This window comes from Chryseobacterium sp., from assembly GCF_008831505.1.
Taxonomy (GTDB): Bacteria; Bacteroidota; Bacteroidia; order Flavobacteriales; family Weeksellaceae; genus Marnyiella.
On record NZ_CP044507.1, the window covers coordinates 2,017,540 to 2,075,210 of the forward strand.

The 57,671-nt window shown below is 44.1% G+C and carries 56 protein-coding genes, 1 other RNA gene and 1 pseudogene (1 of these 58 running past the window's edge); 21 read left to right on the forward strand and 37 right to left on the reverse strand.

Features of this window, described 5'->3' with window-relative positions; all coding sequences use genetic code 11:
• From F7R58_RS09415 to glyA, 6 genes are all read right to left on the reverse strand, one after another.
• Window positions 1-422 carry the 5' portion of a hypothetical protein gene (locus F7R58_RS09415; RefSeq protein WP_158064676.1) on the reverse strand. 400 nt of this gene lie to the left of the window's left edge, so the window shows 422 of its 822 coding nt (coding positions 1-422); its start codon is at window positions 420-422; its stop codon lies beyond the left edge, outside the window.
• 918 nt (window positions 423-1,340) lie between these two features.
• On the reverse strand, window positions 1,341-2,054 hold the full coding sequence (locus F7R58_RS09420) for a ferritin-like domain-containing protein (RefSeq protein ID WP_229723804.1): 714 nt from the start codon (window positions 2,052-2,054) through the stop codon (window positions 1,341-1,343).
• Window positions 2,055-2,109: 55 nt separating this feature from the next.
• On the reverse strand, window positions 2,110-3,159 hold the full coding sequence (locus F7R58_RS09425; RefSeq protein ID WP_158064677.1) for a hypothetical protein: 1,050 nt from the start codon (window positions 3,157-3,159) through the stop codon (window positions 2,110-2,112).
• Window positions 3,160-4,085: 926 nt separating this feature from the next.
• Entirely contained in the window at window positions 4,086-4,544 is a 459-nt protein-coding gene (locus F7R58_RS09430; protein WP_187695228.1) for a regulatory protein RecX, read from the reverse strand.
• A gap of 217 nt (window positions 4,545-4,761) precedes the next feature.
• Complete coding sequence (locus tag F7R58_RS09435; protein ID WP_158064678.1) at window positions 4,762-5,130, reverse strand: four helix bundle protein; 369 nt, start codon at window positions 5,128-5,130, stop codon at window positions 4,762-4,764.
• A gap of 166 nt (window positions 5,131-5,296) precedes the next feature.
• Complete coding sequence (gene glyA, locus F7R58_RS09440) at window positions 5,297-6,565, reverse strand: serine hydroxymethyltransferase (RefSeq protein ID WP_158064679.1); 1,269 nt, start codon at window positions 6,563-6,565, stop codon at window positions 5,297-5,299.
• Window positions 6,566-7,512: 947 nt separating this feature from the next.
• Here glyA and F7R58_RS09445 point away from each other — a divergent pair.
• Window positions 7,513-7,809, forward strand: coding sequence for a hypothetical protein (locus F7R58_RS09445; RefSeq protein ID WP_158064680.1), 297 nt, complete (start codon window positions 7,513-7,515; stop codon window positions 7,807-7,809).
• 461 nt (window positions 7,810-8,270) lie between these two features.
• Here the strand turns inward: F7R58_RS09445 and F7R58_RS09450 are convergent, their stop codons facing one another.
• The gene (locus F7R58_RS09450; RefSeq protein ID WP_158065453.1) at window positions 8,271-9,929 is read right to left on the reverse strand and encodes a ribonucleoside-diphosphate reductase subunit alpha; all 1,659 of its coding nucleotides are present in this window, start codon (window positions 9,927-9,929) and stop codon (window positions 8,271-8,273) included.
• A gap of 597 nt (window positions 9,930-10,526) precedes the next feature.
• A complete protein-coding gene (locus F7R58_RS09455) occupies window positions 10,527-11,501 on the reverse strand; it encodes a ribonucleotide-diphosphate reductase subunit beta (protein ID WP_158064681.1) in 975 nt (324 codons plus the stop codon).
• Between the two features lie 384 nt (window positions 11,502-11,885).
• Here F7R58_RS09455 and F7R58_RS09460 point away from each other — a divergent pair, with 384 nt between their 5' ends.
• From F7R58_RS09460 to F7R58_RS09475, 4 genes are all read left to right on the forward strand, one after another.
• Window positions 11,886-12,578 (forward strand): ABC transporter ATP-binding protein, encoded by a 693-nt coding sequence (locus F7R58_RS09460; RefSeq protein ID WP_158064682.1) that lies wholly within the window; start codon window positions 11,886-11,888, stop codon window positions 12,576-12,578.
• Between the two features lie 161 nt (window positions 12,579-12,739).
• On the forward strand, window positions 12,740-13,972 hold the full coding sequence (locus tag F7R58_RS09465) for an ABC transporter permease (RefSeq protein WP_158064683.1): 1,233 nt from the start codon (window positions 12,740-12,742) through the stop codon (window positions 13,970-13,972).
• Between the two features lie 115 nt (window positions 13,973-14,087).
• A complete protein-coding gene (locus F7R58_RS09470) occupies window positions 14,088-15,356 on the forward strand; it encodes an ABC transporter permease (RefSeq protein ID WP_158064684.1) in 1,269 nt (422 codons plus the stop codon).
• 428 nt (window positions 15,357-15,784) lie between these two features.
• Entirely contained in the window at window positions 15,785-16,978 is a 1,194-nt protein-coding gene (locus F7R58_RS09475) for an efflux RND transporter periplasmic adaptor subunit (protein WP_158064685.1), read from the forward strand.
• Window positions 16,979-17,024: 46 nt separating this feature from the next.
• Here the strand turns inward: F7R58_RS09475 and F7R58_RS09480 are convergent, their stop codons facing one another.
• The 6 genes from F7R58_RS09480 to F7R58_RS09505 are packed head-to-tail and all read right to left on the reverse strand — an operon-like array spanning window position 17,025 to window position 23,474.
• Window positions 17,025-17,618, reverse strand: coding sequence for a hypothetical protein (locus tag F7R58_RS09480; RefSeq protein ID WP_158064686.1), 594 nt, complete (start codon window positions 17,616-17,618; stop codon window positions 17,025-17,027).
• 39 nt (window positions 17,619-17,657) lie between these two features.
• A complete protein-coding gene (locus F7R58_RS09485) occupies window positions 17,658-18,335 on the reverse strand; it encodes an HD domain-containing protein (protein ID WP_158065455.1) in 678 nt (225 codons plus the stop codon).
• A 12-nt stretch (window positions 18,336-18,347) separates the two neighbouring features.
• Window positions 18,348-19,211 carry an alpha/beta fold hydrolase gene (locus tag F7R58_RS09490; RefSeq protein WP_158064687.1) on the reverse strand — a complete coding sequence of 288 codons (864 nt, stop codon included), beginning with the start codon at window positions 19,209-19,211 and terminating at the stop codon, window positions 18,348-18,350.
• A 37-nt stretch (window positions 19,212-19,248) separates the two neighbouring features.
• A complete protein-coding gene (locus F7R58_RS09495) occupies window positions 19,249-20,151 on the reverse strand; it encodes a ribokinase (RefSeq protein WP_158064688.1) in 903 nt (300 codons plus the stop codon).
• Window positions 20,152-20,205: 54 nt separating this feature from the next.
• Window positions 20,206-20,844, reverse strand: coding sequence for a DUF4241 domain-containing protein (locus F7R58_RS09500; RefSeq protein WP_158064689.1), 639 nt, complete (start codon window positions 20,842-20,844; stop codon window positions 20,206-20,208).
• A gap of 11 nt (window positions 20,845-20,855) precedes the next feature.
• Window positions 20,856-23,474, reverse strand: coding sequence for a valine--tRNA ligase (locus tag F7R58_RS09505; protein ID WP_158064690.1), 2,619 nt, complete (start codon window positions 23,472-23,474; stop codon window positions 20,856-20,858).
• A gap of 126 nt (window positions 23,475-23,600) precedes the next feature.
• On the opposite strand from F7R58_RS09505, the gene F7R58_RS09510 reads away from it, so the two are divergent.
• On the forward strand, window positions 23,601-24,083 hold the full coding sequence (locus F7R58_RS09510) for a DUF1573 domain-containing protein (protein ID WP_158064691.1): 483 nt from the start codon (window positions 23,601-23,603) through the stop codon (window positions 24,081-24,083).
• 84 nt (window positions 24,084-24,167) lie between these two features.
• The gene (locus tag F7R58_RS09515) at window positions 24,168-25,037 is read left to right on the forward strand and encodes a polyphosphate kinase 2 family protein (protein WP_158064692.1); all 870 of its coding nucleotides are present in this window, start codon (window positions 24,168-24,170) and stop codon (window positions 25,035-25,037) included.
• 103 nt (window positions 25,038-25,140) lie between these two features.
• Here the strand turns inward: F7R58_RS09515 and F7R58_RS09520 are convergent, their stop codons facing one another.
• Both F7R58_RS09520 and rnpB read right to left on the reverse strand, forming a co-directional pair.
• A complete protein-coding gene (locus F7R58_RS09520; protein ID WP_158064693.1) occupies window positions 25,141-26,256 on the reverse strand; it encodes a T9SS type A sorting domain-containing protein in 1,116 nt (371 codons plus the stop codon).
• Between the two features lie 34 nt (window positions 26,257-26,290).
• Window positions 26,291-26,602, reverse strand: an RNA gene (gene rnpB, locus F7R58_RS09525) — RNase P RNA component class A.
• A gap of 135 nt (window positions 26,603-26,737) precedes the next feature.
• Here rnpB and F7R58_RS09530 point away from each other — a divergent pair.
• Both F7R58_RS09530 and F7R58_RS09535 read left to right on the forward strand, forming a co-directional pair.
• Complete coding sequence (locus tag F7R58_RS09530; RefSeq protein ID WP_158065456.1) at window positions 26,738-27,232, forward strand: RNA polymerase sigma factor; 495 nt, start codon at window positions 26,738-26,740, stop codon at window positions 27,230-27,232.
• Window positions 27,225-27,905, forward strand: a complete 681-nt coding sequence (locus F7R58_RS09535) for a beta-carotene 15,15'-monooxygenase (RefSeq protein ID WP_158064694.1) — start codon at window positions 27,225-27,227, stop codon at window positions 27,903-27,905. The genes F7R58_RS09530 and F7R58_RS09535 overlap by 8 nt, the downstream gene beginning before the upstream one ends.
• A 71-nt stretch (window positions 27,906-27,976) precedes the next feature.
• On the opposite strand, the gene rpoN is transcribed toward F7R58_RS09535, so the two are convergent.
• The 8 genes and pseudogenes from rpoN to F7R58_RS09575 form a co-directional block, all read right to left on the reverse strand.
• Entirely contained in the window at window positions 27,977-29,452 is a 1,476-nt protein-coding gene (rpoN, locus tag F7R58_RS09540) for an RNA polymerase factor sigma-54 (protein WP_158064695.1), read from the reverse strand.
• Window positions 29,453-29,545: 93 nt separating this feature from the next.
• Complete coding sequence (gene asnS, locus F7R58_RS09545) at window positions 29,546-30,994, reverse strand: asparagine--tRNA ligase (protein ID WP_158064696.1); 1,449 nt, start codon at window positions 30,992-30,994, stop codon at window positions 29,546-29,548.
• Window positions 30,995-31,113: 119 nt separating this feature from the next.
• Complete coding sequence (gene rimM, locus F7R58_RS09550; protein WP_158064697.1) at window positions 31,114-31,656, reverse strand: ribosome maturation factor RimM; 543 nt, start codon at window positions 31,654-31,656, stop codon at window positions 31,114-31,116.
• Window positions 31,657-31,952: 296 nt separating this feature from the next.
• A pseudogene (locus tag F7R58_RS09555) lies at window positions 31,953-32,531 on the reverse strand (30S ribosomal protein S16); the annotation flags it as partial.
• Window positions 32,532-32,625: 94 nt separating this feature from the next.
• Window positions 32,626-33,156 carry a nitroreductase gene (locus tag F7R58_RS09560; protein WP_158064699.1) on the reverse strand — a complete coding sequence of 177 codons (531 nt, stop codon included), beginning with the start codon at window positions 33,154-33,156 and terminating at the stop codon, window positions 32,626-32,628.
• A gap of 65 nt (window positions 33,157-33,221) precedes the next feature.
• Complete coding sequence (locus F7R58_RS09565; RefSeq protein WP_158064700.1) at window positions 33,222-33,671, reverse strand: GreA/GreB family elongation factor; 450 nt, start codon at window positions 33,669-33,671, stop codon at window positions 33,222-33,224.
• A gap of 87 nt (window positions 33,672-33,758) precedes the next feature.
• Entirely contained in the window at window positions 33,759-34,208 is a 450-nt protein-coding gene (locus tag F7R58_RS09570; protein ID WP_158064701.1) for a copper resistance protein CopD, read from the reverse strand.
• A gap of 69 nt (window positions 34,209-34,277) precedes the next feature.
• A complete protein-coding gene (locus F7R58_RS09575; RefSeq protein WP_229723805.1) occupies window positions 34,278-34,796 on the reverse strand; it encodes an SRPBCC family protein in 519 nt (172 codons plus the stop codon).
• A gap of 103 nt (window positions 34,797-34,899) precedes the next feature.
• Between F7R58_RS09575 and F7R58_RS09580 the strand changes: the two genes are divergently transcribed.
• Window positions 34,900-36,915, forward strand: a complete 2,016-nt coding sequence (locus F7R58_RS09580) for a M3 family metallopeptidase (RefSeq protein ID WP_158064702.1) — start codon at window positions 34,900-34,902, stop codon at window positions 36,913-36,915.
• Window positions 36,916-36,968: 53 nt separating this feature from the next.
• On the opposite strand, the gene F7R58_RS09585 is transcribed toward F7R58_RS09580, so the two are convergent.
• Together F7R58_RS09585 and panD are read right to left on the reverse strand one after the other, a co-directional pair.
• A complete protein-coding gene (locus tag F7R58_RS09585; RefSeq protein WP_158065460.1) occupies window positions 36,969-38,000 on the reverse strand; it encodes a lysylphosphatidylglycerol synthase transmembrane domain-containing protein in 1,032 nt (343 codons plus the stop codon).
• Between the two features lie 42 nt (window positions 38,001-38,042).
• A complete protein-coding gene (gene panD / locus F7R58_RS09590; protein ID WP_158064703.1) occupies window positions 38,043-38,393 on the reverse strand; it encodes an aspartate 1-decarboxylase in 351 nt (116 codons plus the stop codon).
• Between the two features lie 399 nt (window positions 38,394-38,792).
• Here panD and F7R58_RS09595 point away from each other — a divergent pair, with 399 nt between their 5' ends.
• Window positions 38,793-39,077 (forward strand): HU family DNA-binding protein, encoded by a 285-nt coding sequence (locus tag F7R58_RS09595; protein WP_158064704.1) that lies wholly within the window; start codon window positions 38,793-38,795, stop codon window positions 39,075-39,077.
• A 68-nt stretch (window positions 39,078-39,145) separates the two neighbouring features.
• Here the strand turns inward: F7R58_RS09595 and pdxH are convergent, their stop codons facing one another.
• A complete protein-coding gene (gene pdxH / locus F7R58_RS09600) occupies window positions 39,146-39,790 on the reverse strand; it encodes a pyridoxamine 5'-phosphate oxidase (protein ID WP_158064705.1) in 645 nt (214 codons plus the stop codon).
• A 43-nt stretch (window positions 39,791-39,833) separates the two neighbouring features.
• Here pdxH and F7R58_RS09605 point away from each other — a divergent pair, with 43 nt between their 5' ends.
• Window positions 39,834-40,382, forward strand: coding sequence for a YqgE/AlgH family protein (locus F7R58_RS09605; protein ID WP_410493602.1), 549 nt, complete (start codon window positions 39,834-39,836; stop codon window positions 40,380-40,382).
• Between the two features lie 134 nt (window positions 40,383-40,516).
• Here F7R58_RS09605 and F7R58_RS09610 read toward each other — a convergent pair whose 3' ends face one another.
• The 3 genes from F7R58_RS09610 to F7R58_RS09620 all read right to left on the reverse strand — a co-directional run bounded on the left by F7R58_RS09610 (window position 40,517) and on the right by F7R58_RS09620 (window position 43,033).
• Window positions 40,517-41,326 carry an aminotransferase class IV gene (locus F7R58_RS09610; protein WP_158064707.1) on the reverse strand — a complete coding sequence of 270 codons (810 nt, stop codon included), beginning with the start codon at window positions 41,324-41,326 and terminating at the stop codon, window positions 40,517-40,519.
• Between the two features lie 69 nt (window positions 41,327-41,395).
• A complete protein-coding gene (locus F7R58_RS09615) occupies window positions 41,396-41,782 on the reverse strand; it encodes an START-like domain-containing protein (protein WP_158064708.1) in 387 nt (128 codons plus the stop codon).
• 75 nt (window positions 41,783-41,857) lie between these two features.
• On the reverse strand, window positions 41,858-43,033 hold the full coding sequence (locus tag F7R58_RS09620) for an aspartate aminotransferase family protein (protein ID WP_158064709.1): 1,176 nt from the start codon (window positions 43,031-43,033) through the stop codon (window positions 41,858-41,860).
• Between the two features lie 132 nt (window positions 43,034-43,165).
• On the opposite strand from F7R58_RS09620, the gene F7R58_RS09625 reads away from it, so the two are divergent.
• Window positions 43,166-43,792, forward strand: coding sequence for a hypothetical protein (locus F7R58_RS09625; RefSeq protein ID WP_158064710.1), 627 nt, complete (start codon window positions 43,166-43,168; stop codon window positions 43,790-43,792).
• A gap of 286 nt (window positions 43,793-44,078) precedes the next feature.
• Here the strand turns inward: F7R58_RS09625 and F7R58_RS09630 are convergent, their stop codons facing one another.
• The 6 genes from F7R58_RS09630 to F7R58_RS09655 form a co-directional block, all read right to left on the reverse strand.
• Window positions 44,079-45,812 (reverse strand): OstA-like protein, encoded by a 1,734-nt coding sequence (locus tag F7R58_RS09630; RefSeq protein ID WP_158064711.1) that lies wholly within the window; start codon window positions 45,810-45,812, stop codon window positions 44,079-44,081.
• On the reverse strand, window positions 45,812-46,285 hold the full coding sequence (locus tag F7R58_RS09635) for a Fur family transcriptional regulator (protein ID WP_158065461.1): 474 nt from the start codon (window positions 46,283-46,285) through the stop codon (window positions 45,812-45,814). Before F7R58_RS09635 ends, F7R58_RS09630 begins: the two co-directional genes overlap by 1 nt.
• Before the next feature lie 69 nt (window positions 46,286-46,354).
• On the reverse strand, window positions 46,355-48,346 hold the full coding sequence (locus F7R58_RS09640; protein WP_158064712.1) for a KUP/HAK/KT family potassium transporter: 1,992 nt from the start codon (window positions 48,344-48,346) through the stop codon (window positions 46,355-46,357).
• Between the two features lie 96 nt (window positions 48,347-48,442).
• Window positions 48,443-49,426 (reverse strand): pyruvate dehydrogenase complex E1 component subunit beta, encoded by a 984-nt coding sequence (locus F7R58_RS09645; protein WP_158064713.1) that lies wholly within the window; start codon window positions 49,424-49,426, stop codon window positions 48,443-48,445.
• 105 nt (window positions 49,427-49,531) lie between these two features.
• Complete coding sequence (locus F7R58_RS09650; RefSeq protein ID WP_158064714.1) at window positions 49,532-49,951, reverse strand: DUF2147 domain-containing protein; 420 nt, start codon at window positions 49,949-49,951, stop codon at window positions 49,532-49,534.
• A 97-nt stretch (window positions 49,952-50,048) separates the two neighbouring features.
• Window positions 50,049-51,977: an LTA synthase family protein gene (locus tag F7R58_RS09655; RefSeq protein ID WP_158064715.1), complete on the reverse strand. Its 1,929-nt coding sequence runs from the start codon at window positions 51,975-51,977 to the stop codon at window positions 50,049-50,051.
• Between the two features lie 92 nt (window positions 51,978-52,069).
• On the opposite strand from F7R58_RS09655, the gene F7R58_RS09660 reads away from it, so the two are divergent.
• The 5 genes from F7R58_RS09660 to F7R58_RS09680 are packed head-to-tail and all read left to right on the forward strand — an operon-like array spanning window position 52,070 to window position 55,109.
• Window positions 52,070-52,783, forward strand: coding sequence for a CDP-alcohol phosphatidyltransferase family protein (locus F7R58_RS09660; RefSeq protein WP_158064716.1), 714 nt, complete (start codon window positions 52,070-52,072; stop codon window positions 52,781-52,783).
• Between the two features lie 17 nt (window positions 52,784-52,800).
• Window positions 52,801-53,565, forward strand: a complete 765-nt coding sequence (locus F7R58_RS09665) for a 3'-5' exonuclease (RefSeq protein WP_158064717.1) — start codon at window positions 52,801-52,803, stop codon at window positions 53,563-53,565.
• A 4-nt stretch (window positions 53,566-53,569) separates the two neighbouring features.
• Window positions 53,570-53,992, forward strand: coding sequence for a putative signal transducing protein (locus F7R58_RS09670; RefSeq protein WP_158064718.1), 423 nt, complete (start codon window positions 53,570-53,572; stop codon window positions 53,990-53,992).
• A 15-nt stretch (window positions 53,993-54,007) separates the two neighbouring features.
• Complete coding sequence (locus F7R58_RS09675) at window positions 54,008-54,616, forward strand: fumarylacetoacetate hydrolase family protein (protein WP_158064719.1); 609 nt, start codon at window positions 54,008-54,010, stop codon at window positions 54,614-54,616.
• 55 nt (window positions 54,617-54,671) lie between these two features.
• Window positions 54,672-55,109 (forward strand): universal stress protein, encoded by a 438-nt coding sequence (locus F7R58_RS09680; protein WP_158064720.1) that lies wholly within the window; start codon window positions 54,672-54,674, stop codon window positions 55,107-55,109.
• 78 nt (window positions 55,110-55,187) lie between these two features.
• On the opposite strand, the gene F7R58_RS09685 is transcribed toward F7R58_RS09680, so the two are convergent.
• Window positions 55,188-55,418, reverse strand: a complete 231-nt coding sequence (locus tag F7R58_RS09685) for a hypothetical protein (RefSeq protein ID WP_158064721.1) — start codon at window positions 55,416-55,418, stop codon at window positions 55,188-55,190.
• Window positions 55,419-55,459: 41 nt separating this feature from the next.
• Here F7R58_RS09685 and F7R58_RS09690 point away from each other — a divergent pair, with 41 nt between their 5' ends.
• The 3 genes from F7R58_RS09690 to F7R58_RS09700 are packed head-to-tail and all read left to right on the forward strand — an operon-like array spanning window position 55,460 to window position 57,618.
• Entirely contained in the window at window positions 55,460-56,356 is an 897-nt protein-coding gene (locus tag F7R58_RS09690; RefSeq protein WP_158064722.1) for a DUF6427 family protein, read from the forward strand.
• Window positions 56,357-56,371: 15 nt separating this feature from the next.
• Window positions 56,372-56,953 carry a DUF3109 family protein gene (locus tag F7R58_RS09695; protein ID WP_158064723.1) on the forward strand — a complete coding sequence of 194 codons (582 nt, stop codon included), beginning with the start codon at window positions 56,372-56,374 and terminating at the stop codon, window positions 56,951-56,953.
• Between the two features lie 20 nt (window positions 56,954-56,973).
• Complete coding sequence (locus F7R58_RS09700) at window positions 56,974-57,618, forward strand: MgtC/SapB family protein (RefSeq protein ID WP_158064724.1); 645 nt, start codon at window positions 56,974-56,976, stop codon at window positions 57,616-57,618.
• The last annotated feature ends 53 nt before the right edge of the window (window positions 57,619-57,671 follow it).

The window sequence follows — 57,671 nt, forward strand, 5'->3', positions numbered from 1 at the left end:
TTACCTTCTGTGGTCTGTTCCGCACGGTTCCAGTTTCCGTCTTGTAGGGCTGTGGTTATGTTGTCGTTGCCGTCCTGCAGTTGGATTACGGTATTTCTGCTGCCTTCCTGAAGGGTTCGTGCCCAGTTTCCGTAACCCTCCTGCAGAACGTTGTTGCTGTTTCTGCCTCCAATTTGGTCAACATCAACTTCATTACTGTTTCCCAAACTTTGAGCTACATTTACATTTCGGTTCCCGCTTTGATCTACATCAGCTGAATTATCGTTACCCTGTTGCAGCAAATTATTGCTGTGCAGTAATCCTGCCTGTGTTATTGCAGCCACGTTTCCGTTGCCTGTCTGAGTAGATACATCGGAATTTGACTGTGCAAAAGCGAAGCCTACAGCCATAAGTGCGAATGCACTTGCAAATACTTTTTTCATGTTTAAAAGGTTTTTAGATTAGTTTGTATAACAAATGTAATAGTCGTGCATATTCCGCAAATCAATGGTAATAATGAACTGGCGAATATCCCTGAAACTGCTTAGAAGTTACCGCTGACGCCTATATTATCTAACAGTTTTCAATTAAACACCAATCACATGAATTTTCATTTACCGTTACATTAATATTATAAAAGATTGGAAACAACCGTTAGAACGACTGTTTCATATACCCTACATTCATTTTGTAGAAATAACTGCTCTATTTAGTGACAGTCAGGTAGTTAAGCCAGCCTTCCCCCATTTGTAAGGTCTGATTTCTACCTGTCTGGCTTTTCATTCCCCTGTCTGTTGCCAAAAAAAACAGAAGCCCTATAGGGAACTTCTGCATAAATTTATTTATTACAGCTAAAATCAGTGCACTGCCAGAGCTTGTCGCGTCGCTTCCTTCGTCCGCTCCTCGCAAAGACGTCCTTGATAGGGCGCTTATATCAGTTAAACACTCAAACACTCCGCCTCATCAACTCCCCTTTGTGCCCCTTGCGCAAACCTTCGTGTCCTTTGTGGTTAAAAAATCCCCGCAACCGCAAAACCACTGAGCACACACCGTCTTTTACAGAGCACACTGCGCTTCATCCAAAATCTCAATTCATGCCTCTCGGCTCTCCTCAACCTTAACCTTAAGCTTGCCATTAGCCATTGGATATAAGCTTTATGCTTTATGCCTCTTTTCTGTTGCTCTCTACTTTTTCCTTTTCCGTAGCTCTTGCCCTCCTCAACCCTTTAAAGATTAAGTCCCTACGAACTTTACAATATAGCCTTACAATCTCATCCTTTATACTCAATAACCAATACTCTGAAACAAAAAAAGCAGAAGTTCCGCTGGAACTTCTGCTTAAATCGTTATTTATTTTAAAATTAGTGCACTGCGGTACCACGGCGCTTCAGAGCGCGTGAAGAACTCTCTTCCACCTCGTCTGTATCTCTTTTTGCGGAAAAGTTGATGAAACTTTCAGCAATATCCGTAAGTTGGCGGTCGGTCTGATCTTCCTCATCCAACGTCCTGTGCAAGAGGTTGGAAGCCTCACTCAGCCCAAGGGTTTCTGCCAGTGCAGCTAAGCCGCCATAACTGGCAATCTCGTAATGCTCTACCTTCTGAGCGGCTATAATCAAGGCAGCATCACGCGTCATACTACCTTCTTCCGTTTCTTCTATCACTGCTTCTCCCTCCCGCAGAATACCTAATATTGCTTCACATTTCTTGGCTTCGGGATCTTCGCCCATGCTTCTGAAAACTTTTTCAAGTCTTGAGATATGTTTCATGGTTTGCAGCGCATGGTCTTCAAATGCTTCTTTTAGCTCCTCGGTGGTAGCTGCTTCCTGCATTTTCTTTAAACCATCCTTAATCTCCTTTTCAGCAAAATAGATATCCTTCAGTCCGTTTGTAAAGAACTTATACAGCGGACCGTCCTGCTCAGTTTCAGAAACAAATTTGGGAGTACCTGCACTGTTCTTTTCGGGGTTTCCACCACCTCCAGTGCTGGCGTTGCCTGTAGCCATTTCCGCAGGACTGCTTTCCTGGCTACTCATATCATTTTCGGTTATTTTACCTTTTTGATCTTTATTGCTCATTCTTTTTCATTTTTAATGTAAAAAGCCCGCTGCCTGAACAGCAGGCCCTGATTAATTAATGGCGGCTGCCTTCGTTATTACCGTTGCTGCGGCTTCCAAATCCACCACGGCGGCCGGATCTTTCCTGTGAACCGTCATAGCTGCTGTTTCTGTTACGGTCCGACCAGCCGTCTGAGGAACCCCGTGACGACGAGCGTCCATAGTCATTTTCTGAACTCCAGCCACCACGGTTTCCGGAATATTCATTGCTTGAGGCATTGCTGCCCCCTGATCCGCCCCTACCGGACTGCCAGGAGCCGTCTCCATATTCGTTGCGGTTACCGCTGTGCCTGTCATAGGAATTGTCCCTACCTGATCTGCCCTCATAATATCCCTCACTGCCATACATTTCCCTTCCACCACGGCCGCGGCGGTCTCCGTAATGATCTCCGTACTGCGAATCCTGGTTCCTTGAATAGCTGTCGCTGCCTCTGCTTCCACCGTGAGCACCTCTAAAACGTGCGTTCCCGCCTTCCTGACTGCCGCCCCGGCCATAATCCCAGTCTTCATTACTATCCGAACCCCCGTATCCCTGACTACCTGAACTTCTGTAATCACTGTCGTAGCCGGAGTTGGACCTATTGCCCCTACCGCGGGCATCCTGTTGGTTCCAGTCGTCATTATAGGAGTTGCCTGTTCGGTTACCCCATTGCTCAGAATTGTATTCATTATTATAATCCCGCTGACGGTTATATCCGCTATCGGACTGTGAGCCCTCCTGAGAATTACCGTATCCTGAGCGGTGCCGCTGAGAATAATCGTCCCAATCATTTTCAGACCTGCCGAAGCCGCGGTTCATCCCGCTGAACTCTGCTGATCCGCCATGGTTTCCATGACCGTAGGAGCGGTCGTCTTCCCAGTTTCCCATTCGGCTGCCACTTCGGCCTTCTGCTCCGTAACGGTTTTCATGCTCGAAGCCGCTGCCTCCATACTCACGTTCACTTCCGCCTCGCCTTCCGTTACCTCCGCCATGCGAATAGCGGTCTTGCTGATTACTGTACTGATTCTGATTACTTCTCCGCGTAGACCATTGGTCTTCATTTCCGGAATTTCTTCTGTCTTCCATAATAATAATATTTTTAGATTTGTTTTGGTAAGTGCTAAGTTAGCAGCATGTTACGGCCAAATGCAAATATTTTATGTTAAACAAAAAGGTGCCTACAACAGCACCTTGTGAAATTAATTTAGAAATCAGTTTATTTTATTAGCACCTATTAAACAGAAAGTTCAACACATAAATCGTCTGTACACACCATGCCATGCATAGCAAATGATAATAAGGATCATCTTTCATGGTTAAACATATACATAGATTCAGGGCAAATAATTGAGTATTTAATTTTAACACATCCCCGGCTTCCTCGTGCTTTGAACACGCTTTCTATTAAAATATTGTAACCAACTTGGCAGATAATGTAAGCACACGAAAATTAGGTGCAGTATATTAATAAGCAGTCCAGCGGGTTAAGCTTAACACTTATTAACACATATTTATCCACGGAAAGGGCAGCTCCGACCATTAGTTCATATTGAATCCAAAAATAAAACCTGCTTCCAATCGGATTTTTAGCAGAGCATGAATCCAGTCTCTGTTTACGGTTTTCTTAATTGGCACTTAACAATTGCACGGAACTGTTTGCGGAGATCCCATTCTCATCGCACCATATAACAAACTTCGTAACTTGAGCTTAAAGTAATGTGGTCACCCTTTCTGGGGTCATCCAGCCATGGAGCATACAGCGATTCTCACAGAGCAAAATGCTCCAAATACCAAAACCAACATCCAAATCTTAATTCTTGCCTTTAGGTTCTTCTGAATCTCAACCTCAACCTTGCCATTAGCCATTGGCTATAAGCTATAAGCTTTATGCCTCTTAAACTGCTATATCGCTAAATTGGCTACATTCAAATATCTGAAATCTGATGTTTGACATTTAACCTTTTAACTCAATCACTCAAATACTCTTCCACATCTAACAGCAGTCAACAACCTCAGTCCCCAACCACCTCCAGGATCTCGCCGTACTCAAACCCACGTCCCATTAAATATTTCACCGTTTTGGATTTTCGCTGATAGTCCTTGCCGGTTTGTTTTTCGTAATAGGAATCATAAATTTTACGAAGCGTCCTTTCATAATCTTCAGCATGGATTTCATCAAAACAGCTGCGGATCAGTTTTTCCGGTACTCCTTTGAACTTAAGGTGATTCAGGATCTTGTTTCGGCCCCAGGACTTTATGTAAAACTTACCGCGAATATAGCTCCTGACAAAACGTTCCTCGTTAAGGTAGTTTTCCTCCATCAGATAGAGAAGGATTTCTTCCCTTGCTTCAGGAATCAGCAGGAAATCACGCATCTTCTGCTCCACTTCCTGATGGCATCTGTCCTGATAAACGCAGTAGTTCACCATCTTTTGTTTGATTTCCGAAAAAGTATAGGATTTGTGATGCATGGATTTTAGATTGAGGTTAAGAATGAGATCAAGATCAAGGTTATGGTAGAGGTTAAGTAGGTGACTACTTTTGAGAGTGGGGTGACTTTGAGAAACAAAGCGTTATCGCTACCCAGGAAAACATGAAATTACAATCACGAAATCAACTTCCACACTGCTCCGCTTAACCTCAGCCTTAGCCTCAACCTTAGCCTCAGCCTCAACCTTAGCCTTTACCTCAGCTCCCCCTTTTATTCTCCAGCGTTCTTATGATTTTATTCAACTCAAAAATGACGGTTTCCAGCATTATGATAATCCCTTCGGTTTTCTGTGCTTCAAAGTAGTGCACCCGGCAACCATACAGAAGATGGCTTTTGGTTTCATTCGCCGAACCTCTGGCTATTCTATAAAACTGGGATTTTTCCCTTTCACCGCCACGTCCAAATCCTTCTGCAATATTAGCAGAAATACTTTCAGCCGACCTTCGAATCTGGGAGGTAAGCGCATAATCTTCCTTCCTGGGTAATGTTTCCGAAATATGATAAACTTCTGTAGCGATGTCCATTGCATTCTTCCAGACGGGCATCTGAGTGAAATCCGTGTACATAAGACGAGGTTAAACTTAAGCATTATGTGGAACTTCAATTTCAGTTGTGCGGGTTGCAGGCTTTGAGGTTAAATGAAAACTGAGAAAGAACTGTTGAACGATCCGCCTAACCTCAGCCTTAACCTTAACCTTAACCTTAACCTTAACCTTAACCTCAGCCTCAACCTTAGTATTGAAACAGCGGTCTGGAATCCATCAGTTCGTTCACCTCTTTGCGGACTCTGGAAATCACCTCTTCATCCTTGAGGTTCATTACAACATCGTTGATGAGTGTGGCAATGGTTTCCATATCATCTTCCTTCATCCCGCGGGTAGTGATCGCTGCGGTTCCCAGGCGGATACCGGAGGTGGTGAAGGCGGATTTATCGTCAAATGGTACCATATTTTTGTTACAGGTGATATCAGCTTTAACAAGGGCTTTTTCGGTTTCTTTACCATTCACGTTTTTATTTCTGAGGTCCACAAGCATCAGGTGGTTATCGGTACCACCGCTCACGATATCAAACCCCTTGTCAATCATTGCTTTGGCCAGCGCCTGTGCATTGGCAACAACCTGCTTGGTATACACCTCAAATTTCGGATCAAGCGCTTCACCGAAAGCTACCGCTTTGGCAGCGATAACATGCTCCAAAGGTCCACCCTGTGTTCCAGGAAAGACTGCGCTGTCCAGCACCGCGCTCATCATTTTTGTTTCTCCCTTGGGCGTTTTGTGTCCGTAAGTATTTTCATAATCCTTACCCATCATGATAAGCCCGCCGCGTGGTCCGCGCAGGGTTTTATGGGTGGTAGTAGTCACTACATGACAGTGTTCGAAAGGGCTGTTCAACAAGCCTTTGGCAATAAGTCCTGCCGGGTGTGCGATATCTGCCCAGAGTGTAGCTCCCACCTCATCGGCTACTTCGCGGAATTTCTTATAGTCCAGGTCGCGTGAATAGGCAGAAAAACCGGCGATAATCATCTTTGGCTTTACTTCCAGCGCTTTCTGACGCATGGCATCGTAGTCGATAAGTCCGTCTTCGCGGTTCACGCCATAGAAATTGGCATTATACTGAATGCCTGAAAAATTAACAAAACTACCGTGCGTAAGGTGCCCGCCCATAGAAAGGTCAAGGCCAAGGATGGAATCGCCAGGCTTAAGCACCGCCAGATATACTGCGGCATTGGCCTGCGAGCCGGAATGGGGCTGCACATTTACATACTCGATGCCAAAAAGTTCCTTAGCTCTTGCAATGGCCAGGTTCTCAACCTCATCCACTACTTCACAGCCACCGTAATATCTTCTGCCCGGATATCCTTCCGCATATTTATTGGTAAGCACGCTGCCCATGGCCTTCATCACATTATCCGAAACAAAGTTTTCCGAGGCGATAAGTTCGATTCCGTGGGTCTGTCTTTTTCTTTCCTGTTCAATAAGGTCAAATATTGGGTCGTGCATGATAAATTTTTGATTAAAGATTAGATAATTAGTATTTAACAAAAGAGATTCAGCGGTAAGAACTGCCCGTCCGGAGTTGGAAAATATAAATAATTCAACACCCGCTCAGTAACAGAAAAAACGCCGATATCTTTTTCCCAAAATTAGGCAAAATTTAGCTAAGGATAAAAGCCGAGGAGGAAGAAGTGGGTACGGTGGACAAATAATATTTAAGAGTCAATATTTCAGATGACAGATGTCAGATATCAGATGTCAGATATCAGATATCAGACTCATGAGTCAAGATTTTGGATTTTGAATCATGAATTTTGAATTTCCCTCTGTGTCCGCTGTAAATTCTCTGTGTGCTCCGTGGTTAAATTAGAGAGCAGATTTGAGATGTCAGATATCAGATGTCAGATATCAGACTATAGAGTTTAGTTTAGCTTTGTGTCCTTTGCGCAGGCTTTGTGTTCTTTGTGGTTAAATAGATCCCTTCGGGATGACAGAGGGTAAAGTATTATGGATTTTGAACTTAACTCCGTGCACTCTTTTTAAGCGCTGTGTGCTCCGTGGTTAAAGTAGAGTCCAGATTTCAGAGGTCAGATGTCAGATGTCAGATATCAGATATCAGATATAGAGTTTAGTTTAGCTTTGTGTCCTTTGCGCAGGCTTTGTGTTCTTTGTGGTTAAATTACCAAGAACTCAATAATCAATTGTTAAGATTTTAAATTATGAACTATTGATTTTTCTCTGTGTGCGCTGTAATTTCTCTGTGTCTCTGTGGTTAAATAAACCCGGAAGGCGCGATGTCAGATCTCAGATTTAAGATTTTAATTTGAGGAAAGAAGAAAGACAATTCAACTAACCTCCTAACCACTCAATCACCCAATCACCATACTACTCAATCACCCAACTCCGGCGTCAACTCAAAAAAAATAAATATCTTTACTCAATAATTGAACAGAATGAAACATAAAAAGAAATACAAAAAGGAGCTTATTAAATCCCTTAAAACACTGGCTTTTACCGAACATGAGCTATTGGAAACAATGACCAACCTGATGTTGTTGAAAGAGCTCAAAAAGAACGACATCACTTTTGAAAAAGGTGATACATTCTCCTTTGAAGACAATATCTTTGATTACAGTGAAGACAAGAACATCCGCAAACTGGCCAAACTGCGCCGAAAAATGATCAAAACCATGGGTAAATTAGTTGACGGCACTGAGTTCAAGGACAAGGAAATTGAATTCCTGGCCTGATTTACTGCCTCCCAATAATATAAAAAATTTCATGCTGGAAGCTGTGCCACTTTTCGTGGTTGTTCAACTTTCCTTCCCATACAAGAAACCGCAGAAGTCCGCTGCGGTTTTTTCTATACTGCTTCATTGATCTTTGCCCTGGCTCTTGGCTCTATCTAACCACAGAGCACACAGAGCTTAAACAGAGCGCACAGAATTTAATCCAAAATCTGAAATCTGAAATCTGAGATCTGATATCTGATATCTAAAATCCTGGCCCCTGGCTCTAACCTAACCACAAAGTTCACAAAGTCCTTCACAAGGAACACAAAGAAGGCCGCAGAAATTCTCCGCGGCCTTATCTTTTCTCTGAAATCTGACGTCTGATATCTGAAATCTGATGTCTGATGTCTAACATCAGTTCTCTTTCCTCTAAATAAGAAATCTTGTCTCTTATCTCTGGTCTCTTAATCTCTCTCCACTTACGCCTCACACGACGAGCACGTCACAAAGTTCACCATCATCTCCTTCGAAACAGATGAACTTCTTTGGTAATATAAAGTCTTCACGCCTTTTTTCCAGGCTTCAATATAGAGATAGTTCACATCCTTCACCGGCATCGTACTCGGGATCTGAAGGTTCAGCGACTGGGCCTGGTCGATATACTGCTGACGCTGTGCCGCCTGGGAAATAATTTCCATCGGAGAAATCTCGCGGAAGGTTTTGAACACCGCTTTCTCCTCATCGGTAAGTTCAGCCAGATGCTGTACGGAACCGTGGTTCAGCATTATTGTTCTCCAGGTTTCCTCATTGTCAATGCCTTTTTCCTGAAGCAGCTTCGCCAGGTACTTGTTCTTACGCATGAAATTACCTTTGGCAAGTCCGGCCTTATAGTAATTGGATGCAAACGGCTCGATTCCCGGAGAAGTCTGACCCAGGATGGCAGAGCTGGAAGTCGTAGGTGCAACAGCCATCGTGGTGGTGTTGCGCATACCGTAGCCTTTCAGTAATTCCGGTTCACCGTAAATATTAGCCAGTTCCTGTGATGCCTGCAGGGACTGTTCTTTGATTTGCCTGAAGGCGCGTGCATTGAACTGCGTAGCTTCAAAACTTTCAAAAGGAATCATGTTTTTCTGCAGGTAGGAATGGTAACCCAGCACACCAAGCCCCAGAGCTCTGTGTCTCATGGCAAAGTTTCTGGCACCCGTTAGATAGTAATTACCTTCCGTTTTCTCAATGAATTCAGAAAGTACCGCATCCAGGAAGTAAATGGCCAGTTTCACGGCATTGGTATCCTTCCACTCGTCATAAAGCTCCAGGTTCATGGAGGACAGGCAGCAGATAAAGGATTCCTCCTCACTGGACGGCAGCATAATCTCGGAGCACAGGTTGCTGGCGTTAATTGTCATGCCCAAATCCTTGTAGACCTGAGGTTTGTTACGGTTCACATTATCGGAGAACAGGATATAAGGCAGACCTTTCTGCTGACGGCTTTCCAGCACGCGGGCCCAAATCCGGCGCTTCTCCATATCACCGTCTATCATGTCCTGCATCCAGTAATCCGGTACGCAGATACCCGTAAACAGGTTCTGGATGGGGCTGCCAATGTCCTTAATGGACAGGAATTCTTCAATATCACCATGGTCCACATCCAGGTAAGCAGCAAATGCCCCACGGCGCACACCGCCCTGAGATACTACATCCATCGCAGTATCGTAAAGTTTCATAAAGGAAACCGCACCGGAAGATTTTCCGTTGTCCGTTACGGCAGTCCCGCGGTTACGCAGTTCCCCGAAATAACCCGAGGTACCTCCGCCAATCTTGGTCTGCATAATCACCTCGCCCAGTTTATGGGTAATGCCCTCAATATTATCCGGAACATGCACGTTGAAGCATGAAATCGGCAATCCCCGCTGGGTACCCATATTGGCCCAAACCGGCGACGAGAAGCTGATCCAGCCTTTGGTAATCATTTCCTCAAAAGCAGGCTGAAGCTCCGGTTTATAGAGTCTTTTTGCCGCTGCAGTGGTTATACGTTCTATAGCGCCTTTCACGGTTTCACCTTTCAGCAGGTAACCGCGGTTCAGCATTTGCTCGGACTCTTCATTGAGCCACCAGATGTCGTTTTTTTGTTCTTCCATCATAAATATGTTGTAAAATGTAGAGGTACAGCTACCGTCTTCATTGTTAATAATTTCAATTTTTAGAAGCAGATTGCTTGCTGCTTCGTTTCACCAGTCCGCCCGCTCTCCGTCTCGTCCTATAGACGAGACTGCGATCGGGGCTATTATTTTGCCTGGTGATTTGTTCACCGCTTTATCTTTTGCTGTTAGAACTCAGCCTACAGCACTCAGCTTTTAGCCTCCAGTCCTAACTTTTAAATCTTTATATCAAAAATCTCCACGTCTGAAATCTGATATCTGATATCTGAAATCTTACTTCTCGGCTCTCACCTAACCACAGAGCGCACAGAGAGTTTACAGCGTACACAGGGAAAATTCAAAATTTAAAACATGGCCTTTGACTTCTGGCTTCTGGCTCTCTTAACCACAAAGGACACAAAGCTAAAGGCAATTTACAGCGCACACAGGGAAATCCATAATCCAAAATTTATAATTTAAAATCCTGGTTCTTGATTCTTGGCTCTTGGCTCTTTCTTTTTTCTTCTTTCTTCTTTCCTCCAAAAAGTCTGAAATCTGAAATCTGACATCTGACATCTGATATCTGATATCTCGACTCTAAAACAAATCGTTCTCCGTAATACTCTTGTCGTGCTTGGTATAATCCACCGGTCTTTTCGCGAAGAAATCATCCATGGAGTTGGCGAAAACTTCCTCTTCAAACCAGATCATAGGTTTGTACTGTTCCGGTGTAATATTATAACGGGTTCGCATTCCGATTTTCTTCAGACTGTCGTCTACACGGTATTTCATAAAGTTCAGCAGGTCTTCCTTAGTGAAGTTGTCCAGATCACCCAGTTCAAAGATCCAGTCCAGAATTTCTTCCTCCACCTGAATGGAATGGTCTACAAGTGTATAAATATCTTCAATATCAGAATCGGTAAGCAGTTCCGGCTGTTCCTCACGGATCTTGTTAATAAGGTAAATACCTGCATTGGCATGGATTTGCTCATCCACAGAAGTCCACGCAATGATATTGGAGACGTTTTTCATATATCCTTTAAACCTTGTAAACGACAGGATTATGGCAAACTGCGAGAACAGGGATACGTTTTCGATAAGGATGCTGAAAAGCAGCAGTGACGATACATATTCCTTCGGTGTGGTAGAGTTGGCATGTTTGAGCACATTGCTCAGGAAATCAATCCTTTTCTTAATAGCCGGAATCTCAACTACCTGAGTGAAGGCATCGTTATAACCCAGCACTTCCAGCAAACGTGAATACGCTTCGGAATGACGGAACTCACATTCTGCAAAAGTAGACCCCAGGCCGTTAAGTTCCGGCTTGGGCATATGGTTATACAGATTTCCCCAGAAAGTCTTTACCGAAACCTCAATCTGCGCGATAGCAAGCAATGCATTCTTTACGGCATGTTTTTCATGTGGCTCCAGCTGCGACTGGAAATCCTGTACATCGGCCGTAAAATCAACTTCAGAATGCACCCAGAAGGATTTGTTAATCGCATCTACAAACTGCAGAACTTCCGGATACTCAAATGGCTTATAACTTACTCTCTTTTCAAAAATCCCCATAAAGCGATTCGGTTTATATCTTGTTAAAATAATAGTCAGACAAAAGTTACCTTACTTGTATTCTACTGAATATCAGAAGGTTAAATTACCCACCACAGTTATTATGGCGAAAACAAAAATAGATAATACATCCCTACCATGAAAGGCATAGCTGAATGATAAACATAAAAGTTTTCCACAAAAGCAGGGAAGCGTCTGTTGGTGCAGGTTACCTCAGTATTTAGGTGGATTAAAACCAATTATGAAGGCTGCAAATTAAACAGTTTTCAATAAACCTAATATTCAGAGTATTTTATAACTAAACAACACTTAGAATCCATTAAAACGGGCGCCCTGTAACAAATAAGGCGCGCTGTATACTTATAAAGGAAGCAAATCTGCAATATGTTAAGCATTCAGAACCTCCATAAATCATATGATACGGGCAAGAGCAAACTGCACGTCCTGAAGGGAATCAACCTTGAAATTGGCGCCGGGGAATTCGTTTCCATCATGGGCAGCTCAGGCTCGGGAAAATCTACACTGCTTAACATCATCGGTATTCTGGATGAAAAAGATTCCGGCACCTACACCTTAGACGGAATTCCTATTGAAGACCTTTCGGAAGTTAAGGCCGCAGAATACCGCAGCCGGTTCCTGGGTTTTGTATTCCAGTCCTTTAACCTCATTGCGTACAAGACGGCGCTGGAAAACGTGGCACTGCCGCTGTACTATCAGAATGTGAACCGAAAGGAACGCAACCAGAAAGCTTTGGAATATCTGGAAAAAGTAGGTCTGGCACAATGGGCCAACCACCTGCCCAATGAACTTTCCGGCGGACAGAAACAGCGTGTAGCTATAGCCCGTGCCCTGATCACCGACCCCAAGATCATCCTGGCCGATGAACCTACGGGAGCGCTGGACAGCAAGACAACTTATGATATTATGAAACTGCTGCAGGACATCAACCTTGAAGGGAAAACAATCATTGTTGTTACCCATGAACCCGACGTAGCTGCCGAAACCAAAAGAAATGTAATACTGAAAGACGGAATCATTGAAAGCGATGAATACATTACCCAGCGGGTGCTTGTTTGAGAATAATTTTAAAAGTGTAACAGTTTAAAAATATAACAGTTTAGCAGTTAAACAATTTACCAGTCTGTCAATTATCAGTTTATAAGTCAACTACCAATAAACAACTTTACGACTTAACAACTCAACAACTCAACAACTTAAAAACAAATCCCTCCAATAAAATGTTTGATCTGGACCGCTGGCAGGAAATATTTGCCTCCATACGAAGCAATGTACTGAGAACTGTGCTCTCCGGCTTTACTGTGGCACTGGGTCTCTACATATTTATTGTGCTCTTCGGTATCGGTTCCGGTCTGAAGAACGCCTTTACAGAAGGTTTTGCACGCGATGCCCAGAATCTCATCGCCATTTTTTCGGGTAAGACCACTGTAGCGTACGGCGGACTGCAGGCGGACCGCCAGGTGGTATTTAAAAATGAGGACTTCGAGGAAGTTATCGGCATAGACCCGGAAAAAGTGGAATATTCCGCACCAAAATACAGCACCGGAATGATGGTAAAATATGGCCGTGAAAGCGGTAATTACCAGATCAGCGGAACTACCGGTGATGAAAAATTCATAGAGAACCGGCAACTGGTGGACGGCCGGTATATTAGCCCCGGCGATCTGCAGCGGCGGCAGAATGTGGCCGTCATAGGCAGGATGGTGCAGCGTGACCTCATAAAAGACGGCAGCCCTATTGGCCGCGACCTCGAAATCAACGGTACCATGTTTAAAGTGATTGGAGTCTTTTCTGATGAAGGCGGAGGCGATTTTGAAGAAAGGATGATTACCATACCTATCACAACGCTTCAGCAAATGAAAAAAGGTTCCGATACTGTAAATTCCATCCAACTCACCTATAATCAAGACCTCACCCCGGAACAGGCCATAACATTTGGCGAGGAAATCGAAAAGCAGGTAAAGGCACGCCACAGGGTTTCACCAGACGACGAAAATGCGGTAAGAGTGCGCAACAACGCAGAAAATACCAAGAACAGTTTTCAGTTCCTGTTTATCCTCACGCTTGTCGTTGGGTTTATCGGCATGGGTACCCTGCTGGCCGGCATCATTGGCATCAGCAACATCATGGTTTATATTGTAAAGGAAAGGACCCAGGAAATCGGTGTACGGAAAGCCATAGGTGCCAAACCCAACAGCATTATTGCACTGATCATTCAGGAAAGTATTGTCATTACAGTGATTTCGGGATTCATAGGTGTGGGTCTGGGCGTCCTTACGCTCGAACTTATTGGCGACAGCCTGGAAGCCTATTTCATTAAGGATCCTAGTGTAGGTTGGGGCCTCATTATCGTCGCTTTTGTCTGCCTGATCCTGGCCGGATTAATTGCCGGCTTTGTACCTTCGTACCGCGCGAGCAAAATAAAACCTATTGAAGCCCTGAGAGCCGAATAATTTAACAAAAACAGTACATTGTACATTGTACATTTTACATTGTACATTATACATATTAAATAGTACATCGTACACCATTCTGCAATAAAAAGTAAGTGTCAAAACACAGTATAGAATGAATATCGTTTTCAAAAAAGACACCTGGCAGGAGATCTACCATTCACTTAGATCGAACAAACTGCGCACCTTCCTCACCATGATTGGTGTGGCCTGGGGCATGTTCCTGTACGTTTCCCTGCTGGGCGCCGCTAAAGGCATGGAAAACGGCTTCGATAAACTGTTTTCCGGATTCGCCACCAACAGTATTTTCCTTTGGGCCCAAAATACCAATATTCCTTATGCCGGTTTTGCTAAAGGACGGCAAATGGAGCTGGACCGTAACGATATCGAAATGCTGACCACACGGATCCCGGAAATCGATTATATCTCGCCGCAGAGTTCCAAAGGAAGTTTTGGCACACCCGGCGAACTGATGTCGCGCACCGGCAAAAATGGCACCTACGGTCTGAACGGCGACTCACCTATCGGCAATAAAATTTCAGAAAAGAAACTGATCTTCGGAAGATATCTGAATGATGCCGACCTCGCGCTTAACAAGAATGTGATAGTCATTGGTGAGGAAATCTACAAAAATTTCTTCGACCATAAAAAAAATGAAAACCCGATCGGCCAAAGCATCAATGTGCGGGGAACTTTCTTTAATGTCATTGGGGTGTTCTCTGTGAAACGGGCCAGTCCTATGGAAAATGCGCAAACCGCTTATATCCCCCTTACCACCTATATGAAGATGTTCAACGACGGCGACAAGGTTGATGTCTTCTCCATTGTGAGTAAACCTGATGCGGATGTGGCCATAGTGGAAACCAAAGTAAAGGATGTCCTGAAACAGAAGTACAATGTTTCACCGGAAGACACCAATGCTTTCGGAAGCTTTAATTTGGGCAAGGAATTTAAGAAACTGACAGGCTTCCTGGACGGCATGCAGCTCCTCACCATCATTGTGGGAACGCTGACCATCCTGGCAGGGGTCATTGCCATCTCCAACATCCTGCTGATCACCGTAAAGGAAAGGACAAAGGAAATAGGCATCAGACGTGCCATAGGCGCAAAACCGGCCGAAGTGCGTAACCAGATCCTGCTGGAAAGTGTGGTGATTACCCTCACATCGGGAATACTTGGATTTATTTTCGGTATCCTTCTGCTGATGGTTTTGGATATGATAACGAAGAACCAGGAAGATATTCCGTTTTACAATCCTACAGTGGATTATGGGAATGTATTTGCCGCAATGACAATTATGGTGACGCTGGGACTTATTGTCGGAATGATTCCCGCACAGCGCGCCGTAAAGATAAAACCGATTGAGGCACTGCGCAGTGAGTAATAATTGAAAGTGGTGGTACAGATATCTTTAATTAGAGGAAAGATGTCAGATCTCAGATTTCAGACTTGTTAAAGGAACAAGGAAGAAAGAGGAAAGAAAAAAGACTTCTGAGGGGTGGGTTGAGATCTCCTCGAGGATAAGATAACAGAATGGAGTGGGGGAATTAACTTTGTGTCCTTTGTTTATCCTTTGTGTCCTTTGTGGTTAAAGAGATCCCTACGGGATGACAGAGAGTATCGTAATATGGATTTGGATTATTCTCTGTGTCCTCTGTACAAGCGCTGTGTGCACTGTGGTTAGGTAAAAGCTATTTGTTGATCACTGAAAGCCGAACGCTGAACGCAAAACTAAAAGCGCTTTGTGCTCCGTAGTTAAATTCGCTCCATAAACAGCGTAACAAAAATTGTAACATTAAATAAAAACAATATATGAAAAAGAAAATTACCGGAAAAAGGGTGCTTTACATTATACTGGGCCTCCTGGTGGCGGTGGCACTTTTTGCCGGCATCGGCTACCTCATTAAATCCAATTCCACCAAAAGCGAAACTTTTCTCACCAAAAAACCAATGATCCAGAATATGGAAGACAAGGTGATGGCCACGGGAAAGATTGTTCCCCGCGAAGAAATTGAGATCAAACCCAATATGTCCGGTATTGTGGATAAAGTACTTGTAGATGAAGGCGACCGCGTAACCGTAGGACAGCTTATCGCTACCATACGTATCGTCCCGAATATCCAGAATGTAAACGCTTCACAGCAGGAAATCAACACAGCACAGCTGCAGATCAGCAATGCACAGCTGAACCTGGACAACCAGCAGAAACAGTTTGGTATGCAGGAGCGTCTGTTTAACCAGGGCGTAATTTCCAGGCAGGAATATCTCGCGGCACAGCAGCAGCTACAGTCGGCGCAGATTCAGTTGCGCAATGCAAGACAGCAACTGGTAACAGCCCAGAAAAACCTTCAGATCGCCAGAACAGGTGTTACACCGGAACTTCAGAGCCTTGCCACGACTCAAATCCGGTCCAAAGCCAACGGTACTGTGCTGGAAGTTCCCGTAAAAGTCGGCAGCCAGGTTATCGAGGCCAATTCATTTAATGCGGGTACTACAATAGCCGCTATCGCAGACCTGAACTCCCTTATTTTTCAGGGAGAGATAGATGAGGCTCAGGCCGGTAAACTTAAGGAAGGCATGAATATGAATATAGTGATCGGTGCGCTTCAGAATAAGAAATTTCCGGGCCGCCTGACAATGATCGCACCTAAAGGTAAAGACCAGAGCGGGACGATTAAATTCCCTGTGGAAGGTGATGTTTTTAATCCGAACAATGAATATATCCGTGCCGGGTTTTCGGCCAATGGAGAAATCGTGCTGAGCTCCCAGAAAAATGCGCTGCTCCTGGATGAAGCGCTTATTCAGTATGAGAAGAAGGGTGGTAAAGATATTCCTTTTGTTGAAGTAAAACAGGCAAACGGTACCTTCAGGAAAGTATATGTAACTCTGGGAGCAAGTGACGGCATTAACGTTCAGATTAAAGCCGGCATTGATAAAAATGCGGAGGTTAAAGTCTGGAATCCAAGTGATAAGGATAAGGAAGCACTGAAAGAGAAAAAAAGCTAACCTGAGTCACAAAAATATCCTGGAGTTTTTCTTCAGGATATTTTTTTTAATGCCTTCGGAACAGCAGTACACCGTTCAGAAAAATCAGGAGAAAACTTAGGGTTACGTATATACTGCTTCGGTGGTTCCTCATTTTCTGCGCGTCAATAAGCAGTCCGGCAGTCTTGCTGAGTTTTTGACTTTGGTTAATGTAATTATGAATTTCAACAACCTGGTCACTGCTGCGGTTGGACACAGCGTGTTGCGAGAAATAGACCATATTTTTTTTGCCCAGATACCCCGCAATCCAGAATTCACCGGAGTGGTCCATTTTCAGATATTCAACCTGATAATGCTCCGGACGTACCCGACCTGCATGTTTCAGGTCGTAAGGCTCACCGGGTGACTCAGCATCATTTACACGTACCACATAAAAATCGAGTGCCTGCGGTAATTTATTAATGATCTGTACAGCCATGGCATCCATGACAAACGGATATTTGCTCCGTTTCACAAACCATACAGTAAAGTAGGCTGCCGCAGAAAGCACAATGAGCATACGTGCAATCCTGGCCGACACTGCAAAACTGCCCTTGCGGATCAGGGACAGTGGCAGTGCGAGACACAGCAGTAAAAAAATGATAAAAGTAAAATTCTCCATCGGATGCAAATATAAGCAAATTGGCCATTCAGGCCGGCTTTAGCGCGTACCCTCCCACTCTGCAAAAAACTGCTCCAGGTAGACTTCCATAAAAGCATGTCGGCCGGCCGCGAGTTCTTTTCCTTTGGCTGTATTCATTCTGTCCTTCAGCAGCAGAAGCTTTTCATAAAAATGGTTGATGGTTGTTCCCTCATTTCTTTTGTATTCTTCCCGGGTCATATTCTTCCGGGGTGCCATCTCCGGATGGTGCAGCAGATTATTTTTGAACCCTCCGAAATTAAAGGTCCGTGCGATACCAATTGCGCCCATCGCGTCCAGGCGGTCGGCATCCTGCACAATCTGAAGTTCAGCAATTGCGGGGTTCTTTACTCGGATATCATGAAGTTCATCACCGGAAGCTTCCAGGCTGTTTTTGAAAGACATATTTTTTATGATGAAAAGCACAGATTCTGTGGTTGCGGGATCTGCATCAATATTCTGCAGATGATTTCGGGCAATGGTTAGCGCAATCTGCTCATCACCACCGTGAAATTTGGGATCTGCGATATCATGCAGAAGCGCAGCCAGTTCAACAACTTCGCGGTCGCAAACTTCCGGGCCGGCTATGGTTAAGGCCAGTTTCCAGACCCTTTCCACATGAAACCAGTCATGACCGGCTTCGGCACCTTTGAGTTGTTCCCTAACAAACTGTACGGTTTTTTCAATTTTCGAATTCATCATTAACTTCTGTCAATTATTTATAGCTTCATCTTGCTCCAGATAATCCGGCACCACTTGCCACAGTTTGCGGTTATAGCTCCGGAAAAAATTAATATGTCCTATTTCACCCCGGTCACTTTCGGAGGTATGTAAGAGGCGGTAAGTGGGTTTCATGCCCGGATAAGTCTCAGTCATCAGTTTCCGTACTGCCCGGTCCGTAAGCCAGGTGTCATCTTCAGCGCGAATCACCAGCACTTCCTGGTTTAAATGGGGTGCAGTATTTTCAGCATGCTCTTCCAGCAGTTTATTGGTTGATTTCCTGCTGATGACCAGCGTGCGCCAGTCATGGGCAGATCCTTTAGGAAGACTTTCACCCAGGCCAAAACGGTGTGCCGGAAAATAACCCCACAGTGCCGTTGTAACCGGTAGCAAAAAGGCAAAGCCAAGATAGCCCAAAGCCGCGGTTTTCCAGCCCAGATTTCCTACAAATGCTTTCTGCGTGCCCACAAAGACAAACTTTTCAAACTGCCTGGAATCTGAATTCATACCGAGGATAAGTGCGCCTACCGAATGTCCCAGACAAAATTTTCTATATCCCGGAAAACGGTTATCAATGAATTCGGTCAAACAACCGTAATCCAGCGAGCCCCAGTCACCCATAGTGGCTTTAAAATGCCGCAGTGATGCCGGTTTGCTCTGACCCACGCCACGGTAATCATAGGTGATCACGGTAAATCCATGTGAAGCCATGTAGCGGGAAAAAGCATAATAAACCTGCTGTTTAACACCGGTTGCCGAATTGATGAGCAGAACTTTCTTACTGCAGGTTTCCGGTGCAAACATCGTAGCCGAAATACTGAAGCCGTCCCTGGCTTTCACTGAGATGGGAACCATCGGTCGCTATAATGTATTTTGATTTTCAATGCGGGAATTACCCGGCAATATCGGAATTCATCTCTTCCAGTAAGGGCAGTCCTCCCTGGGAACCTTCGTTCATCGCGACCTTCAGCGAGACATCAGTACCGAAACGGACACAGTCGCCTATTGAATTCCCATGGCAGTAGGCCACGGCAAACCCCGAGGTAAAAGCATCGCCCATACCAATTCTGTACTGCATATCCTGATGGTCATTCCGGTAATATTTCATCTCGGAACCACTGTAATAAGTGGTTACATTTGTATTGTCCCGAATAAAAAGCTTGTTGGGATTGTGCTTTAGGATATCTTCCACATTATCAACTCCAAAAACGGTAGGTAAATCCGTGCTTTTAGCGACGATGAAAGATGCATACTCCTGCACGTTAAGAGGAAGCCGTGCCGCCGGTGCTGCATATAACAGCACTTTGGTATTGTATTTTTTAGCCAGTTCCACTGTAAATTCTACCGCTTCCATAGGAATTTCAAGCTGAAGAAGTAAAAGATCAGCGGTTTCGATAAGGGATTCGGCTTTCTGAATATGATCTACAGAAAGGTGCAGGTTAGCGCCGGGAACTACAACAATGGCATTCCGGCCTTCTGCGGAAGTTACGAAAGCAGTACCGGTATCCGCCTCAGAAGTAACGTTTACATGATCCACATTTATTCCTTCAGCCTTAAGATTCCGGAATACTTCTCTGCCGGCATCATCAGCCCCTATACAACTCACAAAACTTACATTGGCACCCAGCCTGGCCGTTCCCACAGCCTGATTGGCACCCTTACCGCCGAAAAAACGTTCAGCCCTGGAGGCCATTACGGTTTCACTGGGTTCCGGGTGACGTTCCGTGACCAATACAAGGTCCAGGGACGAGCTGCCTACTACAACAATTTTGGGTCTGTGTGTACTTAACTTCATGATTCAGATTTAATAACAAATGTACTCATTCTAAACCAATGGCATGCCGCGGTGCTAGCCTGTGACCTCTATGAATTCAGTTACGATCTTCAAAGGTTGGTTATTGCTGCCGAACCCTATATAGCTGGCGTAAAAACCTTCACCGTAGCCGGCTTCAAAAGCGAATACGGTTCCGCCACGCTGCTCATTGGGCTTTAGGAAGGCATACTGGTCGATGGCTCCGTTTTCGTCGAAGAAATGGTCATGAAAAAACTCCTCGTAAATTCCCATGAAATCCGCGCCTTTACGGTGATAAAGGGTTTTCTCCAGATGGTTGAGGCAGTCCTGGGTTTCCAGGTCCATAAAACTGGCCATGCCGCTTTCAACAGGATATCCAAAGATCTCCTCACCCTTCAGGTCCTTCAGGTTCTGACCCGCCGTAGTAGCCATTTGCCAGGAGGTAATTTCTCCTGTGCCGAAACGTATTTCCGCATAGGCCACACAGTTGCTCTCCCTTTCTTTATGCAGAAGTATAGGAAATGAGCCCACCGGAAACACGGTTGTAAACGGAAGCATGTCACTGGTGATTACCGGATCGCAGGCCACAAGATATCCCGTGGGCAGGTGAATATTACCTACCTCAAAGGACTCAATAAGCGGATTTTCCACAAAATCCCTTGTGAAAAGCCGGCTGATATTATCAATATGCTTCATGAGTAATTTACTTATAAAGTCTGAAGTTTACCTGTCAGCAGTACAATCTTCTCCTGAGCATCCTTCTGTTTTTTCAGCTCATTGTCTACCACCTGCTGCGGTGCACCTGCCATAAATTTCTCGTTGGAAAGCTTTTTCTCTACAGATTTCAGGAAACCCTGGAGGTAAGTTATTTCCTCTTCCGTTTTGCGCTTTTCTTCTTCCAGGTCCAGGCTCTCGCTCAGCGGAATGGAAACTTCAGTACCACCTACCAGGAAGGTGAAGCTTGGTTCGTCTGTTTTAGACGCAAAATTTACGGCTGAAATATTGGCCAGCTTAACGATGAGTTCTGTATTGGGAAAGGATTCCGAATTGGTAAACACCTCAACTGCCTCACGCGGCGAGATTCCTTTGCTCTGGCGGTAGTTGCGTACGCCCGCTACCAACTCCCTGGTAATTTCAAATTGGTTAAGGACCTCCGTACTGAACTCTGTTACTTTAGGCTGTTGAGCAATTACAAGTGCCTCATCGGCAGTACGGGGTGCAATATTCTGCCACAACTCTTCCGTGAGGAAAGGCATGAACGGATGAAGCAGTTTCATCAGGTTTTCGAAATAAACAATCGTCTGCTCATAGACTTCGTTCGAAACCGATTCGCCAAAACCAGGCTTGATGGCCTCCAGATACCACGAGCAGAAATCATCCCAAATCAGTTTATACAAAAGGTGAAGACTGTCTGAAATCCGGAACTTCGCAAACTGATCTTCAATCTCGGTGACTGTTTTTGCCATTTGATGACCCAGCCAATCAATAGCTTGCTTATCGGCCGCTGAAGCCTTTTTAGTATCATCCTTGGTCCAACCTTGGATCAGTCGGTAGGCATTCCAGATCTTGGTGGCAAAATTACGTCCCTGCAGCATGAGCTCCTCATCAAAAAGAAGGTCATTTCCTGCCGCCGAACTTAACAGGATACCGACACGCACCCCATCGGCACCATATTTTTCAATCAGTTCAATCGGATCCGGAGAGTTACCCAAAGATTTGGACATTTTCCGGCGTTGCTTGTCCCGGACAATCCCTGTGAAATAAACATTTTTGAATGGCACCTCACCTCTGTATTCCTGGCCGGCCATAATCATACGGGCTACCCAGAAGAATATGATGTCCGGACCGGTTACCAGGTCGGAGGTAGGATAATAGTAGTCAATCTCTTTATTTTCAGTATCCAGCAAACCGTTGAAAACGGACATTGGCCAAAGCCAGGCAGAGAACCAGGTATCAAGCACGTCATCATCCTGACGAAGATCAGAAGTCTTAAGGTCACTTTTTCCGGATTTTGACTTTGCCAGTTGGAGTGCATCATCAACATTTTCCGCTACTACAAAATCATTCTCGCCATCTCCATAGTAAAATGCCGGGATTTGCTGCCCCCACCAGAGCTGACGGGAGATATTCCAGTCGCGGATGTTTTCCATCCAGTATTTATAGGTATTCTTAAATTTTTCCGGGTGGAACTTCACCTGGTCCTCCATCACCACATCCAGTGCTGGCTGGGCGAGGTCGGACATCCTGAGGAACCACTGTACTGAGACTTTAGACTCAATTACCGCACCGGTACGTTCGGAAGTACCCACTTTATTTACATAATCTTCGGCCTTCAGCAATAATCCTTTCTCCTCCAACTCCTTTGCAATAAGTTTACGTACCTCAAAGCGGTTTTTGCCGGCATAATGCTGTCCGTGCGAATTAAGGTTAGCATCATCGTCCAGTGAATCTATGATGGTCAGGTTATGGCGCTTTCCGATTTCGTAGTCATTGATATCGTGCGCCGGAGTAATCTTCAGTGCCCCTGTTCCGAATTCAATATCCACATAATCATCCTCAATTACAGGAACTACCCTGTTTACAATGGGAACAATAACATTTTTGCCTTTCAGGTGTGCATAACGCTCATCTTCCGGGTTAACACACACGGCCATATCGCCAAATATTGTCTCGGGACGCGTGGTAGCCACAGAAAGGTATTCTTCCGATCCTTCCACCTTATATTTCAGGTAGTACAGTTTGCCGTTCTGCTCTTTAAAGATTACTTCTTCATCAGAGATATTGGTCTTGGCCTCAGGATCCCAGTTCACCATACGGTAACCGCGGTAGATCATTCCTTTGTTGTAAAGGTCTACAAAGGATTTTATTACCTGTTCGGACATTTTGGGCTCCAGGGTAAAGCGCGTCCTGTCCCAGTCGCAGGAGCAGCCCAATTTCTTAAGCTGTTCCAGAATGGTGCCGCCATACTCTTCTGTCCAGGCCCAGGCGTGCTTCAGGAATTCTTCCCTGCTGAGGTCTGATTTACTGATGCCTTCAGATTTCAGTTTAGCCACCACCTTGGCTTCCGTGGCGATGGAAGCATGGTCCGTACCCGGTACCCAGCAGGCATTGAAGCCCTGCATTCGCGCCCGGCGCACCAAAACATCCTGAATAGTATTATTCAGCATATGTCCCATGTGAAGGATCCCTGTAACATTGGGCGGCGGGATCACAACGGTGTATGGTGGTTTTTCGTTAGGTTCGGAATGAAAATAATTATTTTCCAGCCAGTAACTGTACCATTTGGACTCAGTTTCCCGGGGACTGTATTTCTCTGAAATATGCATTATGCTCGCTTGTTTTGGCGTTAATGCTGCAAAAATAGGCAAAAGAAAAATTTCCTAAGTTTATTTAAATTTATTTTTAACTTTGCTACCTAATTTGAATCAAAAATCATATCAAACATTATCAATATGAAAAAATTATTTGCAGGTTTTGCAATTTTAGGAACAGTTGCTTTCGCTTCAGCCCAAACAATTACTTTTGACAACACTGTGCTTGATTACGGTACTGTGAAACCCGGTTCCGACGGTAACAGGGTTTTTATTGTAAAGAATACAGGTGACAAACCTCTTATCATTTCAAGTGTTAAGCCATCCTGCGGCTGTACTACGCCTGATTTCAGCAAAGACCCTATACTTCCAGGTAAAACAGGTCAGATAAAAGTTCACTACGATACTAAAAATCTGGGTGCCACTCAGAAGCTGATTGAAGTTTTCTCCAATGATCCCGAAAACCAAAGATCTGTGATCCATATTAAAGTTAATGTTGATCCAAATGCTCCGGAACCAAAGGTTCTTACGGAAGCGGAACTGAAAAAAGCTGAAGCTGAGAAAAATGCAGCATTGAAAAAATCTAAGAAAGTGGTTAAAAAAACCAAAAAAGCTACGGCCTAATTCCCCAGAATAATTTATTTATAAAAACCGTTTCATTTTTGTGAAGCGGTTTTTTTGTTACTTTTAATTTAAAATTAATGCGCTATGAAATCAGACTTCAGCGAACATTTCCTCATAAAAGATTCTGTGGACCTAAGCAAACTGGAAACGGAATATAAAGGCGATCTGACCAAAGACGACGGAATAATACTATTGGAACAGGAAAAAGTTAAACTTCGCGAACTTCAGGAAAAACTTTATGCCGATGGCAGTAAGTCGCTGCTGATTGTCCTGCAGGCAATGGATGCAGCCGGCAAAGATTCATTAATTGAGCATGTGTTCGGAGGAGTAAATCCGCAGGGCTGTGAAGTTACCAGCTTTAAAACGCCCAGCGAAAAGGAATATTCGCACGACTTCCTTTGGCGCCATTATTTGGCTTTACCGGCAAAGGGAAAAATAGGAATCTTTAACAGGAGCCATTATGAAAGTGTGCTTGTATGCAAAGTTCATCCGGAATACAATCTGAATGAAAAAGTCTGGAAATCAAAAGAGGAATTTAATGCCGAATTCTGGGAAAACCGATATGAAAGCATACGCAATTTTGAAAAACATCTCGCAGATAACGGCACGACAATCATAAAGATTTTTCTGCACATTTCGAAAAAGGAACAGAAAAAAAGGTTACTGGCCCGTATTGAAGAAAAAGAAAAGAACTGGAAATTTTCCCCGGGCGACTTGCCGGAGCGCGCATTGTGGGATGATTATATGACGGTATATGAAGAGGCCATTAACGAAACCTCAAAAAAGCACGCCCCATGGTTCGTAATTCCGGGCGATGACAAATGGTTTGCACGTGTGGCAGCGATACAGATTATCATCGATGCTTTGGAGGATATGAACCTGCAGTTCCCTAAACTTTCAGATGACGATCTCACTGAACTTAGTAAGGCCAAAAAAGAGCTTGAAAGCGAGTAATACAATAAAAAGCAGAAATAAAAATTTCTGCTTTATATAAATAAGTTTAACCGTCTGAATTATTACGGCTGTGCCGTTAATATGCGCAACATCCTGAGCTCATTTATTTCTTAATGAACTTCATACTCTTCAGCTGATTGCCTGCATTGATCTCAATATAATAAAGTCCGGGAGCCATAGCTTTAACCGGAATCTCCAGTGAGCTACCCTTCGCTTCCAGGCTGCTCACTAAACGACCCTCAGCATTATAAATCTTAACCAGGTCTATTTTCTGCCCGGCCGAAACATGCAGGATATCACTGGCAGGGTTTGGATAGACCTTAAAGTCTGCTTTTTCTGTTTCACGTACCGACAGTGGGCTCTCATTAATCTTTGCCATATACTGGAAAGCTCCGGTACTGAAGAGAGAACTGTGCGTTCCGGTAGTAGGATCAAGAATATGGAGTCCCGCCCCATTTGAGTAGAGATAATTGCCGTTACCGAGCTGCAGTACACCTGCATTACCGCTGGTGCCGGGTGTAGGCCATGAGTTGAGTATGGCACCGGTAGCAGGATTAATCACATAGATTCCGCGGTTATTACCCGAAGCTGCATGATTTGCGAAGGTAGCCACCACAAGATTACCATCGGAATTGAAATTCATCTGCTCGATATTTGCAAGTACCGGAGCGGAAAACAGGGAGCCTACGACTGTTCCGTTATACCCCAGGATCTGTATTTCCGAGGGACTTGTAAATGATGAGACAAAGGCTGCAGTACCGTTATCCAACACATCAAAAGGTGAGCTTACGGTGGCATAATATCCAAGAGGCGCACCACTGAAAGACAGCCGGCGTATGGAGTTGGCAGTAGCTCCGTTCCCGCTTCCGGCATTAGTAACCCAAACTTCATTGTTCACGACATTGAGCCCCCGGATATTGTCCAGGCCTACAACATCGCCCTGTAATGTAGAATGTAGTGTACCGTCGAAATTATAGATATAAATATCATCGGCAATTTGGTCAGCAATCCAAATTTTATCGTTCACCTGCGCAATACCCTTAGGCGTTCCGCTGGGAAGAGAAATGAAATTTGAGTTCACCACGGCACCGGTCACCGCGTTTAGTTTGTAAACAGTGTCTGTACTGGAGTTCAGCACAAGTACACTCTGCTGGGCAGTTGCATTGCCACCAAAGAAGGCAAGAAAGCCCATTCCTAAAAAAATAGATAATGTTTTCATGTTTTTTTTATTAAAAATACGAAAATCATTTAAAACCACAAGAAAAGCGGTAAGCCGGATTCTGTAGATTCGCCGAAACGAAAATGCCTGTTATTTATCTGCGTTTTACATTGCTGCAAAACTTTAGCTGTTTACCCCTCATCAACGGACGGGCCGCCCTTAACTGATGATATACTTAACATTGCACCGCAAAGAGTTTACCTGGTTTCACTATAAATTAATATACATACTTTCTGTTGCACTTGTCCTGATCTCACGACCGGCGGGCGTTACCCGCTTTGCTGCCCCGTGGTGTCCGGACTTTCCTACCCCCGCCAGAGCGGGAATCAACAGGCTGCTCTTCTTGTGGACTGCAAAGATACAAATAACCGTTTAACCTAGGCAGCCGCTCTCGCTGGGGCTCCACAAAAAAAAACAAATTCGGGCATTAAAGGATTGGAATCAAATTTTTATCTTCGTGTGCAGAAAAAGACAGTATACAGTGACCACAAAAGAACAGGAATTTGCGAAGCTGATAAAGGATAATCAGGGTCTGATTATCAAGATTTCGCGCCTATACACCAACTCTCTGGAGGACGAGGAAGACCTGTTTCAGGAAATTGTGTTACAACTGTGGCGCAGTTACGACACATTCAAAGGTGGGAGCAAAATTTCCACCTGGATGTACAGAGTGGCGCTGAATACTGCAATTACCCTCTTCCGCAAGAAAACCCGCTCGCCCAAGACCGATGAACTGATGGATTTTCATTACAGTGATTATCTGGAAGATGATGAAGAGAAACAGCAGCAAATTGCCTTGCTGTACAAGGTAATAAAAATGCTTCCTAAGGTGGAAAGGGCCATCGTGATGATGTATCTGGATGATCTTCCATACCGTGACATTTCCGAGAACCTGGGGATTTCTGAAGTGAATGCACGCGTAAAGATGAACCGGCTGAAGAAGCGATTAAAAGAACTAATGGAGAAACATGCCTGACTTTAATATAGACGATTTTAAGAAAACCTGGCAGGAACACGAAGTCCGACCCAAATACGGAAACTCAGAGATCCTGGAGATGCTGAACCATAAATCACGTAACTATGTGAAATATATACTCTGGATCAGTGTGGTGGAATTCCTGTTCTTTACCGGACTGTCGGTATTTTACATTTTCCGTACCGAAGATTCAAACAGTTTCATCTCAGCTATGGAAAAACTGGGTGTGCACAATACACCGGAACTTCAGCAGGAATTTACACTCCTGTATAATATCCTGAAAGCCTTAAGCTTCCTGATTACCGGTTTTTTTGTGGTCAGGTTTTATCAGAACTACCGCCGGATCAATCTGGAAGCCAACTTAAAAAGGTTCATACTTCAGATTATGATTTTCCGCAGAACTGTAAACCATTTTATCCTGGCCAACATTCTGCTCCTGATTATCTTCACGGGAATACTTACCCTTTTTATTTTCCGTACCTTGGCTACACAGGAAATCACGCTTGAACAGCCCACCCTACTCGGCTTTTTAACGGGCATCGGTATTGCCACACTCCTCAGTGTCGGATTGATCTGGCTATACTACAGGATTGTTTACGGAATCATTATGAAGAAACTGGGCCGAAATCTAAACCAGTTGAAGGACATTGAAAACAACAGCGAACAGAATTAGCGGGATTAATCAACAATAATGAAAAAAAATATCCGTCGCAACTGCACGGATATTTTTTTTACTGGGTGTGGCTACAACTCTTTTCTAAGTCTGGCCACCGGAATATTCAGTTGCTCGCGGTATTTTGCGATGGTACGCCGTGCAATATTATATCCTTTTTCTTTCAGGATACCTACCAAAGCATCATCCGTATACGGTTTGCGTTTGTTTTCCTTCTCAATAGCCTCCATAAGGTGCATCTTGATTTCCTTTGTCGATACTTCCTCACCGTCATCATTGGTCAGACTGTCGGAGAAGAGGTCTTTAAGGTAGATGATTCCGTTTGGCGTATCAGCATATTTACTTTTTACCACACGGGATATTGTGGATATATCAAAACCGGTAATATCTGCTACATCTTTCAGGATCATAGGTCTAAGTGACTTGTCGTCGCCCGTAATGAAGTACTCTTTCTGAAGTTTTACGATGGCCGTAATGGTTTGCAGGAGTGTATTCTGACGCTGGTTGATGGCATCTATATACCATTTGGCCGCGTCCAGTTTCTGTTTAATAAAAAGTGCGGCCTGCTTATGCTCCGGCGAGTTTTTATCATGTGAATAAGTGGAAAGGATATCCTTATATTCATCGGAGACTCTTAACGAAGGTGCATTTTTGCTGTTCAGCAAAGGCACAACTTCAGGCTGTTCGCCTTTTTTATTCTCATTTACCTGGATTACGAAATCGGGAATGATTTCCTGGTTGATAGTGATGGTCTGTGTATCAAAATTTCCACCCACCCTTGGTGAGAGTCTGGAAATTTCGTCCAGTGCATCCTTCAGGTCATCCTCATCCACATCATACTTCTGCATGATCTTGTTGTAATGCTTATTGGTGAGGGCATCAAACTGGTTACGCAGGATATTGGCCGCAAGGCTAATTGCTTTGTCTGCGCTCACCTTTTTCTCAATCTGAAGAAGCAGGCATTCCTGAAGATTGCGGGCACCAACTCCGGGAGGATCCAGTTTCTGAACATAATTTTCCAGGATATCTTCCACATTCTCCTTTGTGGTATATATTCCCTGCGAGAAAGCCAGATCGTCTACAATGGCTTTCAGTTCCCGGCGAAGATAACCGTCGGTATCCAAATTCCCAATGATATACTCAGCAATTTTAAGTTCGTCATTTTCAATGTTGATGAGCCGAATCTGCTCCAGCAGATAATCATAAAGCGACTGTCCTTCCGTAAGCAAGCTTTCATTGTCGAACTCCTCATCGTCTGCTGAATAGTTGCTGGATGATGTCTTATAACTGGGTTCATCATCAAAAAGATACTCATTCACATCAAAATCAGTATCAATACTGCTGCTGCCTTCATCTTCATATTCGGTTACTGGCTCATCTTTTGCGTCCTTGTCCTCGTCATTTCTTTCGAGGGCAGGATTCTCTTCGAGTTCACGTTCCAACTCTTCCTCAAACTCCAGCGTATGCAGCTGTATGAGCTTCATAAGCTGAATCTGTTGGGGGGCAAGTTTTTGTCCGAGTCTGAGTTGAAGGTTTTGTTTCAGCATATTTTTTTCTGCAAATTATTTTGTGCGTAGCAAAAGTAGGGATTGAATTATTTTACCGATTACAGATTAATTCTATATTCTTACAAGATTCTGTTAAAACTCCGCATTCTTGGGGGTTCGCGGGAAAGGAATTACGTCGCGGATATTTGTCATACCCGTTACAAAAAGCACCAGCCTTTCCAGACCAAGACCAAAACCGGCATGCGGCACAGAACCGAACTTACGTGTATCCAGATACCACCAAAGCTCATGCTCGTCCACATTCATATCCTGCATTTTCTGTTTCAGTACATCCAGCCTTTCCTCTCTCTGCGACCCGCCGATAATCTCCCCAATACCCGGGAACAGAACGTCCATCGCGGCCACGGTTTTATTGTCATCATTAAGACGCATATAGAAGGCTTTGATCTCCTTTGGATAATCAAATAGCACTACAGGGCTTTCAAAATGCTTCTCAACCAGAAAGCGCTCATGCTCACTCTGAAGGTCAATTCCCCAGCGGTCTACAGGATACTGGAATTTTCCTTTTTTATTTTCCTTGGAGCTCATCAGGATTTCTATGGCTTCCGTATAGGAAACCCGCATGAAGCGTTTTTTAACAACGTTTTCCAGTTTTTCAATCAACCCTTCTTTTGCACGGTCCTTTTCCGGCTTCTGTTTTTGCTCCTCAGCAAAACGGCTGTTCAGGAATTCAAGGTCTTCGGCACAGTTCTTCAGAACATAGCTGATGACATATTTCAGGAAATCCTCTGCAAGGTCAATATTATTTTCAAGGTTATTGAAGGCCACTTCGGGCTCCACCATCCAGAATTCGGCAAGGTGACGTGTCGTGTTGGAATTTTCGGCACGGAAAGTGGGTCCAAAGGTATAAACCCTGCCTAATCCCATAGCTGCAGTTTCCGCTTCAAGCTGGCCTGAGACTGTAAGATTGGTTTTCTTTCCGAAGAAATCCTGGGCAAAGTCTATTTCTCCCTCCTCATTTCTTGGGATATTGTCGAGGTCGAAATTGGTGACACCGAACATCTCCCCTGCACCTTCGGCATCCGCACCGGTAATGATCGGCGTATTGATATAGAAGAAGTGGTTTTTATTGTAGAATTCGTGAATGGCAAAACTTACGGCACTGCGCACACGGAAAACGGCTGAAAACAGGTTGGTCCTGAAACGAAGGTGCGCCTGCTCACGAAGCACTTCGAGTGAGTGCTTTTTGGGCTGAAGAATGGTTTTATCGCGCTCTTCAGTAAAATTATCACCTAAGATAACAATTTTTTTGGCGATGATTTCAATGGCCTGACCGCTTCCCTGGCTTTCCACCACTTCACCGGTAATTTTAAGTGACGAGGCGACACTGATTTTACTTATTGTGTCTTTATCAAAATTATCAAAATCCACAACTACCTGAAGGTTGGCCATAGTGGATCCGTCGTTAAGTGCGATAAAGCGGTTGGAGCGGAAGGCACGGACCCAACCCTGCACAGTAATATCGTGATGAAGTATTTTTTTATAATCTCCGAGGAGTTCTTTTATAATCATTCTTTTCATTGCGGTCTTAGTCAATTATAGCAAAGATAGCACTTTTGGCTCATTTTTGCAGGCCGAAGGAGCCTGATTGTTTAATGCGGTACCTCCGAAATCAGTATCGTGAGCTTCGGCACGGTTTATCATTCATCTTTCACTGCAGGTGTAGTATATACTTCCAGCAAACCTTCCGGAAGCTGCATCGTAATTACTTTATCAGCACGGTTTACGCTCAATATCCAGTCTTTGATCACGGGAATAATGACTTCCTTACCGTCCAGATCAAGAATAAAATAATGCTGGGCAATCTGATCGTTAATTTCCTTTATGGTTCCGCAGGAGTTTCCTTCTTCGTCTCGGATTTCAAAACCAAGGACTTCGTGATAATAAAACTGGTTTCCGGAAAGTTCCGGAAGTGTGGATAAAGGCATAAAAACGTTCTTGTTCACCAGCTGTTCTGCCATGGCAAGGTTGGCGTTTTTAAAGAAAACAATCTTTGTGTTATCGCGGCTCCATTGCTGCTTTTCTACAAAAAAGGGAACAAGCAGTCCGTTTATTTCTACAAAAACGCCGTCCAGCTTATTATAATGATCTGGCTGGTCGGTATCCAGTTTCAGAATTACATTTCCGGCCAGTCCGTGTGTCCTGGTGATTTTACCCAGGTAATAACAGTCTTCTTTTTTCATGTTGATTTATTAGGATCAGCTGTGGCGCGGGTTTGGGGCCCACGGTTTGCATGCAGATTTGCAAATATACTCTTTAAATAAAAAAGACGCCAAACAGGCGTCTTCCGTAATTTATACAGTGAGGTAGATTAAGCTTTAGCTTCATCTGCAGCTTCACCGTCTTCTTTCTTAGGAGCAACTGCATCAGCAATTTTCTCAGTAACGTTTGCTACAGTTTCCTTTACGGAATCTACAGCGCCAGCTACTGCTGCCGCAGCACCACCAATTGTTTCTGCTACATTTTCAACAACTGATTTTTCAGTAGTTTCTTCTGTTGCTTCAGCGTTTTTAGCATCTTCAGCTGCTTTTTCCTCAGCTGCTTTCGCATCAGCCGCTGCTTTTTCTTCGGCAAGTTTTGCCTCAGCTTCAGCTTTTGCATCTGCCTCAACTTTCGCTGCTGCATCAATTCTTGCCTGATTTACTTTAGCTTCTGCTTCCAAAGCTGCTTTCTTGGCATCTGCTTTAGATTTTGCCAAATCATCAGTTTTACCGCTTACCTGCTTTTCTTTAGTCTCCAACCAGGCACCAAATCTCTTCTCTGCTTCAGCTTCGTCAAAAGCACCTTTTGCTACACCACCCATAAGGTGTTTTTTGTAAAGTGCACCTTTGTAAGAAAGGATCGCTCTTGCAGTATCCGTAGGCTGAGCACCATTGTTCAACCACTTTACAGCCGCATCAACATTCAGTTCAATGGTTGCTGGGTTGGTAATTGGGTTGTACGTACCGATTTTCTCGATGAATCTACCGTCTCTTTTTGCTCTTGCATCGGCAACTACGATGTGGAAAAAAGGCTTTCCTTTTTTACCGTGTCTTTGTAATCTGATTTTTACTGACATAAAAGTTTGATTTTGTGGGAACTCGTCCCGTTAAATATTAAGTGCGCAAAGATAACCATTTTTATGGAATTGAAGCCTCACACTTGATAAAATATCAAATTTCATCCAGTTCAGATTTCAGGGCACCCAAATAAAAAAGACCATAACATTTTTCGTTCTCAGCGAGACCCAAATAGCCGTCCAGATATTTGATGAGACCCGGCGAACTCCAGTAACAGCCTACATTTGTAGCCGTACAGGTCAGATACATATTCTGCACCCCCATAGCTACAGCGGCAATTTCTTCCCACTCGGGCACCAGACCGCTAAATGCAACCGAAATACTGATTATGGCCCCGGCCTTACCTGCTTTGGCAGGAATATCTTCGTATTTTTTCTGAAGGAAGACCGCAGGTGGCGTGGTATCACGGTAAATTCCGGCAAGGGTGGCACCAAGCTCATCTTTTTGTGCACCCGTAAATACCCGGAAACGCCAGGGCCTCGTCCTTTTATGGTTGGGAACGAACTGCGCCGAATCCAATATAGCATTCAGCACTTCCGGTGCAAGACCTTCCCCTGTGTAATCTCTTGGAAAAGTGCTCTTCCGTGATTCGATGATTTCTTTTAATATCTGACTTTTATCCATCAGACAAAAATAATGAACTTTTAATGTCCCGCTGTTGATATAGGATATGAAGTGAAACCGAATTTTTAAAAAATTTCTTCTATCCTTTGGTGAATTTTATTGAGGGTAAATTCATCACCCGCCTTTTTCCCTTTCATAATTTGCGCCATTGGACTTATTTCGGAGATGGCGTAAAACCGGTCTCCTTCAAAAAAGAACTCGCCTAGTGAGACCGAAATATAGAACCTGGCCTTATTCGTTATGACCAGCGAGCCCACAACTGCTGAGTCGGTCTTTTTATCGGGAACACGCTGCATTTCACGCTGCATATTTTTAAGCGCGGCCATCTGACGGTCCAAATGGTAAATCTCACTCTGTATTTCTTCCCGAATCGAGTCGTACTTACTGGTTTTTTTGATGTCGCGGCTGGCTTCCAGTGTGAAATTAAGATAAAACTCCAGCGTCTTTACCTTACCTGAAAGCATTTCCTGCACATACGTCCGCAAATCATTTTTATTATAGAGAGCCTTCTGCATATAAAACAACAATGCTGCAACTTGCTTCCAGCTGAATGTTGCAGGTTAAAACTAATGCTTTCTAAACAAAAAATATGCATTTTTATTTTAAACGCTCAGGCCCCCGTAGCGGAAGAAGCTTCCTACAATGAGCATGAAGATGCCTATAACCGTAACACTGATGATATGGAAAGCCATTAACGGCAAGGTACGTGCACTCAGTTTAGGCAGCACAAAAACATTGGCACTCAAGGCGAATAGTAAGGTGCTGAAAAGCAGAATCAACTTAACGGAAACAGCAGATTCAACAGGATTGGTGAAGTGAAACCATTGCGTAAAATCCACCCCGAAATCGTAAGCCATCCAGACGCCGGTGATCACCATTACCAGCAGCGCGGGAATTCCAATTTTTTCGTATTTCTTTTCAAAGGAGAGCAGGATTTCAGGATCACGATTCCTCAGCACTTCCGGCAAAATCCCCAGCGCGAGTACGAGATGACCGCCCACCCATATAGCGGCACCCAAAAGATGTAATACCAAAAGTAAGTGATGTGACATATTACTGCAAAAATAGAGGCCGCAATACCGAAAAATCTATGACCACAGTCATACTTACGGTCCTGTTGATTATTTTTCCGAAAGCGCCTTCAGAGCTGCAAGACCTTCACCATAGGACTTGTCCATCTGGCCGTCCATAAACACCGTCATCAGGTTTATAGGATAATCGAATTCGCAGTCCATATCCCAGGTCACTTTTGTGCTATTACCCTGAGGGGTCAATACAATATCAGAAGTAGCATCACTTTCAAAAGGTCTGGTAAAAAGCATCTTGGCGCTCTGTTTCTTATTGGGCACCAATGCCGTAATGATATGACAGCCGGCACCTGCATCATCGTTTCCGTCCCAGCAATACTGATCACCTACCTGACCGCTGTTCCCGGAATAATCAATTTTCATATTCGGATCCAGCTTCATCCAGGGGTTCCACTGGTTAAAAGCTTTCATCGAACTGATATTCTGGTACACTTTGTCGGCAGGCGCGTTAATGACAATCGATTTTTCAAAGTGATAATCCTTGCCAACAGCAAACATGAAGATAAGCAATACAATTACGATGGCTACGATGATTTTCAGTAAAGTTTTCATGATTGTTTAGTTTTACACAAATATAAAATTAATATTTTGAGTATTTTTACCTCACCAAGCAGGTGGATACCTGCTCAAATCTGAATAAATCCACTATTTTACAATGAGTAATCCTTTGTTACAACCCTTTCAAACTATACATTCCTCCGCACCTTTTTCCGAAATAAAAGAAGAACATTTTTTACCTGCTTTCCGTGAGCTTATTAAGGTTTCGGAAAAGGAAATTGATGCTATCGTCAATAACGAAGCTGAGCCCACTTTTGAAAACGTAATTGAAGCACTGTCGTACTCCGGACAACAACTGGATGTAGTTTCAGGCATTTTTTTCAATCTGAATTCCGCCGAGACCAATGACGAAATCCAAAAAATCGCTCAGGAAGTTTCACCTCTGCTTACGGAATATTCCGCAAGAATATCGCAGAATGAGGTCCTTTTTGAAAAAATTAAAAAGGTGTATGACGAGCAGGACAAATATCAACTGAGCGGAGAACAACAAATGCTTCTCAGCGAGACGTACAAAGGATTCGTGCGCAGCGGTGCCTTGCTGAATGGTGAGGATAAGGAAAGATTTAAAGAAATAAGCATTGAACTTTCCAAAAAATCACTGCAGTTCGGACAGAATGTATTGGCTGAAACAAATAACTACTTCAGGCACATCACAGATGAAAAGGAGTTGAAAGGCCTTCCGGAAGCCATTCTGGAACAGTACCGTGAAGAGGCAAAATCCAGGGGACTGGAAGGCTATGTGATCACGCTGCACATCCCAAGCTATCTGCCCGCCATGACGTATGCGGAAAACCGTGAACTGAGAAAAGAACTCGCTGACGCCTACGGAAAGAAATCCTTTAACAATAATGAATTCGACAATCAGGAACTCATTCGCGAAATCGTATCTCTGAAGCAGGAGAAAGCAAAGTTGCTGGGATATAGGAACTATTCAGAATTTGTACTGGAGGAAAGGATGGCTAAATCGCCGGACCAGGTACTCAATTTCCTGAATGAGCTTATGGAAAAGGCAAGGCCTTATGCTGAGAAAGAAATTGCGGAGCTGCAGGAGATGGCAAAAGCTGACGGCATAGACCAAATGCATAGTTATGACCACAGTTATTATGCAGAAAAACTCAGGAAAAAGAAATTCGATATTGATGATGAGGAGCTGAAACCTTACTTCCAGTTGGAAAAAGTGGAGGAGGCAGTATTTACATTGGCTAAAAAACTCTTCGGACTGGAATTTAAGGAATCCCGCGAGATCCAAAAGTATCATGAGGAGGTAAAAACCTATGAGATATTTGAAAACAGCCAATTTAAGGCGCTGCTTTATACCGACTATTTTCCCAGAAAAGGAAAAAGGGCCGGCGCCTGGATGACCAGTTTCAGAAATCAGTACCGACAAAACGGCGAAAATATCAGACCGCATATATCTGTTGTGTGCAACTTTTCGAAACCAAGTGCAGATACACCAAGCCTGCTCACCTTCCAGGAAGTAACGACCCTTTTTCATGAATTTGGTCATGCGCTGCACGGCATTTTGGCCGATACCACCTACCCCAACTTATCCGGCACCAATGTAAAATGGGATTTTGTGGAACTGCCTTCCCAGTTCCTGGAGAATTTCTGCTATGAACCTGACTTTCTGAAAACCTTCGCCATACATTATAAAACGCGCGAGACACTGCCGGATGATAAAATCCAGAAAATTTCTGACTCCAAGAATTTTATGGAAGGATACCAGACCCTAAGGCAGATTGGCCTGGGCAAACTGGATATGGCCTATCACAGTACAGCTGATAAGATTGGTGACGTAAAGACGTTTGAGGTGAAGGAAACCGAAGGCACCAGTCTGTACCCTGCAAATCCTGATACCGCAACAAGTCCAAGTTTCTCACACATCTTTCAGGGCGGATATTCCGCCGGTTACTATTCTTACAAATGGGCTGAAGTGCTGGATGCGGATGCATTTCAGTATTTTAAGGAAAACGGAATCTTCAACCCTGAAACCGCAGCCAGGTACCGACGTTTACTGGCAGCCGGCGGGACCAAGGATCCCATGGAACTCTACAAGGAATTCCGCGGAAGTGAACCCAAGGTTGAAAGTTTACTTAAGCGCGCTTTCGGATAAATAAGAAGAGACGGCAGCCGCCGTCTCTTCCATCTTTTATATATGGCCGAATATCAACTTGACTTTTCGGCTGTATTTAAAGTTCTTTTACGAAGGGCCTCACTCCTGCTTTTTGCCAGCACAGGAAGTGAGACAAAACCCATGACAGCCATAATGACCAGCTGCATGGTGTGTGAAATAAAGGCATAGGCTAAACCTACTGCAGCACCTTCCTCAAAGGATTTGCCTTCCGAAAGAAACAGTGCGCCAATTCCAATCTTAAGCGCGAAATGGAATGCACCGATACCCCCCGAGGCCGGAATCATCATGCCCAAAGTACCAACTACAATGATGAAAAACCCGTCAGCCACAGAAAATGCCGAGGTTTCGGGCAGAGAGAAACACACCAGGTAAGCTGCCAGAAAATAGCAGATCCAGATGCCAAATGAATATAAGAGGAAACGAATCGGCTGCTTCAGGCGGAAAATTGATGTTATGCCCTGCAACAGACCATCGACAATTTTATAAATCTTTCCGAGAACTGAGATTTTCTCCAGTCTGGACCTCAGGACGAAGAATAAAACCGCACCTGTAATCCCCACCGTCAATATTAGCCAAAGCCAGAAGTTGGAGGATTGGGCCGAACTGTCATTGCTCTGGGTAACGTGGTTGAAAAACGCAAGTATGGCCTCGTATTTAAAAACAAGAGTAAGCAGCAGGAAACCCATCATACAGATAAGGTCCACAATACGTTCCAGGATGATGGTACCGAATGATTTGTCTACGGGAACCTGCTCAACGCCGTACAAAGCGGTAGATCTGGCCAGCTCGCCGCTGCGCGGGATGGTGAGATTCATAAGATACCCGAAAGAAATGGTCCAAAGTGAGTTGGAATTAGAAATCCGGTAACCCATGGGTTCAAGCAGCAAATTCCAGCGGATGGCACGGAACCAATAGGCTAAAATTCCAAAAACAGCAGCAACGGCTACCCAAAAGTAATTCGCTTTGGCAAAATAACCTTTAATCTCAGCGAAGTTAAGGCCCCGAAATGCCAGCCACATAAAAAAAACAGCCACTGCCAGCGAGAGGGCAATGGTCAGAATCATTTTCAGAGGATTTTTCTTGTTGGTTGTTTCCAATGGACAGGATTAGGTTAGGAGGTTGGTATTCTCGTCCGGAAACACAATTTTGGGCTGGAAGTCACGCGCTTCCTCGGGCGTCATTTGGGCATAGGCAATGATGATGATAATATCACCACGCTGTACACGTCTTGCAGCGGGCCCGTTCAGGCACACCTCGCCGGATTTTCTTTTTCCCTTTATGGCATAGGTATCGAACCTTTCACCGTTGTTTACATTCACGATATATACCCTTTCGCCCACCATAATGCCGGAGGCTTCCAGTAAATCTTCGTCAATCGTGATGCTTCCTATATAATTAAGATCAGATTCGGTAACCCGAACCCGGTGGATCTTGGATTTAAAAACTTCAATAAGCATTCTGCAAATTTATTAATAATTATCAACATAACTGAATGTACAAGACCTGAGTACAATTACGCCTGAAACACGCTGCCGGTGGATGAAACTCAATAATTTGACCTTCATTTGAATGATGTTTAACCTCAAAAGGTTAAAAATTAATATGTTTTACGAATTCATAAATTGCATCACAAAACCTCTGAATTGAAAAAAACATGATAAATAAAGGGGATAGTATGAATTGCAGTTTCTGCAAGTGCTGATAAACCGTTCCAACCCCAATTATCATTTTTTAATATATAGCCATATTTTTATAAAATTCTGTTCAATTAATCCTTAAAAATTTGCGCATATTGAATTTTGTATTATATTTGCTTATATAACCAAGTAGATTACTAACTTTTTAATATTAAAATTATGAACAAGTCTGAATTAATTGAGGCAATGGCAAACGATGCCGGTATCACCAAAGTAGCAGCAAAAGCAGCATTAGAATCTTTTATGTCTAACGTAATGAACACTTTACAGCAAAAGGACGGAAAGGTTTCCCTTGTAGGATTCGGAACTTTTTCCGTAGCCGAAAGAGCTGCAAGACAGGGTATCAACCCAGCCACTAAAAAGCCTATCAATATTGCTGCGAAGAAAGTAGCTAAATTCAAAGCTGGTGCAGATCTTGCCACTGCGGTTTCCGGAAATAAATAATTTCAGATTATTTACTATAAATAAACCTCACTTTCGGGTGAGGTTTTCGTATTTATATGGTTTGCTGCTCAGGGAGCAAGTCTTTTGATGCTCCAGTTGAAATCTGATTCCAGACTGTAGAGAATCCGGTCGTGCAAACGGTTGGGTCTGCCCTGCCAGAACTCAATTTCATAGGGACGGGCCATATAGCCACCCCAGTTTTCAGGCCGCGGGATTTCCCTGCCATCATACTGCTTCTCCAGATCCTTGAGTTTCTCCTCCAGAAATTCCCGGTCCGGTATAAATTCACTCTGTGGGGATACCACAGCACCCAGCTGACTGCCGCGTGGGCGCGAAGCGAAATAACCGTCGCTTAAATTTTCGGGCAGTCTTTCCAGTTCGGCTTTAATGATTACCTGCCGCTCCAGCGGTGGCCAGAAAAAATGAAGGCAGGCACGCTTGCCGGACTCAATTGCCTTACCCTTGCGGCTGTTATAGTTGGTATAGAAAATAAAACCTTCCCAGGTATAGGACTTCAGCAGGACCATACGGGTGCGCGGACAACCGTCTTCCTCCAGCGTTGAAACGGACATGGCATTGGCTTCAGAGATGGCGGAATGTGCGCCTGCATCCACAAACCAGTCACGGAACTGCTCAATTGGGTTTTCCCTGATCTGGCTTTCAAGCAATTCAGACTGGTCGTAAATTTTTCTTTTATCGTGTAAGTTTTCCATTTTTTTTCTATTTTTGATTGAAGCATAGCTCCAAAAAGAAAATGTGATGAATTCCTACAAAGGTAAAATTTTAATATCCACACCTGATGTGTCGGGCGACATTTTTTCCAGGTCGGTGGTGCTTATGGTGGACCATAGTGAAAATGGAGCCTTCGGACTGATTCTGAATAAAAAAAATGAAGATGTAAGCCGCGGAGTAGCGCAACTGCTGGGATTTGATGTGGATGTATATGAAGGCGGCCCTGTTGAAAATGACAAGACATTCTTTATTGTAAAGGGTGAGGCGGCGAACGATTTTCACCTTAAGATTAATGAGAACTACTATCTGACCGAAGATACCGAAACAGTTATTGAGCAGCTGCTGAACCATACGCTTGATGTAAACGATGTAAAAGTATTTTCGGGTTACTCAGGCTGGGCAGCCTTGCAACTGGAAGGCGAGATACAGAGAAAATACTGGACGGTAGTTGATATCTATGACCTGGATTACACACTGTCCAACGACCATAATCTATGGAAAAAAATCATGCAGAACCTGGGCGGCGAATTCCTGATCTGGGCTAATGCCCCACAAAATATCTCACTGAATTAATACGGCTGCAAATAAGGTAAAATTTTACATTCCGCATACAATTTATAGGCAAGCCCGCCGTTATATCGGTAACACATTAATAAAACCCGGTAACTGACAAAGGTTGGTTATCGGGTTTGTCAATTTCAGAGCTTTTACAGGAACGATTTCTGCCATTGAGCAATAATCTGGGCAAAACGGGCGTGAGCAAAGGTTTTATTTCTGATCTTCTGTACAGGATGAAGTCCCTGCGCATCGGAAACCATAAGAATTTCTTCCGATTTCTGACTTTCAAAGGCGATCAGTTCCTCTTCGCGGATTTCTGCGAGTCCGTTCTTATGAATGAAGGTAACCAGATTTTCCATAAGGGGAGAGATGTAAGCGCCTTCAGACTGCTTCGGGATCTTAATTACATTTCCTTCCAGAAAGAGCAGGTTTCCGGCCACGGTCCTGGCTATACGTTTGTTCGGATTCAGCAGGATAACATCGTCCAGATCATTGTCGCGGGCATAAATCTCCGCATAAATATTCTCGGGGCAGTGAACTCTTATATTGCTAAGCAAATGGGTGTTTACGCTTATTTCTTTAATGAGGTCCAGTTCTATTGAGTTGCGCAACTGCAGGACATCGCCCCTGGCTTCAATATGGATATGAAAAGATACGGGTCTTTTGTCAAGCTTTTCAAGTCCACTTTCGCGGTATACCATCATGTGGATGAAGGCATCCTGAGTTCCCGGTTTCATTGCCTTTTCGGAAAGGAGATGCTGAAAATAATCCAGGGTATAACTCAGCGGTATATTCATCCTCATCTTGCGCATGGAGGCCATCAGAAAAAAATAGCATTCTTCGGCCATAATCAGCTTTCCGTTACGTACAAAAAAAGTAACCTTCACCGCATCACCATGCAGGAATGCACGGTTCACATTCATTTCTCCCAAACCATCTGTTGAAGTATTTTGGATCATTACAGGATATTTTATAAAAAACAAATGAACGATCGCTCGTCCATAGTGTTTCAGTTATTTTAAATATTTTTATGCTGCGCCCAGCTTAATCTGCAGGTTTTCGATCAGGTTGTCCCAATACAGCCTGTTCTCCTCCTCGTCGCCGGGATCACAGAAATCAGTAATATTGAGTGACAGATCTTCTGTAATCTCATCAATGACAATGGTCATTTCAAAGAAATTCTTCGTGCCCTCGTCTTCTTCCCAACGGAAGCGAACAAAACTTTCAGGCTTATAGCGGATCAGTGTGGCCTTCTCTTCCGGACCGTCGCCCCAGCTGAAATAGAAGTCATCTCCCTTCTCAGTTACATCATCGGCAAACCACTCGGAAAGCCCTTCGGCACTCGCAAGATATTCGTATAAAATCTCTGAAAGACAGTGCATTGGATATTCGTACTGCACTTTCTGCTTTGCCATACTGTTCTCTTTTTTTATTGTTGCGCAATATATAAATTAAAAACGCAACCATGCAACAGAATGGATATGATTTTTCTACGCTTCATTCAAAACGTCGGTAATTATTTGGCAACCGAGGCGAATTTCATCAAAACTTAAAGTTAAGGGTGGGGAAATCCTGAGGTATTCATTGCGGTAAAGCTGCCAGAATACGACAAGTCCCTTTTCCATGCAGCGTCTTGCCACCTGAAGGGTATATCCGGGGTCACCCAGATTTACCGCCAGCATCAACCCTTTTCCGTTAATGTTTTTAATTTTTGGATGAATCAAAAGTTCGCGGAAGAGTTTTTCCTTTTCGGCGACCTCAGCCATCAGTCCACTCTCAAGAACCTCCTTTAAGGTAGCATGACTGGCCGCCGCAATTAGCGGATTTCCGCCAAAGGTTGTAATATGTCCCAATTTCGGCGAGTGCGACAGACTTTCCATTATTTTGCGTGAACTCATGAAAGCGCCTACCGGTACGCCTCCGCCCATGCCTTTGCCCATAACCAGGATATCAGGCACAATACCGTAAGGTTCGAAAGCAAAAAGTTTTCCTGTCCTGCCGAAACCCGGCTGGATTTCGTCCAGGATCAAAAGTGCGCCCACCTCTTCGCAACGGGCTTTCAGTTTCTTCAGATAATCGGGTTCAGGAAGCAGAAATCCGGCGGCCCCCTGAATCGTTTCCAGAATAACGCAGGCCGTTTTGTGTGTAATATTCTCCAGATCTTCTTCTTTATTAAACTCGATGAAGTCTACCAAAGGCAGCAGCGGCCGGAATTCCCGTTTGTGGTATTCGTTACCGGAAACAGAAAGTGCGCCGTGGGTATTCCCGTGGTAGGAGTTGTGAAATGAAACGATCTCTTCCCTTCCCGTATATCTTTTGGCCAGTTTCAGGGCGCCATCTATCGCTTCGGCTCCCGAGTTTACGAGGTAAGTGACTTCCAGCGGAGCGGGCGTTGCGTCTGCCAGGAGTTTGCAAAGTTTCACGGGCATTTCCTGAGCATATTCGCCGTAGACCATGACGTGCAGGTATTTATCAGCCTGCTCCTTTATAGCTGATATGATTTTGGGATGTGAATGACCCAAAGTATTGGCAGAAACTCCGGCCACAAAATCCAGGTATTTCCGGCCGTCTTTGCCGTAAATATAGCTTCCTTCCGCCTTTTCCACTTCGAAACCGGCAGCGAATTGGGTGGTTTGCGCCTGATATTTAAAGAAATCGTTTTGCATGGGGCAAAAATAAGAAAAACCGCCGCTTTGGTACGTGCAATCTAAGCTAGTAACGGTATTGAACTTTGACAAATATTTATGAGGCTAACGCATTCCCGGTTACTTTTCAAATACGTATGTTTGCTTCTAACTATGAAAAGTCTAATTATCATTTTTTCAGTTCTCCTAAGTCTTAGTTTGCATGCTCAGGAATATAGGTTTGACTATATAATAACGACAGAGACGCAGCGCATACAACCGTCATGGTTTGTAGGAACCGGCCAGTCACTTATTAATTCTAAGGACAATTCGTATGAACTTCTTTTTACAGCAGACGGCTCAGATGCTGTCCTTTTCGATTCGAAGCTTAATCTCCGCCACAACTTCAAAATGGAAAAAGGAACAACTGGAAAGCTCCTTTTCACTCATGTGGAAACTATCACACTTCCCAAGTTGAAGACAATTTACGTGGGTGCGAGAAAAGCGAGTGAAAATATATTTATAACCTGTGATTTCTATAACCGTCGAAAAAAAAGAAGCGCAACGGAGGTAACAGTAAAAGTGAAAGAGGCGCCGGCAAATTTACTGAGTATCAGTGCAGATGTAGGACTGGACAAGAGAAAGGCACTTGCCGATGCCTTATTGCCGCTTTTGGATAAAGGTAAAAATTATATTGTAGAAAGTGCAACGATAGATTATAAAGGAGGTTACCTGTTTACAGAAAAACTTCTTAATTACTCAAGGACCAATCTCGTCTTGATGGTACCTAAAAAAAACTGACGGTCCTTATTTATCATAGGTGATATTTTCGCCAACAACATAAACATTGAAGTTCTGCGCCGAAGCGTAAACGGAAAGGATTACAAGAAATACCTGTAGCAGTTTCATAAGAACTAAGATAGAGGAAATATCCTATTGTGGAAGCAATTGGTTGCGCCCCGACCTGAGTGGAGCTCTTTTTATGGAGCAAAGCGGAATAAAAAAGCGGGAACGGAGGGCGGAAAAAGGCGCCCTGAATAAAGACAAAAGACAAAAGGCAAAGGGCAAAGAAAAAAGATAATACTCCTTACCTCCGGACGCGCTTCGGCTTTTTGGCTTCCTCAGCCGCACGGGCACGGTCAATTTCGGCCTGTGCCGCATCAAAAAGTGGGTTGTCTTCGGTATATTGGACTTCTTCATAATTGGGCGTGTCCACAAAAATGTCCTGCCACTTTAGCAGGCGGTCTTTGGTATTCCAGTTGAAACCCTGCAGAAACCTCATCTCGTTGGAGATCTTGCTCATGGGATAAATGTCTGTTAAAGCACCAATATTGCAGGAAATGATCTGTACTCTGCGCTCTTCAAAAAGGGCTTCGATGATGCCACAGGTAGAAAGTGCTACACCGATCCTTTCGGTTTCACGCGTTTTCTCATTTTCATCGTCGGCATAAGTGACGGCCTGCGCATTACCGATGACATTGGCCAGATTCACCTCATTTTCCTTATAGTAAACGGTCATCAGCTTACCTTTCACCTGGTTGAATTCGTCTTTTAGGTTCAGTGAATCGGCTTTACTGATGGCAAAAGCGTTTCCAATGACCTTCAGCGAGTCGATGTACTCATTTTCAGTATCGAAATAGGCTTCAATCTTATCGCCGGACACCTGTTTGGCACCGCTCCAGGCAATTGGGCTGCCCGCGAGGTGCAGCACGCCATCGGTTTCATTGAAACTTAAAGAATCTGACCGGGACTGTATATTGGATTTGAAAAACCTTGCCTGGCGGTACGCCCGCAGGAAACTCTTCTTTATATTCATTGAGTCCATTTTCTGGTAGGCCAGAATACGGTTTGCCGAAAAGTAAATAGAGTCTTTCTCCAGGATTTTCACAGCGTAAGCTTTTTCCGTGACCATGGCCGAATCGATTTTCTCATAAATGTCGCCATAACCACCTTTTATATAGCGGCGTTCCTGTGGGTCGTTAAGGGTAACATTTCCGGTTGCGGTACCAAAACCTGTGATTTGGTTGTAGTACATCTTGTCGCCAACAAGGGTTTTGTTGTTATAGTAAATCGTGGAGTTTTTGTTGAGCCAAACTTCCTTTGTGTTCTGGTTATAGGTGCCGCTCTCGGTGTACACCCTGTTGGACGGGTTATCCCTGTTGATGATGGTTGTAGGACCGTTGAAAGTAGCGACATTGGTATTCTGGTTCTGCACGATATTGGTGCCGTCCACGATATACTGGTTGTTTTCAATCTTTACATTACCTGTAAAGTCGATGAGTTTTGTAGCGATATTATAGGTAGCTGATTTAGCATACATAATTCCCTGACCGTCCGTGATGGTACCACCGGTATTGAAATAGGCTTTATTGGAAATCCTGTCATAATAAAGGGTTTCCGTACGGATGGTCTGTTTGGGATCAGTAAGGACCACATCCTTTTTGGCGATACCGCGCTGCGTATTGCCGTCGTATTCCATTTCCTGGGCAGTAATTACAGAACCGTCGGCATTGCGGAGCTTTACATTTCCCACTGCTTTTACAAAATTCTCCTTTTCATACCAGATCACGAAAGTGGAGGTCACAACAGATCCCTGATGATCAAACTGTACATTACCTTCAAAGAAAGTATTACCGTTAAATTTGGCGGGATCTTTTTTAACAAAATCGGCGTGAACAAGCTTTACCTTCTCCCCCTGCTTTTGCTGGGCCTGCTGCTGACTGAAAAAGGGATCCTTTACAAGAGGATCCGTAGGTCTGGTGGTAATTTGCGCCAGAAGCTGCACAGAGGCAAAGAGAAAAACAGCAAAATATTTCTTCATCAATCTTTTTTGGTGCCGTAGAAGTAAAGCGAGTGAGAATCAATATTTACACCAAATGCCTCCTCAATGGACTGCTTGATTCCCTGGATCCTGGGATCGCAGAACTCAATGATTTCGGCAATCTCCTTATCAGAGTCGCGCTTGTAGATAACGAGGTGATCGTGCTGCTTATCAAAATAGGATTTCTCGTAGGAGGAAGTGCTCAGGGTTTTTTCGCCAAACTGGTGCTTGCGTATGAGACCGGCATCCAGAAAAATCTCTATAGTATTGTAAATCGTGGCTTTGGATACGTGATACTTCTTCTGCATCATCAGCAGATACAGATCATCGACATTGAAATGATGGTCCAGGGTATAGATTTCCTCCAGAATGGTGTAACGTTCCGGCGTATTCCGGAAACCCTTTTCCTGAAGGTACTGCCTAAGTACATCTTTAATCTGTTCTACATTCTTTTCTTTCTGTACGGAATCCATTGCTGCTGTTTGCTGCAAATTTATCATTTTTTTCTTTGACTCTGAAAAACAGTGTGGAAGCGTAGGCTATCAGCCTTCGGACCTTTTAAATTCTACCTGCTGAATTTTCTTCACGATAATATCCTGGTCCAGGAGAGGCGCCGACTCTACGACCACATTATGCGGGGAAACTCCCCACGTCTTGAAATCGTCGCTGCCAATATATTTTACGAAGTTGTAGATATTGAGGGTGATTTTTTCTTTGATCGTAAGCAAGGTATCATTAATGTAAGTATTGTCGATGATCACATACTTAAGGTCGGGCGGAATATTATGTGCCCGCAGCGAAGGATGGCTGCTTCGGGACGGGATCACACCTTCTTCCATGAGGTCTTTCAGCACATCATCGAAATAGTCATTGATCCTGCGGTCAACCTTGAAACCCAGCATGAAGTTCACCCTGTAAATGGTGCCTGCTACAATTTCCTCCACCGAGTATTTAAAGGTGAAAGGATCTTCCTGATTTACGATATTGAGGATAAAGTAATGGTCTGCACGTTTAGGCTGTCGGCGAAGGATGGAATAAATGATTTTTGCCTCTATCTCATTTTCACGTTTCGCACGGCTCAGATAGGCCAGGTTGGTAGCATATTTAGGGATAGTCTCATCAAGTTTCATTTCCTTGATAATCGGGACATATTTGTCAAAACTTACAAATTTTATGAAGTTGTTCTTGATGCGGCGGCCATTGTACCAGGCATACATGCAAACGCCGATGAATCCACCAAGTACTATTGTCAGCCAGCCGCCTTCAAAAAACTTAATGACATTCGCACTGAAAAAACCAAGTTCAATGAACAGGTAAGTTCCGCCGAAAAGCAACATAAGTAAAGGATGTACTCGTCTCCGCCTCAACCAGAACAGCAGCAGTACGGTGGTCATCAGCATGGTTATGGTGATGGTAAGGCCGTAGGCAGCTTCCATTTTCCCGGACTCCTGAAAATAGAGTACCACAATGATGCACATAAGTAGCAGACCCCAGTTAATGCGTGGAATGTACATTTGACCTTTCACACCAGATGGATAATCAATCTTTTGGTTAGGCCAGAAATTAATCGACATGGCCTCGGTAAACATGGTAAAGGAACCTGTAATTACTGCCTGACTTGCAATAATTGCAGCGGCCGACGCCAGAACCACACCCGGAAGGATAAGGTATTCCGGCATGATTGCGAAAAAAGGATTGAGGCCTTTTGCCTGAACGGTATCAATATTGTCCAGCAGCCAGGCACCCTGTCCCAAATAATTCAGAATAAGCATCAGCTTTACGAAGATCCAGCTTACTCGGATGTTCTTTATTCCACAGTGACCAAGGTCTGAATAAAGTGCTTCAGCTCCTGTAGTACAAAGAAAGACGGCACCCAAAATAATAATCGCACTGGGTGAGTGTGTGATAAGCTGATAGCCATAATACGGATTAAATGATTTGAATATTTCAATGTGATCCGAGATGTGGAGCGAACCAAAAATGCCCAGTGCCAGGAACCAGATCACCATCACCGGGCCAAAGAATTTACCTATGAAACTCGTGCCGAATTGCTGCACCACGAAAATGACGAGCAGGATTCCACACGTGATGAAGACTACAGGTGTTTCGGGATTATAGATCTTGAGCCCTTCTATGGCCGACATTACGGTGAGCGAAGGTGTCATTACACTGTCGGCCACAAGTGTGGCACCGCCTATAATGGCAATGAGGTACAACCAGCGCTTCCGGAATTTTTTAACAAGAGAATAGAGCGCCAGGATTCCTCCTTCACCCTTATTATCTGCTCTTAGTGCAATAATCACATATTTCAGCGTTGTCTGCAGTGTGAGGGTCCAGATGATGCAGGACAGTGCGCCTTCTATGTATTCATCCAAAGGAAGCGTGGCCGAATCCTCGCGCGCACCCACTATGGCTTTCATCACATACAGCGGAGATGTTCCGATATCGCCAAAAACGATACCCAGAGAAACCAAAACTCCCATAAATGAGAGTTTCTTAAGATCAAAATGATGACCACCGTTTAATGCATCCATTTCAAAAAAAATATCGGCAAAGGTATTCTATTTAACCGCCTGTTTTCATGACTATTTATAAATGAAAAAACTCCCTTTCGAGAGTTTTTATCTATTTTATGCCTTGATGTACATGGCTTTCTTAATTTCGGCTTTCACGGTTTCCAGTTTGGGGAACCATTCTGCAAAAAGTGCGGAAGAATAAGGGGCCGGTGCATCCGGAGTTGTTATTCTCTTGATGGGTGCATCCAGATAATCAAATGCTTTCTGTTGTACCATATAAGTAATCTCAGTAGCTACGGAACCAAATGGCCACGCTTCTTCCAAAATTACAAGACGGTTGGTTTTTTTCACAGAGTTCAGGACTGTGTCATAATCCAGCGGACGAACCGTTCTAAGATCAATTACTTCAACTGAAATACCTTCTTTTTCCATGTCCTCGGCCGCCTGCATGGCCAGTTTCATAATTTTTCCAAACGACACAAGTGTGACATCACTGCCTTCTCTCTTAATATCGGCTTTTCCTATAGGCAGATAATATTCCTCCTCAGGAATTTCCATTTTGTCGCCATACATCTGCTCGGACTCCATGAAGATTACAGGATCATTGTCCTGAATAGCAGATTTCAGAAGGCCTTTTGCGTCGTAAGGGTTGGACGGTACCACTACCTTAAGTCCGGGACAGTTGGCATACCACGACTCAAAAGCCTGGCTGTGCGTAGCTCCAAGCTGGCCGGCCGAGGCCGTAGGTCCGCGGAAGACGATAGGACAGTTCCACTGGCCACCACTCATCTGGCGTATCTTGGCTGCATTATTAATAATCTGATCAATACCTACCATGGCAAAGTTGAAGGTCATGTATTCCACGATGGGGCGGTTACCGTTCATTGCGGCACCAACTGCAATACCTGTAAAACCGAGTTCTGCAATTGGAGTATCAATTACCCTTTTAGCACCAAATTCATCAAGCATACCTTTGGAAGCCTTATAAGCTCCGTTGTATTCTGCCACCTCTTCACCCATCAAAAAAATGGATTCGTCTTTACGCATTTCCTCGCTCATTGCCTGCGCAATCACTTCGCGGAAAGTATATTCTGCCATAGTTGCTTTAATTTATTAGAGCACAAAATTACTGATTTTTTATTGAATCCTTAAACAAAAAAACAGGGCACGGGCCCTGTATGATTATTATATCGCAATAAGTGATCAGTTTACTTTATGCCATGTCTGGGTTCTGCCAATAAGTGAAAAACCTACGTAGCCGCGCACATTCAGCTTATCGCCTTCCCTTTTAATGGTACATTTATAAGTCTTGCCACTTTTGGGATCCGTAATGGTTCCACCTGTAAATTCATTGCCGTCCTTATTCAGTCCGCGGATGATTTCGAGGCCAATTAGAGGTTTGTTCTTACGGTCGTCGGTACATTTCACACAGGTATTATTTTCGGGCTTGGCCAACAGCTGCACGATCTTACCTACGTACTGGCCTTTTGAATTCTTTGTAATCTCGACAATGGACTTGGCCTTGCCGGTTTCATCGTCTATGGTTTTCCATTTACCTTCAATCTGTGCAAAAGAAAGGACACCCACGAATAGGGCGGCGAAAGCGAGAGCAAACTTTTTCATATTCTATAAGTATTTTTTGTATTGAGTTATCTTTTGATAAAAATAATCAAAAAATGTTAAGCTCCAACTTTTTTATTATTCTGTTCATATAAAAACCTTAGTTCAGCTTCCGGTTTATCACACGGTCCATATAATCCTGATACCAGGCCTTCACCAAAAGTTCACCGGCGGCAGTCTTACTGTTAGTTACCGTACCCTTCAGGTTGTGCTCAAGATTAAGGTCAGTAACATCGTAAATTCCCTCCACTTCCCTGCCGTTAAACCTGTAGATATAGTCATTGGTCATAATCTGGTTGTTCACCGCATCGGAATTTACGATAAAGGGTTCGAACCGCTGCTCCGATACAAGGCTCCTGCCCCAGCTCCGGATTTTTCTGTTATATCCTATTAGATCGGCCAGTGTTGGGTAAATATCCATCTGTTGTGCCAGCTCCATATTAACTCCTTTCAGCCTATATTCCGGATTGGGTGAGTAAAACAGGATAGGTACAGCAAAACGGTTCATCATTTTTTCGTACTCGGGATAATGAACTTTATTGGGATGGTCGCCGGTTATGACGAAGATGGTATTCTTAAACCAGGGCTTGTTTTTTACTGTATCGAAATATTTCCGGATCGCCATGTCCGTATACTGCATCGGGATGTGCATCTCTACGGAGCCGGGGCGGAACTTATCCTTATATTTTTCGGGAACAGTGAAAGGATGATGTGATGAAGCCGTGAACACTGTTGACATAAACGGCTGCGTCCTGCCTGTGTTATTGGCAAAATACTGTAGAAAGGGCTCGTCCCAGATCGCCCACATACCGTCAAAGTCCGCGTCGTTATTGTATTCGTTCTTGCCGAAATAATCCTTAAAACCCAATATACCGGCAAAACCCTGGAAACCCATGGAGCCATTGGGAGCACCGTGATAGAAAGAGGTATTATAACCCAGTTCGTTGCACACAGAAACGATGCTCTGGATTTTCTGGTTGGAATATGGGGAGCTCGTAAATGCATCTGTAAGACTTGGAATACCGGCGAGTATACTGCTCATCCCATGAATAGACTGACGCCCGTTTGCATAGGAATTCGGAAAAATAAGACTTCCGGCGGCCAGGCTGTCTATAAAGGGTGTATATGAAACAAAGTCACTGATATTTTTATGCCTGTTAAAGGCGCCGGAATATTCCCTACCGAAAGACTCTACAATCAGTATCACGATATTAGGACGGTTGGTTACCTGCCGTGAATATTGCTTATAGGGATGAACATTTTGCTGAATAAAATCGTCATCAACAAACTTGACAACTTCGAAGTTATTGCTGCCCAGTGTCCGGAAGAACGAAAAAACACTGTTTAGCACGAGATTGGCCTGAACAGGATTTTTTACATGCCTGTTCGCATCTACCAGATTGATAGGGCGCGTGGAATGCCGGAAGTCGCCCCGAATACCACCCACTGCCAAAACCGCTGTGAGACATAATACGATAACGGACAGCAGGAAATAAGGAATCAGCTTCACAGGTTTGCGCACAGCGATCCTGACTTTACGGTACAGCCAAACCCAAAGTGCCATCAGTAATGCAAATAATACAAGTACAAAAGGATTCTGAAGTACAGAGACAAAAAACACCTTCATCAGGTTGGTCTCATGCTGCGCCACATGCATGGCCGCGGTGGTTAGCCTTGCCTGACTGAAACGGTAATAAATAAAATCGCCGAAATTCATTCCGTAAGCAATTCCATTGGTAATAAAATATACCCAGAACAGCATTTTCTGATAGTAAACTTTGGTATTAATTACCAGCGGAAAAAGGCTCAGCAGGATAAACAGTGCATTTACGTACAGAATAGCTGTGGTATCGAAAGCAAAACCTCGGTAAGCAATATTAAGATAATCATAAAAACTGTCTACTTTAATAAGATCCTTGTTATAAAACCAGAAAAGCACGCGTGCCACCTGATAAAAGAAATACACGAGCAGCAGCCTGTAAGCCAGTACCAGCACTTCCCCGGACCTGAATTCCCTGAAAAATTTCATAGCGGCAAATTTACATTAAATTAACATTCAAGACAGACTGCAAATCGCGGGGAAAAAGAACGCAACCGGATAAAAAGCTTATTTTTGCGGATATGAGTTTTCTAAGAACAAACCTGGCTAACATATTTACGCTTGGGAATCTTTTTTCGGGTTCCATAGGAGTAATCCAGTTGCTGGAAGGTAATTACGGTAATGCGGCGGTCTGCATCATCATCAGCCTTTTACTTGATTTTTTCGACGGCTTCATTGCCAGGCTCACGAAGACGGCCTCCAATTTGGGTGGCCAGCTGGACAGCCTTGCGGATATGGTGAGCTTCGGGTTCCTCCCGGGTGTGGTGATGTACAAAGCACTGGAATCTTTTGGCTACGATTTTATGGGGCTGATGCTGCCGTTTGAAATTAAGTATCTGGCTTTCTTCATCACTGTCTTCTCCTGCCTGCGCCTGGCTATTTTCAATATTGATGATGAGCAGAAATATTATTTCAAAGGACTTAACACACCCTCCAACACGGTACTGATCCTGGGACTTTATTATGCCAATATGGAAAATGGCAGTTTCAGTTTTCTTTTTGAAAACCCAATGCTGCTTCTGCTCCTCACCGCACTTTCATCGTGGCTGCTTGTGAGTCCGCTGAAGATGATTGCCATGAAGTTTAAATCGATGAAACCGGCAGACAATTATCCCAAGATCGCATTACTCATTGGGGGGATTCTGCTGCTTGCGGTATTTGGAACCGTGGGTATTCCGCTGGCGGTAGTATATTATATGGTGATATCCCTTATATTTCAGAAACAGCTTAGATAAACTCAAACTCCCTGACAATGAATTTAAAACTATATAAACCGCTCTGTATCTTTGATCTGGAAACTACAGGAACCAATGTAGCGAAAGACCGGATTGTAGAGATCAGCATACTGAAAGTTTATCCCGATGCTTCACGCGAAAGCCGGACATGGCTCGTGAATCCGGGTATGTACATTCCGAAAGAATCTACAGCCGTACATGGAATCAGCGATGAAGATGTAAAGGATTCGCCGAAATTTGAGGAAATTTCCGCAAAAGTAATGGAAATGATAACGGGTTGCGACCTGGGCGGGTTTAATTCCAACAGGTTTGACGTTCCGCTGCTGGCGGAAGAACTGTTGAGGGCAGGAATTGATTTTGACCTGAATAAATTCAAGCTGGTGGACGCCCAAACCATCTTTCACAAAATGGAACCCAGAAACCTTACAGCAGCCTATAAGTTTTACTGCCGCAAGGAACTTACCAACGCACACTCGGCGGAGGCTGATGTACTTGCAACCTTTGAGGTACTGGACGCACAGGTAGCACATTATGAGGAACTGCCGAATGAAATTGCCGGACTCAGTGAGTTTTCACATCATTCGAGGTTTGCAGACCTGGCCGGCTTCATTGCATTTGATGACGATGCGAAAGAAATTTTCACCTTCGGGAAGTACAAAGGTCAGCGGGTGAAAGATGTTTTCCAGAAAGACCTGGGCTATTACGGCTGGATACAGAATGCCGACTTCCCGCTGTACACCAAAAAAGTACTGACCGGCATCCAACTCCGAAGCAAATTCTAGAAGTATGCCTTCACTGGTTAAATTCAAATTTTACAGCAACAGCATAGAAGCCAACCGCGACAAACAGATCCTGGCCAGTCATGGTATTGAAAGTTTCATTGCCAATGAGCAGACCATTCAGTCCGACTGGCTTCTCTCCCAGGCGCTGGGCGGTATACAGCTGCAGGTTTTTGAAGACGAGCGCGAAAAGGCCGCTGAGGTTCTTGAGAACTTTCTGGAGGATGAAGCAACCCGTCTTGAAGTGGAACACACCATTCCTGATCCCGAATTTGACCTTATTTGCCCCAAGTGCGGCTCCAACCACCTGTACCGCGACGAAACGCCCGGGGGACTTTTCGGAATTTCGCTGCTCTTCCTGGGACTGCCACTAAAAGCCAAAAGCAATATCTATCACTGCTACTACTGTGATCATGAATTCAAAGCTTAAAATTTACCGAACCTTATGAAAATCATTTGTATAGGCCGCAATTATGCAGAGCACGCAAAAGAATTGGGCAATGATGTACCCGAAAGTCCTGTTATTTTTATAAAACCCGATTCGGCGGTGCTGAAAAAAGGACTGGATTTCTATATCCCGGAGTTTTCTGATGATGTACACTATGAACTGGAGGTCGTACTGAAGATCTCAAAAGTGGGTAAGTATATACAGAAGGAAAGAGCCGGCGATTATTTTAACGAGATTGGACTGGGCATTGATTTTACCGCCCGCGACCTGCAGAGTGAACTGAAAGCAAAAGGCCTGCCCTGGGAACTGGCCAAAGGTTTCGACGGTGCTGCAGCTATTTCCAACTTCTATCCGAAAGGTGATTTTGACCTTAAAAACCTGAACTTCTCACTAAACAAAAATAAAACTGAGGTACAGTCCGGCAACACATCCATGATGCTGTTTTCACCGGAAGAAATCATCGCCTTCGTCTCCAAGTATTTTACACTGAAAAAGGGTGATCTGATTTTTACCGGAACCCCCAAAGGAGTGGGAAAAGTGGCAGAAAATGACATTCTGGAAGCGTTCTTGGAAGGAAATCGGGTCATCGATCTAAGAATTCAGTAAAACCAGAGACTTTTCTGCGAAAATTTCTTAACTTTAAGGAACAAATTTCAGCATTATGGTTAATATTGTTTTACCGATCGATTTCACAGAAACAGCCGATGTTCTTATTGCTGGTGCCGTAAAGTTTGCGAAGGAAAACCGCGGAAAAATTTTCCTGATACATGTAGCGCCGTCTGATATTGGTTTTGCCATAGGTGATATGGGCTTCCAGTATTTTCCTGAGGTGGAGCAGAATGAAATCAATGAAGAACTGAAACAGCTGGACCGCATGCAGCAGCTGATCATTTCTCAGGGTGTGGAATGCGAACACCTGCTTCGCCAGGGAATTGCAAGAGATATTATCCTCGAGTATGCAGAGGAAAAAGATGCCTCCTACATCGTCATGGGTTCGCACGGACGCAGCGGTATCTATGATGTCTTTGTGGGCAGCCTCACGAAGGACCTTACCAAAAGTTCGCCCATTCCGGTGTTGGTGATTCCCTGTCACAAATAGAGGCAGCATATAGAATTCAACAAAAAACAAAAACCCGCTTTTCCTTGAAAAACGGGTTTTTATTTATAATCAATTTATTTAACCTTTCTTGTAAACTTCAGGATCGTAATAAGGACGGATCACTTTGGACGGCGTCTTGTAATCCCGGTCTTTGTTATTTCCCAAAGGAACTACAAGTTCCCAGCACCAGTATATAAAAATGATTGATGCAACGATGAAAAGTATCCAGTTCAACAGATAACCGAAGGCTTCAAAAAAACCGAAGCTCCACTTGAAAACATCGCTTAAGAAGAGGAATATAGACGTCATTATTTTCTTTTTTAGATTAACTTTGCACAAATTTAAGAAAAATGTTCAGATTACTTTCAAAAGAAAGCAATATTTTTTCAATCCCCGTCTATATTGGTTTCCTGCTTTTGTCTGTAACTGCGTTTAATGTTTTTAGCCTCAACAGTTTATCGCTGATACCCACCCTTATTACAGTCGCCGGCATTGCACTGGGCTATTTCGGGTTCAACACCATCGGTTTAACCTACCAGACTCACCTCCCACTTTTCCTGTACACCTTTTTTGTCTTTGCCTTCTTTCCCGGAAGTATCGATATCGGAATAGCCACAGCGCTTTTCACCAACTCCTTTCTCATACTCATCATGACCAGCACAAACGATGATTTCCGGCGCAAATCTTACCTGATTGTAGGAGCTATTCTGGCTGTAAATTTTATATTCCTGCCGGCCACCTGGCCTATGGCTATATTTGCACTGTTGCATATATTGGGAACCTCCAACAGAATAGGCCTTCATATTTTCCGTTTGTTTTACGGAGTTTTCCTGATTGCCATGAGCTACTTTTCGGTGATGTACTTTCTGGGAAACCACTCGTGGAACGAAGCCTACTTTCCCTTTACAGCCTTTAAATTCCACAACGATTACGGACAGTTACTGTACCTCCTGCCGGTAATTCTAATGATGGCCTACGCCATATTCGATCATTTCATACATTATAACAAGAAAAGCCCAATCAGCAAGTTCAAGTATTCCTTTATGCTGCTCTTCTTCACTGCCCAACTTATCACCGTTGTACTGTATATGGGCGACCATTACGAATACCTTTTACTGCTGGCCCTGCCGGCAAGCATCATATTAAGCCGTTTTCTGCGTTTCACAAAAAGAGGGTGGCAGAAAGAGCTGGGCCTCTGGGTAATCATAGGATGCGTGATTGCCTTTAAAATAGCCGGCTATCAATAAATTTTATTTTAGAACATGATACAGATTGACGATAAATTGATTTCCGAGGAAATTTTTTCAGAGGAATTTGTTTGTAACCTAACCAAATGTAAAGGTGCCTGCTGCGTAGAAGGCGATGTAGGTGCACCACTGGATAAGGAGGAGACTAAAATTCTGGAAGATATTTTTGATAAGGTAAAACCTTACCTGAGACCTGAGGGCGTACAGGCACTGGAGGAACAGGGAACCTGGACCATAGACCCGCATGACGGCGATTATGTGACTCCGATGGTAAACGGTGCCGAATGTGCCTACGTAATCTTTGACGAAAGAGGAATAACCAAGTGCGGAATCGAGAAAGCGTATGAGGACGGCGCCGTGGTTTGGCAAAAACCTATTTCCTGCCATCTTTACCCAATCCGTGTAACTGAATACTCCACTTTTACAGCGCTGAACTATCATGAGTGGCCAATTTGCAGTGATGCGTGCGTTTTGGGCAAAGAATTGCAGGTACCTGTTTACAAATTCCTGAAAACTCCACTTATCCGCAAGTATGGCGAAGATTTCTACCTTACACTGTCTGAAGCTGCTGAGGAATGGAAAAAGGAATTCAGCTGAAAACAATTTAAAACCCATTGATGTCTGTACATTTTGAACTTTTTGATGTATATAAAGCCCTTTTCTCTGTAGCCGCAGGTCTGATCCTGGGCTTTGAGCGGGAAATGAAGGATAAATCTGCCGGTTTGAAAACCATCACGGTAATCTGTCTGGGCTCTACCCTGTTTTCAATTTTGTCCTACAAACTTGCGGGCATTGGCGACCCTACCCGGATAGCCTCATACATCGTGAGCGGCATTGGCTTTCTGGGCGCGGGGGTCATTTTCAAGGAAGGTTTCAATGTGTACGGCCTAACCACGGCAGGCGTAATCTGGATTGCAGCTGCGGTGGGGATGTCTATCGGTTTCGGCGAGATTTATATGGCTTTCACATTCTTGGCCGCGGCCATGATCGTGATCAACCTGGCCAAATACTTTACCAGCCGCATGATGCCGCAGCACCACAGCAAAATCCTGAAAATGAAGATATCATCTGAAAAATTCTCCGGTAAATCCGGCATTGTAAATGAGATTGGAAAGATCGCTCGCGAAGCCAACGAGATAGGCCTGGAAAAAGACGGCGAGAGCCTCACCCTCACACTGGAAATCTTTATCTCTAATAAGGAACTGGGCAGGCTTGAGGAATATCTTGTGGAAAACAGGGATTTGCAGCACTTCAGCTTTTAGCAAACTGATAATTTTTACAAAATAAATCCGTGCGGCAGTAAACTGCCGCACGG

Coding starts and splice junctions, on each gene's coding strand:
- F7R58_RS09420 (WP_229723804.1), bottom strand. CDS start 2,054: ATGAGCAATAAAGATCAAAAAGGTAAAATAACCGAAAATGATATGAGT.
- F7R58_RS09425 (WP_158064677.1), bottom strand. CDS start 3,159: ATGGAAGACAGAAGAAATTCCGGAAATGAAGACCAATGGTCTACGCGG.
- F7R58_RS09430 (WP_187695228.1), bottom strand. CDS start 4,544: ATGCATCACAAATCCTATACTTTTTCGGAAATCAAACAAAAGATGGTG.
- F7R58_RS09435 (WP_158064678.1), bottom strand. CDS start 5,130: ATGTACACGGATTTCACTCAGATGCCCGTCTGGAAGAATGCAATGGAC.
- glyA (WP_158064679.1), bottom strand. CDS start 6,565: ATGCACGACCCAATATTTGACCTTATTGAACAGGAAAGAAAAAGACAG.
- F7R58_RS09445 (WP_158064680.1), top strand. CDS start 7,513: ATGAAACATAAAAAGAAATACAAAAAGGAGCTTATTAAATCCCTTAAA.
- F7R58_RS09450 (WP_158065453.1), bottom strand. CDS start 9,929: ATGGAAGAACAAAAAAACGACATCTGGTGGCTCAATGAAGAGTCCGAG.
- F7R58_RS09455 (WP_158064681.1), bottom strand. CDS start 11,501: ATGGGGATTTTTGAAAAGAGAGTAAGTTATAAGCCATTTGAGTATCCG.
- F7R58_RS09460 (WP_158064682.1), top strand. CDS start 11,886: ATGTTAAGCATTCAGAACCTCCATAAATCATATGATACGGGCAAGAGC.
- F7R58_RS09465 (WP_158064683.1), top strand. CDS start 12,740: ATGTTTGATCTGGACCGCTGGCAGGAAATATTTGCCTCCATACGAAGC.
- F7R58_RS09470 (WP_158064684.1), top strand. CDS start 14,088: ATGAATATCGTTTTCAAAAAAGACACCTGGCAGGAGATCTACCATTCA.
- F7R58_RS09475 (WP_158064685.1), top strand. CDS start 15,785: ATGAAAAAGAAAATTACCGGAAAAAGGGTGCTTTACATTATACTGGGC.
- F7R58_RS09480 (WP_158064686.1), bottom strand. CDS start 17,618: ATGGAGAATTTTACTTTTATCATTTTTTTACTGCTGTGTCTCGCACTG.
- F7R58_RS09485 (WP_158065455.1), bottom strand. CDS start 18,335: ATGAATTCGAAAATTGAAAAAACCGTACAGTTTGTTAGGGAACAACTC.
- F7R58_RS09490 (WP_158064687.1), bottom strand. CDS start 19,211: ATGGTTCCCATCTCAGTGAAAGCCAGGGACGGCTTCAGTATTTCGGCT.
- F7R58_RS09495 (WP_158064688.1), bottom strand. CDS start 20,151: ATGAAGTTAAGTACACACAGACCCAAAATTGTTGTAGTAGGCAGCTCG.
- F7R58_RS09500 (WP_158064689.1), bottom strand. CDS start 20,844: ATGAAGCATATTGATAATATCAGCCGGCTTTTCACAAGGGATTTTGTG.
- F7R58_RS09505 (WP_158064690.1), bottom strand. CDS start 23,474: ATGCATATTTCAGAGAAATACAGTCCCCGGGAAACTGAGTCCAAATGG.
- F7R58_RS09510 (WP_158064691.1), top strand. CDS start 23,601: ATGAAAAAATTATTTGCAGGTTTTGCAATTTTAGGAACAGTTGCTTTC.
- F7R58_RS09515 (WP_158064692.1), top strand. CDS start 24,168: ATGAAATCAGACTTCAGCGAACATTTCCTCATAAAAGATTCTGTGGAC.
- F7R58_RS09520 (WP_158064693.1), bottom strand. CDS start 26,256: ATGAAAACATTATCTATTTTTTTAGGAATGGGCTTTCTTGCCTTCTTT.
- F7R58_RS09535 (WP_158064694.1), top strand. CDS start 27,225: ATGCCTGACTTTAATATAGACGATTTTAAGAAAACCTGGCAGGAACAC.
- rpoN (WP_158064695.1), bottom strand. CDS start 29,452: ATGCTGAAACAAAACCTTCAACTCAGACTCGGACAAAAACTTGCCCCC.
- asnS (WP_158064696.1), bottom strand. CDS start 30,994: ATGAAAAGAATGATTATAAAAGAACTCCTCGGAGATTATAAAAAAATA.
- rimM (WP_158064697.1), bottom strand. CDS start 31,656: ATGAAAAAAGAAGACTGTTATTACCTGGGTAAAATCACCAGGACACAC.
- F7R58_RS09560 (WP_158064699.1), bottom strand. CDS start 33,156: ATGGATAAAAGTCAGATATTAAAAGAAATCATCGAATCACGGAAGAGC.
- F7R58_RS09565 (WP_158064700.1), bottom strand. CDS start 33,671: ATGCAGAAGGCTCTCTATAATAAAAATGATTTGCGGACGTATGTGCAG.
- F7R58_RS09570 (WP_158064701.1), bottom strand. CDS start 34,208: ATGTCACATCACTTACTTTTGGTATTACATCTTTTGGGTGCCGCTATA.
- F7R58_RS09575 (WP_229723805.1), bottom strand. CDS start 34,796: ATGAAAACTTTACTGAAAATCATCGTAGCCATCGTAATTGTATTGCTT.
- F7R58_RS09580 (WP_158064702.1), top strand. CDS start 34,900: ATGAGTAATCCTTTGTTACAACCCTTTCAAACTATACATTCCTCCGCA.
- F7R58_RS09585 (WP_158065460.1), bottom strand. CDS start 38,000: ATGATTCTGACCATTGCCCTCTCGCTGGCAGTGGCTGTTTTTTTTATG.
- panD (WP_158064703.1), bottom strand. CDS start 38,393: ATGCTTATTGAAGTTTTTAAATCCAAGATCCACCGGGTTCGGGTTACC.
- F7R58_RS09595 (WP_158064704.1), top strand. CDS start 38,793: ATGAACAAGTCTGAATTAATTGAGGCAATGGCAAACGATGCCGGTATC.
- pdxH (WP_158064705.1), bottom strand. CDS start 39,790: ATGGAAAACTTACACGATAAAAGAAAAATTTACGACCAGTCTGAATTG.
- F7R58_RS09610 (WP_158064707.1), bottom strand. CDS start 41,326: ATGATCCAAAATACTTCAACAGATGGTTTGGGAGAAATGAATGTGAAC.
- F7R58_RS09615 (WP_158064708.1), bottom strand. CDS start 41,782: ATGGCAAAGCAGAAAGTGCAGTACGAATATCCAATGCACTGTCTTTCA.
- F7R58_RS09620 (WP_158064709.1), bottom strand. CDS start 43,033: ATGCAAAACGATTTCTTTAAATATCAGGCGCAAACCACCCAATTCGCT.
- F7R58_RS09625 (WP_158064710.1), top strand. CDS start 43,166: ATGAAAAGTCTAATTATCATTTTTTCAGTTCTCCTAAGTCTTAGTTTG.
- F7R58_RS09630 (WP_158064711.1), bottom strand. CDS start 45,812: ATGAAGAAATATTTTGCTGTTTTTCTCTTTGCCTCTGTGCAGCTTCTG.
- F7R58_RS09635 (WP_158065461.1), bottom strand. CDS start 46,285: ATGGATTCCGTACAGAAAGAAAAGAATGTAGAACAGATTAAAGATGTA.
- F7R58_RS09640 (WP_158064712.1), bottom strand. CDS start 48,346: ATGGATGCATTAAACGGTGGTCATCATTTTGATCTTAAGAAACTCTCA.
- F7R58_RS09645 (WP_158064713.1), bottom strand. CDS start 49,426: ATGGCAGAATATACTTTCCGCGAAGTGATTGCGCAGGCAATGAGCGAG.
- F7R58_RS09650 (WP_158064714.1), bottom strand. CDS start 49,951: ATGAAAAAGTTTGCTCTCGCTTTCGCCGCCCTATTCGTGGGTGTCCTT.
- F7R58_RS09655 (WP_158064715.1), bottom strand. CDS start 51,977: ATGAAATTTTTCAGGGAATTCAGGTCCGGGGAAGTGCTGGTACTGGCT.
- F7R58_RS09660 (WP_158064716.1), top strand. CDS start 52,070: ATGAGTTTTCTAAGAACAAACCTGGCTAACATATTTACGCTTGGGAAT.
- F7R58_RS09665 (WP_158064717.1), top strand. CDS start 52,801: ATGAATTTAAAACTATATAAACCGCTCTGTATCTTTGATCTGGAAACT.
- F7R58_RS09670 (WP_158064718.1), top strand. CDS start 53,570: ATGCCTTCACTGGTTAAATTCAAATTTTACAGCAACAGCATAGAAGCC.
- F7R58_RS09675 (WP_158064719.1), top strand. CDS start 54,008: ATGAAAATCATTTGTATAGGCCGCAATTATGCAGAGCACGCAAAAGAA.
- F7R58_RS09680 (WP_158064720.1), top strand. CDS start 54,672: ATGGTTAATATTGTTTTACCGATCGATTTCACAGAAACAGCCGATGTT.
- F7R58_RS09685 (WP_158064721.1), bottom strand. CDS start 55,418: ATGACGTCTATATTCCTCTTCTTAAGCGATGTTTTCAAGTGGAGCTTC.
- F7R58_RS09690 (WP_158064722.1), top strand. CDS start 55,460: ATGTTCAGATTACTTTCAAAAGAAAGCAATATTTTTTCAATCCCCGTC.
- F7R58_RS09695 (WP_158064723.1), top strand. CDS start 56,372: ATGATACAGATTGACGATAAATTGATTTCCGAGGAAATTTTTTCAGAG.
- F7R58_RS09700 (WP_158064724.1), top strand. CDS start 56,974: ATGTCTGTACATTTTGAACTTTTTGATGTATATAAAGCCCTTTTCTCT.